Source organism: Neoroseomonas eburnea, from assembly GCF_018129005.1.
Taxonomy (GTDB): domain Bacteria; phylum Pseudomonadota; class Alphaproteobacteria; order Acetobacterales; family Acetobacteraceae; genus Neoroseomonas; species Neoroseomonas eburnea.
Map to the genome: position 1 here is coordinate 1 of NZ_JAAEDL010000021.1, position 57,671 is coordinate 57,671.

Annotated in this window: 43 protein-coding genes; 21 read left to right on the top strand and 22 right to left on the bottom strand. The window is 70.1% G+C overall.

The genetic code is table 11. The features are described from left to right. The 3 genes from GXW74_RS19070 to GXW74_RS19080 all read right to left on the bottom strand — a co-directional run. Positions 1 to 1,498: hypothetical protein (locus GXW74_RS19070; RefSeq protein WP_456306989.1), on the bottom strand; the 1,498-nt coding region annotated here is incomplete at its 3' end. Positions 1,499 to 1,672: 174 nt separating this feature from the next. Then, positions 1,673 to 3,052 carry an HlyD family type I secretion periplasmic adaptor subunit gene (locus GXW74_RS19075; RefSeq protein WP_211848137.1) on the bottom strand — a complete coding sequence of 460 codons (1,380 nt, stop codon included), beginning with the start codon at positions 3,050 to 3,052 and terminating at the stop codon, positions 1,673 to 1,675. Further along, positions 3,049 to 5,184: a peptidase domain-containing ABC transporter gene (locus tag GXW74_RS19080; RefSeq protein WP_246523671.1), complete on the bottom strand. Its 2,136-nt coding sequence runs from the start codon at positions 5,182 to 5,184 to the stop codon at positions 3,049 to 3,051. Before GXW74_RS19080 ends, GXW74_RS19075 begins: the two co-directional genes overlap by 4 nt. Positions 5,185 to 5,486: 302 nt before the next feature. On the opposite strand from GXW74_RS19080, the gene GXW74_RS19085 reads away from it, so the two are divergent. Then, the gene (locus GXW74_RS19085; protein WP_246523673.1) at positions 5,487 to 6,500 is read left to right on the top strand and encodes an alpha/beta fold hydrolase; all 1,014 of its coding nucleotides are present in this window, start codon (positions 5,487 to 5,489) and stop codon (positions 6,498 to 6,500) included. Between the two features lie 3 nt (positions 6,501 to 6,503). Here GXW74_RS19085 and GXW74_RS19090 read toward each other — a convergent pair whose 3' ends face one another. The 5 genes from GXW74_RS19090 to GXW74_RS19110 form a co-directional block, all read right to left on the bottom strand. After that, entirely contained in the window at positions 6,504 to 7,268 is a 765-nt protein-coding gene (locus GXW74_RS19090; protein ID WP_211848140.1) for an SDR family NAD(P)-dependent oxidoreductase, read from the bottom strand. Continuing rightward, on the bottom strand, positions 7,268 to 8,575 hold the full coding sequence (gene hisD, locus GXW74_RS19095) for a histidinol dehydrogenase (RefSeq protein WP_211848141.1): 1,308 nt from the start codon (positions 8,573 to 8,575) through the stop codon (positions 7,268 to 7,270). Before hisD ends, GXW74_RS19090 begins: the two co-directional genes overlap by 1 nt. Positions 8,576 to 8,644: 69 nt before the next feature. Continuing rightward, positions 8,645 to 10,231, bottom strand: a complete 1,587-nt coding sequence (locus GXW74_RS19100; RefSeq protein WP_338148275.1) for a DHA2 family efflux MFS transporter permease subunit — start codon at positions 10,229 to 10,231, stop codon at positions 8,645 to 8,647. After that, positions 10,224 to 11,369, bottom strand: a complete 1,146-nt coding sequence (locus GXW74_RS19105) for an HlyD family secretion protein (RefSeq protein ID WP_211848142.1) — start codon at positions 11,367 to 11,369, stop codon at positions 10,224 to 10,226. Before GXW74_RS19105 ends, GXW74_RS19100 begins: the two co-directional genes overlap by 8 nt. After that, positions 11,350 to 11,832 carry a MarR family transcriptional regulator gene (locus GXW74_RS19110; RefSeq protein ID WP_211848143.1) on the bottom strand — a complete coding sequence of 161 codons (483 nt, stop codon included), beginning with the start codon at positions 11,830 to 11,832 and terminating at the stop codon, positions 11,350 to 11,352. Before GXW74_RS19110 ends, GXW74_RS19105 begins: the two co-directional genes overlap by 20 nt. Positions 11,833 to 12,000: 168 nt before the next feature. Between GXW74_RS19110 and GXW74_RS19115 the strand changes: the two genes are divergently transcribed. Next, positions 12,001 to 12,258, top strand: a complete 258-nt coding sequence (locus GXW74_RS19115; RefSeq protein WP_211848144.1) for a hypothetical protein — start codon at positions 12,001 to 12,003, stop codon at positions 12,256 to 12,258. Positions 12,259 to 12,485: 227 nt separating this feature from the next. Here GXW74_RS19115 and GXW74_RS19120 read toward each other — a convergent pair whose 3' ends face one another. From GXW74_RS19120 to GXW74_RS19130, 3 genes are read right to left on the bottom strand one after another with little or no spacing between them, the layout of a single operon-like run. Beyond that, positions 12,486 to 15,461 (bottom strand): CHAT domain-containing protein, encoded by a 2,976-nt coding sequence (locus GXW74_RS19120; protein ID WP_211848145.1) that lies wholly within the window; start codon positions 15,459 to 15,461, stop codon positions 12,486 to 12,488. Further along, positions 15,461 to 19,588 carry a beta strand repeat-containing protein gene (locus GXW74_RS19125; RefSeq protein WP_211848146.1) on the bottom strand — a complete coding sequence of 1,376 codons (4,128 nt, stop codon included), beginning with the start codon at positions 19,586 to 19,588 and terminating at the stop codon, positions 15,461 to 15,463. The genes GXW74_RS19120 and GXW74_RS19125 overlap by 1 nt, the downstream gene beginning before the upstream one ends. A gap of 15 nt (positions 19,589 to 19,603) precedes the next feature. After that, positions 19,604 to 21,349 (bottom strand): ShlB/FhaC/HecB family hemolysin secretion/activation protein, encoded by a 1,746-nt coding sequence (locus GXW74_RS19130; protein WP_338148276.1) that lies wholly within the window; start codon positions 21,347 to 21,349, stop codon positions 19,604 to 19,606. A gap of 451 nt (positions 21,350 to 21,800) precedes the next feature. On the opposite strand from GXW74_RS19130, the gene GXW74_RS19135 reads away from it, so the two are divergent. Continuing rightward, positions 21,801 to 24,101: a penicillin acylase family protein gene (locus GXW74_RS19135; RefSeq protein ID WP_211848213.1), complete on the top strand. Its 2,301-nt coding sequence runs from the start codon at positions 21,801 to 21,803 to the stop codon at positions 24,099 to 24,101. 111 nt (positions 24,102 to 24,212) lie between these two features. On the opposite strand, the gene GXW74_RS19140 is transcribed toward GXW74_RS19135, so the two are convergent. Next, on the bottom strand, positions 24,213 to 24,416 hold the full coding sequence (locus tag GXW74_RS19140) for a dodecin family protein (RefSeq protein ID WP_211848148.1): 204 nt from the start codon (positions 24,414 to 24,416) through the stop codon (positions 24,213 to 24,215). A 611-nt stretch (positions 24,417 to 25,027) separates the two neighbouring features. On the opposite strand from GXW74_RS19140, the gene GXW74_RS19145 reads away from it, so the two are divergent. Genes GXW74_RS19145 through GXW74_RS19165 form a run of 5 tightly spaced genes read left to right on the top strand, consistent with a single transcriptional unit; the run spans position 25,028 to position 29,394 of the window. Next, positions 25,028 to 25,828, top strand: a complete 801-nt coding sequence (locus tag GXW74_RS19145) for a cytochrome c oxidase subunit II (RefSeq protein ID WP_211848149.1) — start codon at positions 25,028 to 25,030, stop codon at positions 25,826 to 25,828. Between the two features lie 21 nt (positions 25,829 to 25,849). Then, a complete protein-coding gene (gene ctaD, locus GXW74_RS19150; RefSeq protein ID WP_211848150.1) occupies positions 25,850 to 27,610 on the top strand; it encodes a cytochrome c oxidase subunit I in 1,761 nt (586 codons plus the stop codon). Beyond that, entirely contained in the window at positions 27,607 to 28,275 is a 669-nt protein-coding gene (locus GXW74_RS19155) for a cytochrome c oxidase subunit 3 (RefSeq protein WP_211848151.1), read from the top strand. The genes ctaD and GXW74_RS19155 overlap by 4 nt, the downstream gene beginning before the upstream one ends. Before the next feature lie 14 nt (positions 28,276 to 28,289). Next, positions 28,290 to 29,003, top strand: a complete 714-nt coding sequence (locus GXW74_RS19160; RefSeq protein WP_211848152.1) for a heme-copper oxidase subunit III family protein — start codon at positions 28,290 to 28,292, stop codon at positions 29,001 to 29,003. Between the two features lie 10 nt (positions 29,004 to 29,013). Further along, positions 29,014 to 29,394 carry a cytochrome C oxidase subunit IV family protein gene (locus GXW74_RS19165; RefSeq protein ID WP_211848153.1) on the top strand — a complete coding sequence of 127 codons (381 nt, stop codon included), beginning with the start codon at positions 29,014 to 29,016 and terminating at the stop codon, positions 29,392 to 29,394. A 61-nt stretch (positions 29,395 to 29,455) separates the two neighbouring features. Here the strand turns inward: GXW74_RS19165 and GXW74_RS19170 are convergent, their stop codons facing one another. Continuing rightward, the gene (locus GXW74_RS19170) at positions 29,456 to 30,250 is read right to left on the bottom strand and encodes a DUF2189 domain-containing protein (RefSeq protein WP_211848154.1); all 795 of its coding nucleotides are present in this window, start codon (positions 30,248 to 30,250) and stop codon (positions 29,456 to 29,458) included. Between the two features lie 302 nt (positions 30,251 to 30,552). Next, positions 30,553 to 30,759 carry a hypothetical protein gene (locus tag GXW74_RS19175; protein WP_211848155.1) on the bottom strand — a complete coding sequence of 69 codons (207 nt, stop codon included), beginning with the start codon at positions 30,757 to 30,759 and terminating at the stop codon, positions 30,553 to 30,555. Positions 30,760 to 32,114: 1,355 nt separating this feature from the next. Between GXW74_RS19175 and GXW74_RS19180 the strand changes: the two genes are divergently transcribed. After that, positions 32,115 to 32,327, top strand: a complete 213-nt coding sequence (locus GXW74_RS19180) for a dodecin (RefSeq protein ID WP_211848156.1) — start codon at positions 32,115 to 32,117, stop codon at positions 32,325 to 32,327. Positions 32,328 to 32,409: 82 nt separating this feature from the next. On the opposite strand, the gene GXW74_RS28050 is transcribed toward GXW74_RS19180, so the two are convergent. Next, entirely contained in the window at positions 32,410 to 32,880 is a 471-nt protein-coding gene (locus GXW74_RS28050) for a sulfurtransferase (protein WP_211848157.1), read from the bottom strand. Here GXW74_RS28050 and GXW74_RS28435 point away from each other — a divergent pair. After that, positions 32,875 to 33,009: a hypothetical protein gene (locus GXW74_RS28435; RefSeq protein WP_272877316.1), complete on the top strand. Its 135-nt coding sequence runs from the start codon at positions 32,875 to 32,877 to the stop codon at positions 33,007 to 33,009. The two genes, GXW74_RS28050 and GXW74_RS28435, sit on opposite strands and share 6 nt — an antisense overlap. 320 nt (positions 33,010 to 33,329) lie before the next feature. On the opposite strand, the gene GXW74_RS19190 is transcribed toward GXW74_RS28435, so the two are convergent. Beyond that, positions 33,330 to 34,223: a LysR family transcriptional regulator gene (locus GXW74_RS19190; RefSeq protein ID WP_211848158.1), complete on the bottom strand. Its 894-nt coding sequence runs from the start codon at positions 34,221 to 34,223 to the stop codon at positions 33,330 to 33,332. Positions 34,224 to 34,480: 257 nt separating this feature from the next. Here GXW74_RS19190 and GXW74_RS19195 point away from each other — a divergent pair, with 257 nt between their 5' ends. From GXW74_RS19195 to GXW74_RS19240, 10 genes are all read left to right on the top strand, one after another. Beyond that, positions 34,481 to 34,816 carry a carboxymuconolactone decarboxylase family protein gene (locus GXW74_RS19195; RefSeq protein WP_211848159.1) on the top strand — a complete coding sequence of 112 codons (336 nt, stop codon included), beginning with the start codon at positions 34,481 to 34,483 and terminating at the stop codon, positions 34,814 to 34,816. Positions 34,817 to 34,820: 4 nt separating this feature from the next. Next, entirely contained in the window at positions 34,821 to 35,756 is a 936-nt protein-coding gene (locus GXW74_RS19200) for an NAD(P)-dependent oxidoreductase (protein WP_211848160.1), read from the top strand. Next, positions 35,753 to 37,741 carry an oxidoreductase gene (locus GXW74_RS19205; RefSeq protein ID WP_211848161.1) on the top strand — a complete coding sequence of 663 codons (1,989 nt, stop codon included), beginning with the start codon at positions 35,753 to 35,755 and terminating at the stop codon, positions 37,739 to 37,741. Before GXW74_RS19200 ends, GXW74_RS19205 begins: the two co-directional genes overlap by 4 nt. Then, complete coding sequence (locus GXW74_RS19210) at positions 37,738 to 38,532, top strand: N-acyl homoserine lactonase family protein (RefSeq protein ID WP_211848162.1); 795 nt, start codon at positions 37,738 to 37,740, stop codon at positions 38,530 to 38,532. Before GXW74_RS19205 ends, GXW74_RS19210 begins: the two co-directional genes overlap by 4 nt. A 192-nt stretch (positions 38,533 to 38,724) precedes the next feature. Continuing rightward, positions 38,725 to 39,714: a Bug family tripartite tricarboxylate transporter substrate binding protein gene (locus GXW74_RS19215; RefSeq protein WP_211848163.1), complete on the top strand. Its 990-nt coding sequence runs from the start codon at positions 38,725 to 38,727 to the stop codon at positions 39,712 to 39,714. 532 nt (positions 39,715 to 40,246) lie between these two features. Further along, positions 40,247 to 41,953: a peroxidase family protein gene (locus GXW74_RS19220; RefSeq protein WP_246523677.1), complete on the top strand. Its 1,707-nt coding sequence runs from the start codon at positions 40,247 to 40,249 to the stop codon at positions 41,951 to 41,953. A 3-nt stretch (positions 41,954 to 41,956) separates the two neighbouring features. Beyond that, entirely contained in the window at positions 41,957 to 42,862 is a 906-nt protein-coding gene (locus GXW74_RS19225) for a hypothetical protein (RefSeq protein ID WP_211848165.1), read from the top strand. Further along, positions 42,859 to 44,241 (top strand): NADH:flavin oxidoreductase, encoded by a 1,383-nt coding sequence (locus GXW74_RS19230; protein WP_211848166.1) that lies wholly within the window; start codon positions 42,859 to 42,861, stop codon positions 44,239 to 44,241. Before GXW74_RS19225 ends, GXW74_RS19230 begins: the two co-directional genes overlap by 4 nt. Positions 44,242 to 44,243: 2 nt before the next feature. Further along, complete coding sequence (locus GXW74_RS19235) at positions 44,244 to 45,857, top strand: c-type cytochrome (protein ID WP_211848167.1); 1,614 nt, start codon at positions 44,244 to 44,246, stop codon at positions 45,855 to 45,857. Positions 45,858 to 45,884: 27 nt separating this feature from the next. Continuing rightward, positions 45,885 to 46,319 (top strand): hypothetical protein, encoded by a 435-nt coding sequence (locus GXW74_RS19240; RefSeq protein ID WP_211848168.1) that lies wholly within the window; start codon positions 45,885 to 45,887, stop codon positions 46,317 to 46,319. Between the two features lie 186 nt (positions 46,320 to 46,505). On the opposite strand, the gene yghU is transcribed toward GXW74_RS19240, so the two are convergent. From yghU to GXW74_RS19260, 4 genes are all read right to left on the bottom strand, one after another. Further along, on the bottom strand, positions 46,506 to 47,381 hold the full coding sequence (gene yghU / locus GXW74_RS19245) for a glutathione-dependent disulfide-bond oxidoreductase (RefSeq protein WP_211848169.1): 876 nt from the start codon (positions 47,379 to 47,381) through the stop codon (positions 46,506 to 46,508). Positions 47,382 to 47,735: 354 nt separating this feature from the next. Next, the gene (locus GXW74_RS19250) at positions 47,736 to 49,724 is read right to left on the bottom strand and encodes a RiPP maturation radical SAM C-methyltransferase (RefSeq protein WP_211848170.1); all 1,989 of its coding nucleotides are present in this window, start codon (positions 49,722 to 49,724) and stop codon (positions 47,736 to 47,738) included. Then, a complete protein-coding gene (locus GXW74_RS19255) occupies positions 49,705 to 49,935 on the bottom strand; it encodes a hypothetical protein (protein WP_211848171.1) in 231 nt (76 codons plus the stop codon). Before GXW74_RS19255 ends, GXW74_RS19250 begins: the two co-directional genes overlap by 20 nt. A 152-nt stretch (positions 49,936 to 50,087) precedes the next feature. Continuing rightward, on the bottom strand, positions 50,088 to 53,516 hold the full coding sequence (locus tag GXW74_RS19260; protein WP_211848172.1) for an adenylate/guanylate cyclase domain-containing protein: 3,429 nt from the start codon (positions 53,514 to 53,516) through the stop codon (positions 50,088 to 50,090). A gap of 276 nt (positions 53,517 to 53,792) precedes the next feature. Between GXW74_RS19260 and GXW74_RS19265 the strand changes: the two genes are divergently transcribed. Then, positions 53,793 to 55,742 carry a S41 family peptidase gene (locus GXW74_RS19265; protein ID WP_211848173.1) on the top strand — a complete coding sequence of 650 codons (1,950 nt, stop codon included), beginning with the start codon at positions 53,793 to 53,795 and terminating at the stop codon, positions 55,740 to 55,742. Between the two features lie 184 nt (positions 55,743 to 55,926). Here GXW74_RS19265 and GXW74_RS19270 read toward each other — a convergent pair whose 3' ends face one another. Beyond that, the gene (locus GXW74_RS19270) at positions 55,927 to 56,271 is read right to left on the bottom strand and encodes a hypothetical protein (RefSeq protein ID WP_211848174.1); all 345 of its coding nucleotides are present in this window, start codon (positions 56,269 to 56,271) and stop codon (positions 55,927 to 55,929) included. A 167-nt stretch (positions 56,272 to 56,438) separates the two neighbouring features. Further along, complete coding sequence (locus GXW74_RS19275; protein ID WP_211848175.1) at positions 56,439 to 57,167, bottom strand: Crp/Fnr family transcriptional regulator; 729 nt, start codon at positions 57,165 to 57,167, stop codon at positions 56,439 to 56,441. Positions 57,168 to 57,671 lie beyond the last annotated feature (504 nt).

Consider the following 57,671-nt stretch of genomic DNA (forward strand, 5'->3'; position numbering starts at 1 on the left):
CGTCGGAGGTCTGCAGCCCGGCGACCTGGGTGGCGGTCAGCGCACCCACCTGCGTCGTGGTCAGCGCACCCACCTGCGTCGTGCTCAGCGCACCGATCTGGGAGGCGACCAGGCCGCGGATCTGGGTGGTGGTCAGCGCGGCGAGATCGGTGGTCTCGACCGCGGCGATCTGCGTCGTGGTCAGGGAACCGAGCTGCGTCGCCGTCAGCCCGGCGACCTGAGTGGTGGTCAGCGCGGCGACGTCGGTGGTGTCGAGCCCTTGAAGCTGCGCCGTGGTCAGCGCGGCGACCTGGCTGGAGGCCAGCGCGCCGATCTGTGTCGTGGTCAGCGCCGCCACCTGGGTCGAGGTCAGGCCGAGGAGCTGGGTGGCGGCGAGACTGCCGATCTGCGTCGTCGTCAGCGCGCCGATCTGGGTGGTGGTCAGGGCGCCGATGCTGGACGCCCGGAGGCCGCGCAGCTGGGTGGTGGTCAGCACGGCGAGGTCCGTGGTCTCCAGCCCGCGCAGCTGGGTGGTGTTCAGCACCATGAGCTGCAGGCTGGACAGCGCACCGATCTGCGTCGTGCTGAGGGCGGCGAGGTCGGTGCTTTCGAGCCCGGTGATGTGGCGGGTGGTGAGGCCGGCGACCTGGGTGGTGCTCAGCGCACCGATCTGGGTGGTGGACAGCGCCGCGATCTGGGTGGTGGAGAGACCGAAGATCTGCGTGGTGGTGAGGGTGGCGAGGTCGGTGGTCTCGATGGCGGCGACCTGGGTGGTGGTCAGGCCGGCGGTCTGGACGGCGCGCAGGCCGGCGATCTGGGTGGTGGTCAGGCCGGCGATGTCGGTGGTGTCGAAGCCGCGGAGCTGGACGGTGCTCAGGCCGGAGATCTGGGTGGAGCTGAGGGCGCCGAGCTGGGTGGTGGTCAGCGCCGAAACCTGGGTGGAGTTCAGCCCGAAGAGCTGGGTGGTGGTCAGCCCGCCGATCTGGGTGGTGGACAGGGCGCCGAGCTGGGTGGTGGTCAGCGCCGCGATCTGCGACGACGCCAGCCCACGAAGCTGGGTGGTGGTCAGCGCCGCGAGGTCGGTGGTCTCCAGCGCGCGGACCTGCGCCGTGCCGAGCGCGGCCGCCTGCGTGCTGGTCAGCGCCCCGATCTGCGTCGTGGTGAGCGCGGCGACGTCGGAGGTCTGCAGCCCGGCGACCTGGGTGGCGGTCAGCGCACCCACCTGCGTCGTGGTCAGCGCACCCACCTGCGTCGTGCTCAGCGCCGCGATGTGCGTCGCTGCGAGCCCGCGGATCTGGCTGCTGCTCAACACCGCCAGATCCGTCGTCTCCAGCGCACCAAGCTGGGTCGTGGTCAGCGCCGCGATCTGCGTGGTGCTCAGCACCGCGACCTGCGTCGTGGTCAGCGCCTCGAGCTGCGTCGCGGCCAGGCTGCGGATCTCGGTCGTGGTGAGGCCGGCGATGGTCGTGGTGGTCAGACCCTGGATCTGCGTAGTGTTCAGGGCGGAAAGGACAGGCATCGCAGGCTCCCGGCAGGGCGTGTCCGTGCTGGACAGCAGCGCCACTCGGCGGGGGCCGGATGGCGGCATAGACACACGGCTTGGACGTCCTGTCGGCGCGGTGTCGTCACTGACGGTGACTCGGACCCGCTTTCGCAATGGTAAACCGGCCGTGATAAATCGTGCGTCCGCCGGTCACGGTTCGCGCAGGCTCTCCTGCACGCCGCGGATCAGCGGAAAGAGGAAGTAGGACAGCACGCTGCGCGATCCGACACGGATCTCCGCCGTCACCGTCATGCCGGCGATCGGCCGCGCGCCCTCCGGCGGATGGCGCAGCCCGGTCGCATCGAGCTCCACCTGTGCCCGATGCAGCGGGCCGCCGGCGGCCTGGCCGGGTTCCCCCTCCCCGCCTGGGCGCGGCGCCTGGGATTCCTGCGCCACCGCGCGCAACCGGCCGGCCAGCGTGCCGTGGCGCTGGAAGGGGAAGGCATCCACCTTGATGACCGCCGGGTCGCCCGCCCGCACCTGGCCGATATCGGCCGAGCGCAGTGCCACCTCGGCGATCAGCGGCGCAGCGGCGGGCACCAGGCTGATCAGCGGTTCTGCCTCCCGCAGCACGGAGCCGGCGGAGCGGCGCGCCACCTCCAGAACGGTCCCGTCCTCGGGCGCGGTGACCAGCGTCAACTCGGCGAGCCGTGTCGCCTTGGCAAGCGATTCCTCGACGCGCGAGAGCTCCCCACGCACGCGCGCCACCTCCTCGATCACCTGGCGGCGCCAGTCGTCGAGGAAGCCCTGCCGCTCCGCGCGCTTCTGTTCCAGCGCGTGGCGCAGCTCACGCAGGCGGCCGCGGTCCTGGTCGCGCTGCTGCTCGGCCGCGATCCGCCGCGCGCGCGCTTCCAGGTAATGCAGGCGGGAGCCGATCTGACCTTCCAGCAGCCGGGCGCGCAGCGCCTCCACGTCGCGGGCAATGGCGATCTGCTCGGCGGAAGCGGCCTCGGCTTCCTCCAGCGTGAGGATGGCGGCCTGCTGGCCCCGCATCTCCTCCTCGAGCGCCCGCAACCGGGCGGCGAGGAAGGCCTGGCGCCGGGCGTGCAGCCCGGCCTGGAGCGCGCTGTCGCGGTCTTCTCCCGGGGGGGCGGGCAGGTCCGCGAGCTCGGCTTCCAGCCGCGCGAGCAGCGACGCCAGCGCCCGGCGCTGCGCCGCCAGCGCGGCGCGGTCCGCCTCGGCGAAGGCGGGGTCGAGCACCGCCAGCACCTGGCCGCGCCGCACCACGTCGCCGGGGCGGACGCGGATCTCGCGGATCACCGCCCGTTCCATCGGCTGCAGCACGATCGGCGGGGCGTCCGGGGCGAGCCGCCCGGCGCCGGTCACCACCACATCCACCTCGGCCAGCGTCGCCACTGCCAGCAGGGCGACGAACAGCGCCGCGACCAGCCAGTACAGGCCCCGCAGGAAGGGCGGGGGCGGTTCGGCGATCAGCGCCTCCAGCGGATCCTGGAAGGGCAGCGCCTCCGGCGCAAGGCGCGGCGTCGGCGGGCTGGCGCGGCGGCGCGCGAGGCTGCGCCGGCCGCTCATCGCAGGTGCCGGGTCTGCTGCTGCCATAGGTGCCGGTACACGTCGCAGCGGCCGAGCAGGGCCTCGTGCGGGGCGAAATCCACCGCACGGCCCTGTTCCAGCACCAGGATCGCATCCGCCGTCACGAGCGACGACAGGCGATGCGAGACGATGATCATGGTCCGCCCGCGCGCGATCTCACCCAGGTTGGCCTGGATGATCGCCTCGCTGTCCGGGTCGAGGGCGCTGGTCGCCTCGTCGAGGATCAGCAGCGGCGGTCGGGTCAGCAGCGCCCGGGCGATGGCGATGCGCTGGCGCTGGCCGCCGGAGAAGTTGCTCGCCCCTTCCTCGACCGGCGTGTCATAGGCAAGCGGCAGGCGCTCGATGAATTCCTGCGCACCGGCGAGCCGCGCGGCCTCCAGCACCTCCGCGAGGGACGCCTCGGGCCGTGCGGCAGCGATGTTCTCCCGCAGCGTGCCACGGAACAGCAGGTTCTCCTGCAGCACGACGCCGACATGGCGACGCAGGTGTTCGAGATCGATGGTGCGGATATCGGCCTCGCCGAAGCGGATCAGGCCCGATTGCGGCGCGTGGATGCCCTGGATCAGCCGCGTGACGGTGGTCTTGCCGGAACCTGAACGCCCGACCACGCCGATCATCTGACCTTGCTCGACCGTGAAGGAGATTCCGTCCAGCGCCGGCGTCGCCGCACCGGGGTAGCGGAAGGTCACCTCCTCGAAGCGCAGCGCGCCGGTCACGGGCGGGCGGGCGAGGCGGTGGCGCTCCTGCGTCTCGGCGCGCGCATTCATGACCGTGCCGAGCATGCGCACCGACAGCGCCGCCTCCTGGTATTCGTTGATCAGCGTGACGATCTGCACCAGCGGCCCGGTGACGCGGCCCGAGAGCATGGTGAAGGCGACCAGCGCGCCGATGGTCAGATTGCCGTCGAAGACCAGCGTCGCGCCAAGGCCGAGCACGGCGATCTGCATCAGCCGTTCCAGCACGGAGGTCGCCATGCTGCCGATCGCCGCGATGCGCCCGACCTCCGCATGCGCCCGCACCGCCATTGCCACCTGGCCGTCCCAGGCGCGCCGGCGCGCCGGTTCCAGCACCAGGGACTTCACCGCGCGCATGTTGTGCAGCGTCTCGACCAGATGGGCCTGGCGTGCGCCCTCGGCGGCATAGAGTGTGTTCAGCCGCCGCCGGAAGGCCGGCACCATGGCGCCGATCACCAGCGCGATCGCCGCCGAGAACCCCAGCACCACCAGCGTCAGCACCCCGCTGTAGATCGCCAGCAGCAGCAGCAGCACCGGCAGCAGCGCGGCATCCAGCAGGGTCTGGAACAGCCGCCCGGTCAGGAAATGGCGCAGCTTCTCGGTCTGCTGCATGTGGCGCACCAGCACGCCGGCCGCATGCGTCTCGAAGAAGGAGAGCGGCAGCGACAGCAGGTGCCCGAAGGTCCGCGCGCCGAGCCGGGCATCCACCTTGTTGGACGCCAGCAGCATCAGCCGCTGCCGCGCATAGCCGAAGAACCCGTCGAAGGCCGCCAGCAGCACGAAGACGATCACCACCACCGCCAGCGTCTGCCAGGCCTGGTGCGCCACCACCTTGTCGATCAGCACCTGGAACAGCAGCGGGATGGCGAAGCCGATCAGGTTGGACAGCACCGCCGCCACCGCGACACCGGCGAAGAAGCGGCGATGGCGCGCGATCTCGGGCAGGAACCAGCCGAGGCCGAAGGGGCGGTCCTCCGCCGCTGCCGGCGTGGCGCGGCGGCACAGCACCAGCGTGCCGGACCACGCCGCGAGGAAGCTCTCCCGCGGCACGAGCTGCACGCCGGCCGCTTCCTCGGCCGGGTCCAGCACGGCGGCCATTGGCGCGCCGTCAGGCCCGGGCATGACATGCACCAGCACCACCCAGGACCCGTCCCGCCGCACCGCGAGCGCCGGATAGGCGGTACCGAGGCGCTCCGCCTTCTCCCACCCGCAATGCGTCAGGGCGCGCGCCTTCAGCCCGAGCCGGCGCATGGCACCGAGCACGGCGGGCAGCATGTCCGGCCCCTGCGCGGCGGGCAGCTCCTCCGGCGCCATGTGCAACCCGTGGTGCATGGCGACGAGGAAGAGGCAGCGCAGGGCGGTGAGTTCTGGCGCCAACATCCTGTCCGGCCCGATCCAGGGGCGGAGAGTACCGGAGCACCCTTGCGCGGCCGTTAAGCCGCGCGGTCATTCCTGCGCAGCGCCGTGGATAGGTGCTGGTTCGCGTGGATCGAGGGGGCTTTGCCCCCTCGCACTCCCCCAGCAGGGGACACGGTCCCCTGCACCCGCGGTGACCTGAAGTATTGGTTTCCAAAGGCCTTTCGGCCTTTGGCGGGGAGAGTTTGAGAGGGGCGGCGCCCCTCTCAACCCCATCGATCCATGCGGCTGCTAGGATGCCGTCGACCCGCAGGGAGATGCCGATGGGCTGGCCGGTACAGGAAGGTGTCTTTGACCTGGGCGAGTTGGCGCTGCATCGCGGCGGCACGCTGCCCGGTGCGCGGGTGGCCTGGCGTGCGCATGGCACGCTCTCGGCGGCGCGCGACAATGTGGTGCTCTATCCCACCAGCTACGGGGCGCAGCACCCGGACCTGGAATGGCTGATCGGGCCGGAAGGCATCCTCGACCCGACACACTGGTTCGTCGTCATCCCGAACATGTTCTCCAATGGGCTGTCCTCCTCGCCAAGCAACGTCGCGCCCTGGCCGCGGCTGGTGACGGCCTGGGACAATGTGGCCGCCCAGCGCCGCCTGCTGCGCGAGGTCTTCGGCATCGAGCGCCTGCACGCCGTCTATGGCTGGTCCATGGGCGCGCAGCAGGCCTATCACTGGGCCGCCGCCTATCCCGAGGAGGTCGCGCGCATCGTGGTCAACTGCGGCAGTGCGCGGACCAGCGTACACAACCGCATCTTCCTCGCCGGGCTGATGGCGACGCTGGAAGCCGCGCCGGAATATGACGGCACGGCGCTGTTCTCCGCCCAGCCGAAGGCGGCGCTGCGCGCCTTCGGCCGCATCTATGCCGGCTGGGCGCTGAGCCAGGATTTCTATCGCGCCGGGTTGCACCTGACAGCGTTGAAGGCGCCGGACCTCGAAACCTTCCTGCGCACCGACTGGGAGGAACGCTTCGCCCGCCGCGCCGCCGCCGACCTCCTGGCGCAGCTTCGCACCTGGGATGCGGGAGACATCGCGGACCATCCGCGCTACGGCGGCGACCTGTCGCGCGCGCTGAACGCGATCGAGGCGCGCGTGCTGCTGATGCCCTCCGAGACCGATCTCTATTTCCGCGTCGCCGACAATGCGGCTGAACTGCCGCAGCTGAAACGCGGGGTGCTGAAGCCCATTCCCTCGATCTGGGGCCATCGCGCCGGCAACCCGGTGGCGAACCCGGAGGACGCGGCCTTCATCCGGCGCGAGGTGCGCGCCCTGCTCGACGGCTGAACGTCACTCCGCCGTCCAACCTCCGTCGACCATCACCGAGGACCCGGTCATCAGCGCCGCGGCGTCGGAACAGAGGAAGACGATCGCCCCCATCAGGTCCTCGACCTGGCCGATGCGGCCGAGCTTGATCTTCTGCAGCACGCTCGCCTTGAAGGCCTCGTCTTCGAAGAACGGCCTGGTCAGCGGCGTCTCGATGAAGGTGGGGCAGAGCGTGTTCACGCGGATGCCGTGCGGCGCCAGGTCGATCGCCATGGCGCGCGCCAGGCCCTCGATCGCCCATTTGGACGCGCAGTAGACGCTGCGCCGTCCGCCGCCGACATGGCCCATCTGGGAGGAGACATGCACGATCGCGCCGCCGATCCCGGCCTCGATCATCCCACGCGCCACCGCCTGCGCGGCGAAGAAGGCGGCACGGACATTGAGCGACATGATGGCGTCGAAATCGGCGACGGTGACATCCTGGAAGGGCGCCGGCCGGTTGGTGCCGGCGTTGTTCACCAGCGCATGGAAAGGCCCGGCCCTGGCGATGGCGCGCGTCGCGGCGTCGAGGTCGTTGACGTCGAGCGGCAGCGCCGCGGCCTTGCCGCCCTCGGCGCGGATGGCGGCGGCGGCTTCCTCGATCTCCTCGGCGGTGCGCGCGGTCAGCACCACCTCGGCGCCGGCCTGCGCCAAGGCCGCCGCGGCCGCGAGGCCGATGCCGCGCCCCGCGCCCGTCACCAGCGCGCGGCGCCCGTCGAGCCGGAAGGATGGCGTGCGAGGCAATTCCATCACTCGGCCGCCTGCCCATAGGGGATATTCCGTCCGCCATAGCGCCGCAGGCGGATATTCGCCTGCTCGGCATGGCCGACGAAGCCCTCCAGCATGCAAAGCCGCGAGCAATAGGCGCCGATCATCGCGCTCGCCTCATCGGTCAGCACGCGCTGGTAGGTGACGGTCTTGAGGAACTTGCCGACCCAAAGCCCGCCCGTATAGCGCGCAGCCCCCAGCGTCGGCAGCGTGTGGTTGGTGCCGATCACCTTGTCGCCATAGGAGACATTGGTGCGCGGCCCAAGGAACAGGGCGCCGTAGTTGGTCATGTTCTTGAGGAAGAAATCGTCGTCCGAGGTCATCACCTGCACGTGCTCGGAGGCGATGCGGTCGGCCTCGCGCAGCATCTCGGCCTTGTCCTCGCAGAGGATGACCTCGCCGTAGTCCGCCCAGGACCTGCGCGCGATCTCCGCAGTCGGCAGGATGCCGAGCAGGCGCTCGACCTCGGCCATGGTGTCGCGCGCGAGCTTCTCGGAATCCGTCAGCAGGATGGCGGGGCTGGTCGGGCCGTGCTCGGCCTGGCCGAGCAGGTCGGTGGCGCAGATCTCTCCGTCCACCGTCTCGTCGGCGATGACCAGCGTCTCGGTCGGCCCGGCGAAGAGGTCGATGCCGACGCGGCCGAACAACTGCCGCTTGGCCTCCGCGACGAAGGCATTGCCGGGGCCGACCAGCATGTCGACCGGCCTGATGCTCTCGGTGCCGAGCGCCATCGCGCCCACAGCCTGTACGCCGCCCAGGCAGTGGATCTCGTCCGCCCCGGCGAGGTGCTGCGCGGCGACGATCGCCGGCGCCGGGCGCCCGTTGTAGGGCGGCGCGCAGGTGACGATGCGCGGCACGCCCGCCACCTTCGCCGTCACCACCGACATATGCGCCGAGGCCAGCAGCGGGTACTTCCCGCCCGGCACGTAGCAGCCGACCGAGTTCACCGGGATGTTCCTGTGGCCCAGCACCACGCCGGGCAGCGTCTCCACCTCGATGTCGCGCAGCGCCTCCTTCTGGTGACGGGCGAAGTTGCGCACCTGCTCCTGGGCGAAGCGGATGTCGTCCAGCGCGCGGGCGGGGAGTTCCGACAGGCAGGCGCGGATCTCAGCATCCGTCAGGCGGAAATCCGTGCGGTCCCAGTTGTCGAAGCGGCGGGACATCTCGCGCACCGCGGCGTCGCCGCGTGTCGCGATGTCCTCCAGCAGCTTCTCGACGGTCGCGCGCACCTCGGCCTGCGCCGCCGCCTTGTCCGATGCGCCGATCGAGCGCTTCAGCCACCGTGCCATGTCCCGGGTTCCTCAGGGTGTCTTGCCGCGCGCACTCTGCGGGCGAGGGCGCGGGGCCGGCAAGTCCGGCTATTTCCTGCCGCCCCAGCGCATGATCGCCACCGGCACCAGCGCCGCCAGGCAGGCGAGCGCGACCAGCAGGAAGGTGTCGCGGAAAGCGAGCATGCTCGCCTGGGAGAGGATCATCTGGCCGAGATAGTCCTGCGCCATGGCCTGGCGCGTGCCCTCGGCGATGCCGTCCCCGGCCAGCAGCCGTTCCAGCTCCCGCAGCAGTTCCCGGGTCGCCGCGCCGCCTTCCTGCGTCGCGGTCAGCGCCTGGCTGTGGAACTGTGTCCGGCGCTCGAGGTGGATCGACAGCAGGTTCACCCCGAGCGCACCGCCGAATTGCCGCGCGAAGTTGATCGCCCCCGACCCCTGCCCGACCCAGCGCGGCGGCAGGGCGCGCAGCCCACCGGCATTCATGCTCGGCATCGCCAGCCCGAAGCCGACGCGTCCGACCAGGATCCACAGCGCGAAGCTCCAGAAGGGCGTGTCGGTGCCGACTCCTGCCATCAGCCAGACCGACAGGCCGAACAGCACCAGTCCCGTCGCGATCGGCGCCGGTGGCGAAAATCGGTCGGCCAGACGCCCGGCGATCGGGAAGACCACCACCATCGCGAGCCCCGCCGGCATCAGCAGCAGCCCGGCCCGCGTCGCCGAGAAGCCCTGGATGGTCTGGACGAAGAGAGGAATGAGGTAGGTCGACCCGAACAGCCCCGCGCCATAGACAAGCCCGACCGCAGCCGAGCAGGCGAAGCCGCGCACCGCAAACAGCCGCGGGTTCAGCATCGGCGCGTCGGTGCGCAGCTCCCACAGCACGAAGCCGATCCCCGCCGCGGCGGCGAGGCCGAGTTCCATCATCACGCGGTTGGACGCCCAGCCCTCCCGCTGCCCGCTGGCGAGCCCCGTCAGCAGCGCGAGCAGCGCCGTCACCAGCAGCACGAAGCCCGGCCCGTCGAAGCGCCGCCGCACCCCGTCCCGCGCCGGCCCCGGCAGGAAGACCAGTCCCAGGGCCAGGCCGAGCAGCGCGACGGGCACGCCCATGAAGAACACCGCGCGCCAGCCGAAGCCGTCCACGATCACGCCGCCGAGCGTCGGCCCGAGCGCCGGCGCCAGCACCACGCCCACGGCGTAGAGCCCCATGGCCGAGCCGCGCTTCTCCGGCGGGAAGACCTGGAAGATGATCTGCATGCCGAGCGGCTGCACCATCCCGGCCGCCGCGCCTTGCAGCACGCGGCCGACGATCAGCACGCCCTCGTTCGGCGCCGCGCCGGAGACGACGGACCCCGCGACGAACATCGCGATCGCCGCGGCGAAGGTCAGGCGGCAGCCGAAGCTGTCCACCAGCCAGCCGTTCAGCAGCATCGTGCCCGTCACCGCCGCGAGGAAGGCGGTGGAGATGAGCTGCGCATGGTCCTGCCCGATGCCGAAGGCGCCCATCACCTGCGGCAGCGCGACGTTGACGATGGTGGCGGACAGGATGGTCGCGACGGTGCCGATCATCGCCGCCAGCGTCACCAGCCAGCGATAGGAGGCACCCCAGCGCGCCGCGAGCTCCGGCAGGGTCGGCCCTGCCCAGCCGCCGAAGGCGCCGGGCCCGAGTGCCGCGTCACTCACGCGCCAGCGCCTCGACCTCCACCATCATGCCCGGCCGCAGCAGGCCGACGGCGTCCTCCGGCCGCAATGCGATGCGCACCGGCAGGCGCTGGGTGATCTTGGTGAAGTTGCCGGAGGGGTTGGGGCTCGGCAGCAGGGCGAATTCGCTGGTGGCGGCGGCGCCGACACGTTCCACCGTGCCCTCGAAGCGCCGGCCCGGATAGGCATCGACGCGCAGCGATACCGGTACGCCGGGGCGGAAGTAGCGGATCTCGGTCTCCTTGACGTTGGCCTCGACGCGCACGCGGGCAGGGTCGTGCACCAGCAGCAGGCGCTGGCCCGGCGTGACGTATTCGCCGGCATCGGCGAAAACCCGGCCGACCACGCCGTCGAAGGGCATCAGCAGCGTGCGGTCGCGGATCTCGAGCGCGATGCGGTCGCGCTGGGCCGCGAGTTCGCGCTGCTGCGGTTCCATGGCGTCGAGCTGGCGGCGGAGCACCGTCAGCTCCTCCCGCGCCGCGCCGGCGTTCGCAAGCTGCGCCTCGACATTGCGGATCTCGGCGGCGACGGCGAGGACACGCTGCGCCGCCGTCTCAAGCTGGGCGCGGGTCTGTTCGTGGCGCTGGCGCGTGCCGCTGCCGGTGCCGAACAACTGCACGGCACGGGCGAATTCGCCCTCGGCGTAGAGGCGCTCGGCCTCGGCGGCAGGCAGGGCGGCGCGGGCGGCTTCCAGGCGGGCGCGCTGGGCGTCCTGCTGGCTGCCGGTCTGGCGGTCCACCATGGCGAGGCGCGCTTCCAGCTCCGCCCGGCGGGCGGCGATGCCGGCGAGCCGCGCCTCGATCTCGCGCAGCGTCAGCTCGGCCTCCCTGCTGTCGATGCGCAGCAGCACCTGGCCGGCGCGCGGGGTGTCGCCGGCAATGACGGTGACTTCCGTGACCCAGCCGGGCAGGCGGCTCGACAGCACCACCATGTCGGCGGCGATTCGCGCATCATCGACGAAGACGGTGGTGAACTGGCGGTGCACCCAGACAGTGCCGGCGGCGAGCATGCAGAGTGCGGCCGTCACCGTCGCGGCCAGGCGCAGGCGGCGGCGCGCCGTGGCCCGGCGCGGCGCAGCGGCACGCGCGCCCGCCTGGCTGCTAGGGGGGCCGATGTCCAACCGACGGCTCCTCCTCCATCCGTGCCAATCCTTCGCCCACGCGTTGCAGCACCGCGAGGCAGAGGGCGAGCTCCTCCTCCGGGATGCCGGCGAGGATCTCGGCGCGCACGACGCTGGCCTCGGCTTCGATGCGCTGCAGGACGGGGCGGGCGGCTTCGGTCAGATGAATGGTCTTGGCGCGGCGATCGCGCGGAGCGGCGCGGCGCTCGACAAAGCCCTGGGCTTCCAGCCAGTCGAGGGTGCGCACCAGGGTCGGCGCCTCGATGCGCAGCCGGGCGGCGAGGCCCTTCTGGGTGATGCCGTCGCCCCGCCGCGCGAGCGACAGAAGGACCAGCCAGCGCGCCTCGGTCAGCCCGAAGGGCGCGATGCGCTGATCGAGCCGCGCGCGCCAGCGACGGGCGATCTGCCCGATCGCGACGCCAAGCTGCCAGCGTGTCTCGGCGAGGCTGTTGCCGTCCGGCATGGCGTCACGCTAGGCCCGGATCGGTTAGGTGGCAAATGAATAGGCGCACAACGACCTGGCGGCGCAGAGCCCGTTTGCGAATGTCGGCACGCGCGGCGGCCCCCTGGCCAAGCCGGGGCCCTCCCGCCTATCCATCGGCGATCAACTTCCTCTTCGGCGGCACAGACCATGACAACCACCCCCTCCGGCCCCGTCCATCTCCGCTGGCGCGCTTCCGGCGCCGCGGCCGAGACCGAGGCCTTTCCCGACCTCGATGCCGCGCTCGATGCGGTGGAGGAACGCTGGGAGACGCTGCGCCACCAGGCGCCACAGATCCTGGATGCCCGTCGCATCCTGCTGATCACCACCGAGCAGCTCGAAGCCGCCATGATCGAGGAAGAGGACGAGAGCGAGGCGGGCGGCCCGGACCCTGATCGCGAAGGCTGAAGGCCGCAGCGGTTGCCGTGAGCCAGGCCCGCGGCAACCGCCCGATGCTCGCGACCTGAACGGCGCGTGCCGCAGTGACCTGGGTGCACGGCCTCGCCGGCGGTTCACGCCGGATCCGGTTTCCTGGCGCGATTCCCGGTCGCCCCGGCTTACGATGACCACCCAGGCCTTTCGCTTTCGGGGGCATCCGCATCCGATCGGGTGATTCCGCCTGATCGGGATCCGCTTCAACCCCCCGACGGGCCCGCCGACGCCGTCTGCCCCGCTCGCCCCGATGGCCCGGGCCCGACCAGCCCGAAGCCGCCCCACAAGGCGGGATGCGAGCCGCCGGCCACGTTCCGCGCGAGGTCGAGCTGCGCACTCCGCAGCGCCTCGATCATGCCCTGGCCTTGCTGCAGGTTGCGCAGCGAATAGGCCACGATGCGGGTCGCCGCGGCGTCGTTGATGTACCAATGCGTGACCAGCAGCGACCGCGCGCCTGCGAAGAAGATGGATCGGGCCAGGCCGGAAAGGCTTTCCCCCGCTCCGCCGCCGCCGGAGTTGCACGCGGAGAGCACCACCACATCCGCGTCAAGCTCGATGTCGAGCAGCGTCCCCGCCAGCAGCAGCGCATTCGTGGCATCGGGCGCGCCGGGCGACGGCGAGGCGACGATCGCGGCCTCCTGAAGGCAGGACAGTTCGCCCGGCAACAGGCCGTGCGTCGCGAAGTGCAGCACCCGGAAATCGCGCAGCGATGCCCTGCGCACCGTATCGGCGGTGAAGGCACGCCCGGTCCGCTGGTCCCCCGGCCGTGCCCCCATGAGCTGCCCCGAGGCCTGCAATTCGAGCCCCGCCGTCGGCAGCGCCGGCAGCGCGGCAAGCAGACGCCCGCACTGCGCCGAGGCCGGGAAGGTGCGCGCGGCCTGCGCCACCGGCACGGGCAGCGGCGCGCCGAAGCCGAACCAGGGCTGCGAGGCGCGAGACGGCCCCGCGCGCCGCAGCGCGACGAAGCTCGCCGGCGCCGGCACATGGCCGATGGGCAGGCGCGCGAGCAGGAAGGAGACACCCTCATGCCCCGTCGGCGCCGGCGGCGGCGTATCGACCAGGACCCCGAAGGGAACGGAGAGGAGCTGCCCCGACGGCGCGACGATCAGCCGGCGCGCCCCGGCGAGCGGTCCCGCCACCTCGGCAAAGAGGGCGCGATAGATGCCGTGTGCCGCGGCGGCGTCGAAGGGCTTCTCGCCGTTGCCGTCCTCCAGGCTCGCCCGCAGCCGCTGGACCAGGGCATCCATCTGCGTCCCGGTCCCGCCGATAGGTCCGGCGGCGATCCGCCCGTCACGCAGCACGAAGCTCCAGCCCGCGCCCTCCGGGGGCAGGAAGACCGAGGCGAGCGCCTCGCCCGGTTCGAGCATCGCGAAGACCTCGGAGGCCGAAGCGACCGATTGCAGAAGTTGCGCGAAGCCCGGTGCGGCCGTCTGCGCGGCCTGGTCGGCCTCGATCAGCGCCTCCTGTGCTTCCGAGATCTGGCTGTCGAGATCCTGCACCGAGGGCCCGCCGCCCCGCCCCGCCGCGACCGAAGCCTCGTCGCGCGCACGATAGAGCGTGGCGAGGCGCCGACCGGCCTCGTCCCGCTGGCGGATCGCCGCGCCTGCGGCGGGGTTGCGCGCTGATTCGCTGAGCCGCGCCGCGGCACGGGCGATCTGCGTCGTGGTGATGCTCCCCTGCGCGAGCTGCGCGGCTTCGAAGGCTTCCGCGAGAAGCGTCTGCGAATCACCGCCGGCGCTGCGCGCGAAGGCATCCACGCAGGGGGCGATGGACTGGGCCGTGGTGCCTTCGCGCAGTTCGCGCAGCACCGCGGTGGCCTGGCGGCAGACGTTCAGGATCGCCCCGGCCGGCGCGCCGGCATCCGCGGCGGCAGCGGCTTCGAGCAGCAGCGTATCCGCATAGGGGCGGGAACGCGGTGCGCCGCGGGCGAAGCGGGCCGCGGCGCGCGTGAACTCCCCGCGCGCCCGGGCCGGCGCGCCGGCGCTGTCCGCCGCGGCGCCCGTGGTCCGGGCGACGCGCGCGGCGATCAGATCCGCCCCCGGCAGGCCGGGCGCGACGGCGGCGAGCTGCGCCGCCGCGGCGGAGGCAGCCTCCGCCTCCGCGATGCGGCCTTCGCTCCGGAGGACCGCCGCCCGGTTGCGCCGCACCTCCACCATGCCGACCACGGCGCGGGCCGCCAGCGGATCGACGATATTGGCGCCGGTCGCCAAGGTGGCGGCGCGGGAGCCCGCACCGCCGCTGCGCAGCTCGGGCGGCACTTCCCTGCCGTACAGCGCCTCCGCCTGCCCGAAGGCCGCGAGGGCGGCCTCCGCCTGCCGCCGGTTCGCCTCGTGCAGGCCCCGGTAGTGCTGGAGCTGGGCGCGCGCGAGCGGATCCGAGGCCCGGCCGGCGAGCGGCGCGGCCCGCGCGAAGAGCGCCTCCGCCTCGGGGTGGCGCCCCTGGTTCGAGAGCTGCAGCGCGAGCCGGATCATCGGCCCGAAACTGTCGGGCGCGCCGGCACCGAGCATCCTTTCCTGCGCGCCGAGCGCCGCGCGATAGGCGGTCTCGGCGGCGACGAAGCGCTCGGCCTGGTTGGCTTCCCGGCCGAGGGTCATGAGCTGTTCGAAGCGCGCCAGGTCGTTCGCGCCGAAGGCTTCACGCGAGAGGCGCGCCGCCATCATGTCGAGCGCAGCGGATGGCGGCAGCGCCCCCTCCGGGCTGGCGAGGCCGGCGAGGATCCCGATGGCGCGCTCCGCCGCCGGCAGGGCCGGCAGCACCCCGTCCGCCTCGTAGGCATTCCCGCCGGCGGTCGCCACCAGGGCAAAGGCCGGCCAGCCGCCGACATGCCGCCGACAATTCATCACGGCGGCCGGCTGGCCGCCGAGCACGGTGGTCGGCGTCGGCGCATCGCATGACATGCGGCCCGCCTGCGCCGTCGTGGCCCTCGCGGCGAGTTCGGGCACCGGGGCACCGGCCACCTGCCGCACCCGCGCCGAGGGTGACTCCCACGCCCCGCAGAAGACCTCCGCGCCGCCGCCGCTGCGCAGCATCCGGCAGGCCTCGCCACGGGCATTGCTGCCGATCGCCACGGCCGTGGCCGCGGTGGCGGAGCTGCCGCCGGGCACATAGGCCTCGGGCGGCGGCCTGACGCAGCCGGCCAGCAGCAGGGCCAGGGCGGCGGACCGGAAGCATGCGCGCATCAGTAGTCTCCGCCACGGATGTCGGGGGGAGCGAGCTCGCTCTCCTCGGTCGGGTCGCGGGTCGGCTGGAGGCTGAGATCTGGCGTCGGCGGCCGCAGCTGGTCGACCGCCGCGAGGAGCAGCGCCGGGTCGAGCACCGCGAGCACCGCCGCAGGGTTGGCGAGCGGCAGCGGAACCAGCGGAACGCCGCAGATCGATGCGCCGATCGGGCAGGCGTTGAAGGTGAAGTCCTCCATCTGCGGCGGCGGGTCGGGCAGCAGCGTGCCGCCCGCATCGGCGCGGCGGCCGCGGGCGGCTGCGGCCGGGCCGGCGATGCCGGCGATGGTGCCGGTCAGCGCCGCCCCGCGGCCGCCCTGCACGAGCAGCCCCCCCGCATCCAGCGCGCCCTGGGCAAAGCCCGTCGATCCGAGGTCGATCCGCACGTCGGCCGTGCGCGCATCGAGCCCGCCGAAGGTGACGGTAGGGCTGACGATCAGCAGCGCATTGCCGGTGCTGGCGATGCCGGCGAGGTTCGCCGCAAGCGAGGCCTCGATCACGATGTTGCCGGCCGCCGCGGCGAGCCCCGCCAGCGTCACGGCAGGCGCCCGCAGCAACAGCGAGCCGCTGCGGGCGATGGCGGAGAAGCCGTTCACCGTCAGCGCGGTGCCGGCGAGCAGCGAGGTCGTCGCGCCGGTGACCGTGCCATCCACCAGCAGCTCGCCGCCAGTCACATCGATCACCAGCGCGCCGCCGGCGGAGACGGTCGTTCCTCCGGGAACGCTGAGCAGCGGACCCTGGCTCAAGAGGCGGAAATCGCCGCCGGCCTCGAAGCCGGCCAGAATCGTCACGGCGTTGCCGGGATTCTCGAGCAGCGTCGTGCCACCCGAAGCGCCGGTCAGCGTGCCGACGACGAGGTCGGCCCCGGCCTCCTGCGCGATGGTCGTCAGGCTGCGCAGGTCGAGAGTGCCCGGGATGGTCAGTGCCGCCGCGATCGTCAGGCCGTCCGCCGTGGTCGTCAGCGCGCCGTCGAAGGTCGTCGCACCGAGGCGCAGCGTCTGGAAGGACATGCGCGAGAGCGTCTCGGCGGTGACGCCGAATTCCGCCGCGTTCGGCGTCGCGATCGGAATTCGCATCGGCGTCACGGCGAAGGGCGCGATCTCGACGAGGGCCGCGGTGACGAGGGCATCGGGCTCCACCTCGAGCGCGCCCACGCGGAAGGAGGCGCGGCCCGCATCGCCGGTCGCCGTGATCGCAGCACCCTCGGCGATCAGGACCGTCCCGCCGGTGCGCAGCCCGATGGTGCCCGCGGTCCCCAGGGTCTCGTAGCTCGGCCCGGTTTCGACCAGCAGGTCGTTCAGCCCGTTGTCGAGGAGGAAATCGCCGGCCACCTCGAAGGAGCTGAGCGTCTGGATCGCGTTGGCCGAACTGCCGAGCAGCGCGTCGCCACCCGAGGTGACGAAGATCGAGCCGGTCGTGATCCCGCCCGCGGTCTGCGTGATGCCGCCCTGCCCTGCCTCCAGGATGACGGCCCCGCCGGGGGCGGAGACATTGCCGGCCAGGCTCAGCGCGCCGGGCAGCGAAGGATCGACCGAGCCGGATTCGCCCATCGCCGCCGCGAGCCGGACGAGATTCGCCGCCAGCGCGTCGACCGTCACGCTGCCTGCCGCGGTGAGCGCCAGGTTCCCCGAGGCGGTCAGCGACACCAGCCCGAAACCCTCTGCGGCCGTGGCGAGGATCGGCGCCGCGACGGTGAGGTCCCCGCCCACCACATCGATGCCGATGATCGCGTTGCCGCCGCTTTCCACGGTGACCGGCCCCGCGACCGTCAGGCTCCCGGTGTTGCGCAGGTAGATCTGGTCGCCCGCCGTGAGTTCCGCGACCGTGCCGATCCTGTTGTCGCCGGCAAGGTTGATGCCGGAATCCGTCGTCACCGCGAGCTGCGCCGTCTCGATGACGGAGGGCGCGGACTGGGTGACGCCGGTCAGGGGTTCGAGGGTCAGGCCGCCGCCCACGCGCACCAGCCCGCTGACCGTGAGCGGCGCCCCGACATCGCTGAGTTCGGTGCTGCGCAGCAGGAAGTCGCCGGCGACGTCGGAATCGGCCAGCGTGCCGACCTGGTTGCCCGGCATCGTGTCCACGGGCACGAGGCCGAGCAGCGCGCTGCCCGTCGTGCGGACCTGCAGCGTCCCGGCCCGGATGGAGCCGGTCTGGCTGATCCCGCCCGCCCCGGCCTGCAGGTCGACGACCTCGGTGCTCGAGATGGCCGGCCCGCCCGTGCTGAAGCCGCCGTTGATCAGGATGGCATTGCCCGCCACGATCGAGACGCCTGCGCCGCCTTCCGCGTCGCGCAGCGCGGCGTTCGTGTCGAGCAGCACATTGCCCGCCTGCGCCGCCAGGCTGATGCCCTGGAAGCCGTCGATCACCGTGTCTGTCGTGATGCTGCCGCCGGCGACGGCGGTGAGCGCATTGCCGCCGCCGATGAACTGCCCGCCCCCGAGGAACATGTCGCCCGTGCGCGCGAACAGGTCCAGCGCGCCTGCGGACTGCAGGCCCGCGTTGATCGTCAGGTTCCGGCCGGCATCGAGCGTCAGCGCGCCGTCCCCCGTGATCGGCGCATTGATGGCGATGTCCCGGCCCGCATCGAGCGTCAGCCCGCCGCCGACGCGGTTGATGGCGGCGTTGACCGTGATGTCGTTGGACGCTTCCAGGATGACGTCGCCGGTCAGCGACTCGAACTGTGAAGGGTAGAGGAAGGCGTTGTCCGGCGGGTCCTCGGCGCCGAGCACGTTGCCGGTGAGGCTCGCCTGGTCGGCTCCGGGCAGGGTGTCGTTCTCGGCGATGATCGTCAGGTCGACCGGGTCGATCAGGATGGTGCCGGGGGCGCCTGCCGGCGCACCCGTGTCGATGCTGCCGAGCACCAGCAGCCCGCCTTGGCCCGAGACCTCCACGAAGCCGCCATCGCCGCCCTGCGGGCCACCACGCGCCGAGATGGTCCCGCCATGGGCCGTGTAGTCCGCGGAATTGACGATGACGGTGCCACCCTGGCCTCGCCCGGTCGCGTCCGCCCGTACGGTCGCGCCCTGTACGATGCCCGCGCGGCGGGCGAGACGCGGATTCGCCGCGCCGCGCAGCGTGGTGCCGACCGCGACCTCGCCGCCGCCGGCCTCGCCGGAGGCGTCCACCCGGGCACCCCGATCGATCAGCACGCGATCGGCGACCACCTCGATGCGCCCGCCACGGGTGCCGGAGGCGGTGCCGACGGCGCGCACCTCGCCTTCGACCCGCACGGCACCGCCGGTGCCGGAGATGGTGATCTGCCCTGCCCGCCCCGTCGTCGCATCCGTGTCGGCCGAGATGCGGCCGCCGGCGCGCACCAGGTCCTGCACGATGCCGTCCGCCGCCGCGGCGGTGATCTGCACCGTGCCGCCCACCGCCTCGATCACGCCGGTGTTGGTCACCAGCGCGGCGCCGCCCGAGGGGGCCTGGCGCACGGCGCCGGTGACCTCGATGGAGAGCAGGCCGTCGCCGTAGAGATCGACGACATGCGTCTCGGCGCCTGCCAGCGAGACGCGCCCCAGCCGCGCGCTGATGGTGCCGCGATTGGCGACCTGCGGCGCGACCAGCGCGGCGAGCCCGGTCTCGCGCACGGTGATGGTCCCGGCGTTCTCGATGCGCGCATCGGGCCGCCCGGCCTGGTCGAACACCATCCTGCCGGCGAGGAAGTTCTCGTTGGTGATATTGGCCGAGGAGACGACGAGGCCCGCCGCATTCACCTGCGCTCCCTGGGTGAAGACGACGCCGGACTGGTTGACGATGGCGATCTGCCCATTCGCGGTGATGCGCCCCGCGATCACCGAGGGGTCGGGCGTGGTCACGCGGTTCAGCGTCACGGAGGACGTGCCGGGCTGCTGGAAGCGGACATGGTGGTCCTGCCCGATGTTGAAGCTGCGCCATTCGACGATGCCGCGCTGCTGCGCCTGGTTCACGACCGTCTGCGCCGTGCCCTGCTGCACGGTGATGCCGCCGGCGACGACGCGGTCGAGCACCGGCGCGGTGTTGGGCGCGAGGGTCTGGGCGGCAGCCGCGACGGGCAGCACCAGCGCCGTTCCGGCCAGGAGGACGGATCGGAAGCGAGGAAGTCCCTGCATCGTCGTCACTCCCGGTCAGAAACGGAACAGCACGCGCCAGTAGAAGGCGTCGGTCTTCAGCTCCTCGCTGCCGGCGCCGTTCGGCCGGCGCTCGAAGCGTCGCACACCCTCGAGCTGGACTTCCGCGTTCCGTGTCACACCGAAGCGGGCTCCGAGGCCGGCGGAGGAAATCCGGCGGTCCGGGTCGAGCGGCTGGTTCTCCCAGGTCTCGCCCCAGTCGTAGAAAGCGTAGAAGACAGGATCGACGGGGACGGTCTGGCCGAAGATCGGCACCTCATAGGCGACGGAGAGCTGCAGTTCCGCCGTCGCCGCGAGCGCGCTGTCGCCCGTGACCTCGCCGGCATAGTAGCCGCGCCCGAGCCGCGAGCCGCCGAGGTAGAACTTCTCCGCCTGCGGCAGGATGTCGTTCGACCACTGTCCGGCCACGATGCCCAGCACGGAGACGGTCGCCCCCGACCAGGGGGAGAACAGGGCCTGGGTGCGGCTGAGCTCGAAGGTGATCTTGGTGAAGTCGGTCTGCGCTCCCACCCGGCTCAGCGAGGCGCTGCCGCTCGCGCTGGCGCCGAGCCCGGAAAGGCCCTGATGCAGCCGCAATGAGGCGACATTCACGGCCGAACGTTCATCGCCGAGCAACCGGTCGTAGATCGCCCATTCGCCGCCGACGCGCAGCACGCGCAGCGAATCCTGGCTCAGCACCTGGTCGCCGAAGGGGCTGTCCTCCAGCTTGATCTCGGTCTCGACGAGATCGAATGCCGCCGCCAGGGTCAGGCTCTGCTGCCGGCGGCGGATGAGCGGATAGGCGACGGAGATGCCGGCCACCGAGGTCGTGCCCTGGTAGCCGATGTCGCGCAGCGGTGCCGCGGGCGTCGTCTCGCCCGTGCCGGCATAGAGCCGCACCCTCGTGCCCTGGCCGCCGACGAAGAACTCCGTCGAGGCCTGGCCGTACACGGATGTCCGGCCATTGGCGTAGTAGAGTTGCAGTTCCGTCCGCTCCGCGAGGGAGGTGAAGGAGTTGAACTGCACCGCGGCCATGCCCTGCTGCGTGCCGGTCAGGCGGTAGGCGCGGTTGTCGGCGGCGATGTAGCCGGTGACCGCCTGCCGCCCGACCTGCGCGACGAGGCTGAGCGCCCCGGGCGTCGTGCCGGCCGGGCGCAGCACCGCGCGCATGGTCACGCCGGGCATGTCCTCGACCAGCAGCAGCCAGCGTTCGAGCGTCGCGGTATCGATCGGCCGCACGCCGCGCAGGTTCTCGAGGAAGCGCAGGACCTGCGTGCCGGCGGGGCCGATGTCCCCGTCGAGCCTCACCTCGACGATCTCGGCCTCGCCGACGGTCAGCCGCAGCCGGCCGTCGCGCTCGACCACGGCATCGACGACGGTGAAGACGTAGCCGGCGTCGCGATAGAGGTTGAGGATGGCAACGCGCGCCTCCTCCACCCTCTGGAGCGGCACGACGCCGGTCATGGGACCGATTGCCGTTTCGATCCGCGCCGGCGGGAAAGCCGTCGCGCCTTCGACCGCGACGGAGGTGATGGTGACGGTTCTCGCGAGAGCCGGGTCCTGCGATGCCGCGGGCGCGGGACCCCTGGGCGTGCCCGGGCCGACGCGCGGCTGCGTCGAAGGCGCGATTTCCGGCACGCGCGTCCCCTGCGGAGGAATGACGGCGCCTGCCGGGCCTTGAGCCTGAGAGGGGCGAGGCAAGCTGAAGACCAGGGCGGCGAGGAGGACGACCACCATCTTCGAAACGCCACGAGGTTGACACATCAGCTTCAGTTTCCAGGCCCCATTTATGAGAACAGAAGAACGTATCGACGGCGCATGAAAACTAAAGGCAGCAGGTGGAGGATGTCACGGGCAAATGCCTGCCGCGTCGGAACATGTGCAGGTCGTGGTGCGGATGCTGCTCCCCTCGGCGCTCGTCACGCTGCTCCTTCTTGTGCTGGTGCATCGCCGCGGCCGGCGCGCCGCCTCACCTGCCGGATGGCATTCGGGGCCAAACCTCTCGACGCCGGGCACGGCCCGCCGGCCCTGTCGATCGACCATTGGCGGACCGCAGCGGCTGGCCCAGGCGGGGCATCGACCTGCCGGCCTGGTCATTGACGGTGCGGCGGCGCCTCGGCACGACTTGCGCCGTGTGACGTGGGATGACCGGCGAGATGACAAGTTGGACCCTCTGCATGGTGGTGACCGATCGGCAGGAGGGGCGCGGCCCGTGATGCACCCCGCCGGCGAGACGCTGTCGCTGCCCGGACTGGGCGCCGAGGCGGAGATCCTGGTCGATCGCTGGGGCATCCCGCACATCTACGCCGCCAGTCAGCGGGACGCCTTCTTCGTGCAGGGCTTCAACGCCGCGCGCGACCGGCTGTGGCAGATCGACCTGTGGCGCAAGCGCGGCCTCGGTCTCATGGCCGGCGACCTCGGCCCCGCCTACGCGGAGCGCGACCGCGCCGCGCGCCTTCTGCTCTACCGCGGCGACATGGCCGCGGAATGGGCCTGCTACGGCGCGGATGCCGAGCTGCGCACCACGGCCTTCGTCGCCGGGATCAACGCCTATATCGACCTCCTGGAGCGCGAGCCGGCGCGGCTGCCGATGGAGTTCCGCGCTCTCGGCACGCGGCCCGCACGATGGAGCCCGGAGGACGTGGTGCGCTGCCGCGCCCATGCGCGCGTGCGCAACCTGGATTCCGAGGTGACGCGGGCGACCATCGTCGCCAGGTTCGGGCTGGAGACGGACCGGCTGCACAAGGGGCTGCAACCCGAATGGCGGGTGCAGGTGCCGCAAGGGCTGGAGCCGCACGTCATCCCGCCCGAAGTGATGCGCACCTACCTGCTCGGCTGCGAGCCCCACCCCATTGACGGCGCGGATCCGGCCGAGCCGCTGGCGGAGGCCGGCGAGTGGGGGAGCAACAACTGGGCATTGTCGCCGGCCCGCACCGCCACCGGCCGCGCCATCCTGGCGAGCGACCCGCACCGCGTGCACGACCAGCCGTCCCTGCGCTACATCGCGCATCTCGTCGCGCCCGGGCTCGACGTGATCGGCGCGGGCGAGCCGGCCATTCCGGGCGTCAGCCTGGGGCACAACGACCGGCTGGCCTTCTCCCTCACCATCCATCCCGCCGATCAGGAAGACCTCTATGTCCATGAGCTGAACGAGGCGGATCCCGATCTCTACCGCTACGGCGAGGGGTGGGAACGCATGCGGGTGGTCACGGAGAGCATCCCCGTGCGCGGCGGCGATCCGATCCCCACGGAGCTGCGTTTCACGCGCCACGGCCCGGTGCTGCATGTCGATCGCGCGGCCCGCCGCGCCTACGCGCTGCGCAGCGTGTGGTGGGAGCCCGGCACGGCGGCCTACATGGCGAGCCTCGCCTATCTCACCGCCGGCAGCTTCGAGGAGTATCAGCGCGCGCTGGAAGGATGGGGCGCGCCCTCCACGAACCATGTCGTGGCGGATGTCGACGGGCATATCGGCTGGCAGGCGGCGGCGAAGATCCCCGTGCGGCCAAGCTGGGACGGGTTGATGCCCGTGCCCGGCGATGGCCGCCACGAATGGGCGGGCACCATCCAGGCTTCCTCGCTGCCCTGCGCGAAGAACCCGGATTGCGGCTGGCTCGGTTCCGCCAACCAGATGAACCTGCCGCCGGATTTCGATCATCGCCGGCACAAGACGGGCTTCGAATGGACCGACGGCGCCCGCTACGCGCGCCTGTCCGAGGCGCTGGCCGGCGACAGGCGCTGGTCGGTCGAGGAGACGCTGGCGCTGCAGACGGACGTGTTGAGCATGCCCGCGCGCCGGCTCTGTGCGCTCCTGGCCGGGGCAGGCGGCACGGAGGCGGCCGAGGCCCGCGCGTTCCTCGCCGGCTGGGATCATCGGCTGGAGGCGGGCAGCGGCCCTGCCGCCCTCTTCGAGATCTGGTTCACCAACCACCTCATGCCGGCCATTCCGAAGGCGCTCGGGCCCGAAGGCCTGGACAGGCTGATCGGCGTGCCGGACACCGCCCTCTATGTGGAACTGCTGGAGGCGGCGAAGGATGCCGGCTTCGGTCCCGCCCCGAAGGCCGCTCGCGACACGTTGCTGCTGGACACGCTGGCGGCTGCCTGGGCCGAGGCGCGGCAGCGCATGGGGGATGAAACCGCGAGCTGGAGCTGGGGACGGATCCATCAGGGCTATTTCAGCCATCCGCTCTCCCGGCTCGCGCCGCCGGAGCTCACGGCCAGGCTGGATGTGGGGCCGGCCCCGAAGGGGGGCTCCAACCTGACGATCAACAACAACGGCTACCGCGGCAGCGACTTCCGAGTGATGTCCGGCGCGTCCTGGCGGATGGTGCTGGATGTCGGCAACTGGGATGCGAGCTGGACCATCAACGCACCCGGCCAATCCGGCGACCCGGCCAGCCCGCACTACCGCGATCTCTTTCCGCTCTGGGCGAAGGACGAATACGTGCCGTTGCTCTACAGCCGCACAGCGGTCGAAGGTGCCGTCGAACGCCGCATCCGGCTGCTGCCCGGGGGCTGAGGACCGGAGCGCTTCGCCGCGACATCAGCGCAGCGGTGCCGACCTTTGCAGTGAGACGCGGGGACCCGATGCCGAACAGGCGGCGGGTCCCCGCGCCCACTCCTCAACCCGTCAGCCTTCGAGAATGAAGGTGACTTCCATGGTGACTCGGAACTCGGAAATCTTGCCGTTCACCACGCTCGCCTTCTGCTCGACCACGTGCAGGCCGGTGATGCCGCGCAGTGTCTTGCTGGCGCGTTCGAGGCCTTCGCGGACAGCTGCGTCGAAGCTCTGTGTGGATGCCGCCGTGATCTTCGACACGCTTGCGACTGCCATGGTTGCCTCCCTGGGTTATGCCGCTCCGAATTGACCGGACCGGCACGGGCACCATAGCCGACATCCATGCTCCGCCATGAGCGCGCAGCGAGAGGGCGAAGGGAATGACGGGAGCATGCGCAATCATCGGATCTCCCCGAACAGCGCGCCGCCCTGGGTGCCGACGCCCGTGTCACGGTCCATGTCCCATTGAGCATCCGGCGCAGGTCGCGGTGATGACGCCGGCCTCGGAGCCGCGTCCGCTGCGATCGCCGGTCGGTCGGCCACGAATTTGACTGGCGCGGCGATACAGGCTCAATTATAGGATTGCGCTGCGATTTGCTCGGCGACAGTGACCAGCTTCTGCGTAACCCACCGCGGACCATCGGCCCGGAGGGAAACGGAGACGACACGGCCATGGAAAGCGCGGTTGTTCCAGGTGCTCGGATCACGGGGGCCTATCGCCCGCGTGAGGTTGCGCTCGCCGCTATGCGCCCGGCACCCGCATCGAGGCAGACCAAAGCCGAGCCCCCGACAGCAGCGTCGTCGATCCGCCCTCGCCAGCCGATGCGCCGCCGCGGCCCGGCAGCGCGCGTCACGCTTCGTTTCCCCCATACAGGGACGCAGCCCCGATGCTGGTAGCGATCGCTCTCGCCCTGGTGGCCATCGGCTCCGTCGTCTTCCACGTCATGAGCCCGTGGTGGTGGACGCCCATCGCCTCGAACTGGGGCTACATCGACGACACGCTGATCGTCACCTTCTGGATCACCGGCATCGCCTTCACGGCGATCGTCCTGTTCCTGGCGTATTGCGTCCTGCGGTTCCGCAACCGGCCTGGCCACAGGGCGGAGCACGAACCCGAGAACAAGCGGCTCGAATGGTGGCTCACCATCGGCACGACGATCGGCGTCGCGGCACTGCTCGCACCCGGGCTGATCGTCTGGCACCGCTTCATCACCGTGCCGCCCGAGGCGACCGAGATCGAGATCGTCGGCCAGCAGTGGCAGTGGAGCTTTCGCCTGCCCGGCCGCGACGGGCGCCTCGGCGCGGTTTCCGTGCGCCTGATCGGGCCGGACAATCCGCTCGGCATCGATCCCGCCGATCCTGCCGGCCAGGACGATGTGATCGTCGAAGGCGGGGAACTGCGCCTGCCGATCGGTCGCCCGGTGAAGGTGCTGCTGCGCGCGGTCGACGTGCTGCACAATTTCTACGTGCCGGAGTTCCGGGCGAAGATGGACATGGTCCCCGGGCAGGTCACCTTCTTCTGGTTCACGCCGACGCGCACCGGCGCCTTCGAAGCGGTCTGTGCCGAGCTCTGCGGCCTCGGGCACGCCGTGATGCGCGGGCGCGTCGTCGTGGTGGAGGAATCGGAATACCACGCGTGGCTCGAGCGCCAGCCGACCTTCGCGCCGCGCCTGGCCGCGGCGCAATAGAGCCGCCGGGAGGGTCACACGATGAGCACCACATCCGATCGGCTCGATGGCATCCCGGCAGCCGAGGTGGCGGATGTCGAACTCTACCATCCCAGGAGCTGGATCACGAAGTACGTCTTCTCGCAGGACGCCAAGATCATCGGCATCCAGTATGCGCTGACGGCGACGGCGATCGGCCTGGTGGCGCTGGCATTGTCCTGGCTGATGCGGCTGCAGCTCGGCTTCCCGGGCGTGTTCGACTTCATCACCCCGGCCGAGTACTATCAGTTCATCACCATGCACGGCATGATCATGGTGGTGTACCTGCTGACCGCGCTGTTCCTCGGCGGCTTCGGCAACTACCTGATCCCGCTGATGATCGGCGCGCGGGACATGGTGTTCCCCTACGTCAACATGCTGTCCTACTGGATCTACCTGGTCGCGGTGCTGGTGCTGGCGGCAAGCTTCTTCGCGCCCGGCGGACCGACCGGGGCGGGATGGACGCTCTACCCGCCGCAGGCGATCCTCTCGGGCACGCCGGGCGGGCAGGACTGGGGCATCCTGCTGATGCTCCTTTCGCTCATGCTCTTCATCATCGGCTTCACCATGGGTGGGCTGAACTACGTCGTTACCGTGCTGCAGGCGCGCGCGCGGGGCATGACGCTGATGCGCATGCCGCTGACGGTGTGGGGGATCTTCACCGCGACGGTGATGGCGCTGCTCGCCTTCCCCGCGCTCTTCGTGAGCTGCGTGATGATGATGCTGGACCGGCTGCTCGGCACCAGCTTCTTCATGCCGGCCCTGGTGGAGATGGGCCAGCGGCTGAACCACGATGGCGGCAGCCCGCTGCTGTTCCAGCACCTGTTCTGGTTCTTCGGCCATCCGGAGGTCTACATCGTGGCGTTGCCGGCTTTCGGCATCGTCTCCGACCTCATCAGCACCCATGCGCGGCGGAACATCTTCGGCTACCGCCAAATGGTCTGGGCGATCGTCATCATCGGCGCGCTGAGCTTCGTGGTGTGGGCGCACCACATGTACGTCAGCGGCATGAACCCCTATTTCGGGTTCTTCTTCGCCACCACCACGCTGGTCATCGCGGTGCCGACGGCGATCAAGGTCTACAATTGGCTGCTGACACTGTGGCGCGGCGACATCCACCTGACGGTGCCGATGCTGTTCGCCCTGGCCTTCATCGTCACCTTCGTCAATGGAGGTCTGACCGGGCTCTTCCTCGGCAACGTCGTGGTGGACGTGCCCCTGTCGGACACCATGTTCGTCGTCGCCCACTTCCACATGGTGATGGGCGTGGCGCCGATCTTCGTCATCTTCGGTGCCATCTACCATTGGTACCCGAAGATCACGGGCCGGATGCTGAACGAGGCGATGGGCCGGATCCACTTCTGGGTGAGCTTCCTCGGCGCCTACCTGATCTTCTTCCCGATGCACTACATCGGGCTCCTCGGCGTGCCGCGGCGCTATCACGAGATCGGCGAGACGGCCTTCGTTCCCGCCTCCGCCCACACGCTCAACGCCTTCATCAGCGTCATGGCGCTGATCGTCGGCGCGGCGCAGATCCTCTTCCTGTTCAACCTCGCCTGGAGCATCCGGCGCGGCAGGCCCGCCGGCGGCAATCCGTGGAATGCGACGTCGCTCGAATGGCAGACGCCGGAGACACCGCCGCCGCACGGCAACTGGGGGCGGGACCTGCCGGTGGTCTACCGCTGGGCCTACGACTACAGCGTGCCGGGCGCGGCGCGGGACTTCATCCCGCAGAACCAGCCCCCCGCGAGAGCCGCGGAATGAGCGCCATCATCCTCTACATCGCGGTCATCGGGACCATCGCGGCCTGGTGGCTCTCGCGGCAGCGGCTGATGGCAAAGCCGTGGCTGGAGGTCGGCGTGGCAGGCGAGGCACCGGGCACCGGAGCGTCCGAGATCCCGCCTGCCAAGCTTGGACTCTGGGTCTTCCTGGCCGTGGTGGGTGCGCTGCTGACGCTCTTCGTCAGTGCCTACCTGATGCGCATGCACATGTCGCATGACTGGCGCCCTCTGCCGACGCCGTGGATGCTCTGGTTCAACACGGTCCTGCTCGCGCTCAGCAGCTTCGGCCTGCACCGCGCCCAGGTGGCCGCGCGCATCGGCTGGCGGCAGGGGATCGAGGTCGGGCTGATCGCCGGCGGCCTCGCCGCGCTGGCCTTCCTGGCCGGGCAGTACCTCGCCTGGCAGCAGGTGATGGCTGAAGGCTTCGGCGTCGCCACCAACCCGTCCAGCTCCTTCTTCTATCTGATCACGGCGGTGCATGGGCTGCATCTGCTGGGCGGGCTCGTCGCGCTCGGCCGGACGACGTACCGCGCATCGCGGGGTGCCGGTCTTGCGCAGCTCCGCCTGAGCGTCGAGCTGTGCGCCACCTACTGGCATTTCCTCCTGGTGGCCTGGATCGCGCTGTTCGGCCTGCTGCTGCACGGTTAGGGAGGTCCGCGACGATGGAAGGCATCGCTCAGACACAGGCCGCGGAACGGCCGGGCGGCATGGAAGGCTTCGTCGCCGACTGGAGCTCGGACCAACGGGTATTCAAGAACGTCTCCTGGGGGAAGGCCATGATGTGGATCTTCCTCCTCAGCGACACCTTCGTGTTCGGCTGCTTCCTGCTGGCCTACATGACCGTGCGCATGTCCACCACGGTGGCCTGGCCCAACCCGAGCGAGGTCTTCGCGCTGGAGATCTTCGGCACCCACATGCCGCTGATCCTGATCGCCATCATGACCTTCGTGCTGATCACCAGCAGCGGCACCATGGCCATGGCGGTCAACTTCGGCTATCGCCGCGACCGCAGGCGCACGGCGCTCATGCTGGTCGTCACGGCGATCTTCGGCGCGCTCTTCGTCGGCATGCAGGCCTTCGAGTGGACGAAGCTGATCCATGAAGGCGTGCGGCCCTGGGGCAACCCGTGGGGCGCGGAGCAGTTCGGCTCCGCCTTCTTCATGATCACCGGCTTCCACGGAACCCATGTGACGATCGGCGTCATCTTCCTGCTGATCGTCGCGCGCAAGGTCTGGCGCGGGGACTACGACACCGGCCGGCCGGGCTTCTTCACCAGCCGCGGCGGCCGCTACGAGATCGTCGAGATCACCGGCCTCTACTGGCACTTCGTCGACCTGGTCTGGGTCTTCATCTTCGCGCTGTTCTATCTCTGGTAGGAGGCGAGGCATGGCGCACGCAGCGGATGTGCATGCGGGGCACGGCGCGGCCGTTCATGCTCCGGTCGCGCAGGAAGTGGGGCAGCAGCACCCGATCCGGCTCTATCTCGTGGTCTGGATCTGGCTGTTCGTGCTCAGCACCTTCTCCTACCTGGTGGACTTCTTCCACCTGCAGGGGCTGTTGCGCTGGTCGCTGATCCTGGCCTTCATGATGCTGAAGGCGGGGCTGATCGTCGCCGTCTTCATGCACATGAAGTGGGAGAGGCTGGCCCTCGGCTATGCCATCCTGGTGCCGCCGGTGGCGGTGCTGATCTTCGTCGCGATCATGGTGCTGGAAGCCGACAACACGCTGCTGTCGCGGCTGCAGTTCTTCAGCCGCGCCCCCGGCTGAAGCGCAGCCCGGTGGCCGCATGTGGCCACCGGGCATTTCGCGGGGTTGCGGGCGGTTCGGTTCAGCCCTCGATGACCCGGCGATAGAGGTGCCAGGTCGCATGCCCCAGCAGCGGCATCACCACCGCGAGGCCGACGAAGATCGGCAGGCAGCCAAGAGCGAGAAGAACCGCCACGATGACGCCCCAGGCCGCCATCGGCAGCGGGTTCCGCAGCACCGCGCGCACCGAGGTCTGCACCGCGACGCGCAACCCGACATCCCGGTCGAGCAGCAGGGGGAAGGAGACGACGGTGAGCGTGAGGATCAGCAGGGCGAAAAAGAAGCCCACCACATTCCCCCACAGGATCAGGCTCCAACCGGCGGAGGTGGTCAGCACCTGGCCGAGCAGCGCCCAGAAGGAGTCGGGCAGCTCGTTGCCCATGGTCGCTCGATACACGGCCTGGGCCGCAAAGAGCCAGGCGACGAAGACCACGCTCATGATCACGCCGAGCGCCGCGATCGAGCCGATCGCCGGTGAGCGAAGGACATCGAAGGCGTTGAGCCAGGTGGTCGGGAGCCCCTTCTCATGCCGCCGACTCAGCTCGTAGATGCCGAGCGCCGCGATCGGTCCCATCAGCGACAGCCCGGCGACCAAAGGGTAGAGCAGCGGCAGCAGCGCTCCACCGGATGCCGCCCTTGCCGCGACGAAACCGACGATCGGATAGATCACGCCGAGAAAGATCAGCTGCGTCGGCATCTCCATGAAATCCTCGTAGCCCTTGGCCAGGGCGATCCGGATGTCGGAAAGGCCGATTGCGCGGACGACAGGCTCAGCCTGGTCGGGGTTGGCCTGGGAAGCCAGCGAGACCTGGGCCATCGCGTTCCCTCCTCATGAACCACACGCAGCCTCCCCTGCCGTGACGCGGTGCCACGGAGGCTGGCCTTGCAGCCTGCGGTGTCGAGGGTGACCAAGTGTCCGTCGAACGACAGGCTCACAGGCCAACAACTGCACCACGGTTGGTAGCATATCTGGCGCCGCTTCGCACGCACGGATGCTGGCCCGCGCGCGGCAGGGCTGAGGGATGCGTCGAAGGTCCGGACGAGAGCCGCCCGCCGCCGGTCGGCGTGGCCGTCCGTTGGGGGCGCCGAAAGGGTTGTCGGGGGCGGGCCGCGCGACGATCAGGGGGACGACCCCGCAGCCGTCTGGCGGGCTGCGGCATGTTCCCCGAGCCGGGCAACCGTCACACCATAGAACAGGGCCACCAGGCCGAGGAGAACGATCAGCAGCGCGCGTGACCGCGACCGCCGGCGCAACAACGCCACCCGCACGACATCACTGTCGTGGTGCTGCGACTCAACACTGGAAAGGCGCTGGCCGTTCATCATCCGCCGCGCATCCAGAACGGATCACCTATATCACGATGCCGCCCGGCGAGGCAGGTTCGTCGTGTTCATTGTTCCCCATGACGCAGCCACTGCCCTGTGCCGCGGGGGCGCCGATCGCCACTGGCCGCCGCTCGAATCTGCCGATCGGCCATCGCCCAACCGCGGCGTCGTGCCGTCCGATGGCTGGCTTCGATGGGATGCTGCGGCTGGTGTGGCCTCCTGGCCTACCCGCACGCCGCGCATGTCATCAGCCCGCGCTGTTCGCGCGGCCGCTCGACCAGGTAGCCGCAGCGAATGCAATTCGCCCCATCATCATCCGCGTCGAACGGATCGGCGACGCGCCTGCTGCTGCCGCGGCCAGGTCGGCCGCAGGAAGGGATGGCCCTTGCCTCCTCCGGGGCATGGGGTGCTTGGCTTGGCGCCAGGCGCGTGCCCTCGGCCGCCGGAGACGCAGGCTCCCACATCGGCATCACATGGGTCACCGGCTCCGCCGCGCCGGGCGCCGCGGGCGCGATGCCGGCAGGAAGCCGCGCAGCCGGCCTGGCCGGAAACCCGTCGTCCCATGTCTCCGAACGCAGGCTGAAGGCGGACCGTCGCGGCGCCTCCTTGCCGGGCTGCGCGCCGCCCGATCGTACATGCACGACCTCGACGACCCTGCTGCCGGGCGAGCCGCCCCTGCGTGGGATGTTCACCAGCTCGCGCTTGTCGCTCGAAGCGTGCTTCTTCGGGCCAAGTCGGGAGAAGACGCGATCAATGTCGGACATGGGTCCTCAGGCTTGCCGGGCGCATTGCATGCATGGGCGGCGCCTAATGGTCTCAGCGAGCGACATGGTGGCTCGGAGATGGTCTTGCGAGCACGACCGCCGAGGCCATCAGGGGCGCAGGAATCAATATCTGGTTGCCGCTGAAAGCAGCATGAAGTCAATCGCTTAAAGCTTGGAGGCAAAGTCCTGCGACCCTCAGGGTCTGTCAGCCCCGCTCACCTCGGCATGCATGCGCCTCCGGCTTCGCGGTTGCCTCATCTTCCGTAAGCTGGATGGCATCGGCGCGGCAAGGCCGATGAAGCCAGGCAGGACACGCCGGTTCCGGCGCCGCGTCCTCGATCGCGAGGATTGCGCCGGCGCTGCGGAGCCGCCCAGTGGTACTTTCGGTGCAGGCGACGCCCGCTCGCAGGACCACGCCATCCAGCGCCACCGGCAGGCCGGAGGCGGACGCGGCCGCGCACCCCGCAGGGGGAGGGCCCCGCTTCGGCCTCATGCGTAGCGGAACGGACACCGACAGGCCCGTCGCACGCACACCCTGTCGCGGTGCTACCATCACGCCGCCCACCAACGGGCCGACCAAGGGAGGCAACGATGCAGGAGGAACCCGTCTATCGCAGGACCGACCTGGTCGGCAGTTCGAAGCAGTCGGTCAGCGATGCGATCGAGACCGCCATTGCCCGTGCGGCGAAGACGCTTCGACACATCGAATGGTTCGAGGTCAGCGAGATCCGTGGCCGCGTCCAGGATGGCAAGGTCGCGCAGTACCAGGTCAGCATCAAGGTCGGCTTCCGCGTCGAGGAATGACGTCGATCTTCGCGCGGATAGGCCGACCGACGAGCCAGCTCCCGCCAGGCCGCCCAATCTCCCCATGCGGCGTGGATGGTGGTCACCCGACCTCGATGGGCAAAAAGACGTCCTTGGCCCACTCGCTCATGGATGCGTCGTAAACTGCGAGGTCGGCATGGCGGAGCTGGTGCAGCAGGAAGGCGCCCGGCGTCGCCGCGATGCCGCCGCCGCAGTGGAGGATGATCCGCTTCGATCGATCCGCCCCGGCGGCGGCGAAGGTGGCAGCAACTTGCTCCCGCGACCGGAACGTCATTGACCGGGGATCCACGCACGACGCCACCGGCACGTTGACGCTTCCCGGCATCCGCCCCGGCCGCCCGTATCGCGGGTTCTCCCCGCCATGCGGATTCGGCGCGAGCGCGCTGATGGTGCAGATACCCGCGTCGCCAGTCGCGGCCTTCGCCTCCATCTTGCCGACGAGCAGGCCGGAACGGGGTCGGGCGGTCAGCCGTGAGCCAGCAATCGCTGCATCGAGCAGAATTCCTGGAGGCATCGCGCGAAGATCATGCACGCGGAGATCCTTGAGGTCGTGGCGACGATCTCCTCCGGCAGGATCTCGGCCCGTTGGCCGCGCGGCATGCTCCGCCATGCGGCAACGGGCGGCATCGCCGACATCGCCCGCGCTGCGCCGCCCTGCTGAGGATCATGCGCGGGCGTCGGAGAGCATCGTCATCGTCAGGGCCCGATTCGGCACCCGGTCATCCGGGTGCTGCCGGCCCGAACCGAGCAATTTGCGCCTCAGCCGGGCTGCGCGGCATTCGCCGCGCCCGCATCTGCTCGCCCGGAAGCGGCATGAAGCTCGGCGAAGATCGCCATCCGGGCGTCGTCCTGCGATGCGGACAGGCGGATCGGAGACTTGAGCCGCGACGGGCGGGCGGAATCGGGAGCGCTGCCCGCGCATTGTCGCAACTTGGTGGAGCTGGGACCATTCGAGCGGTCGTCACCGACACATGGGGTGGATCAGGAGCCAAGCAGCCTCGGCACCTCCCGCCGCAGGTGCGTGACGAAGCGTGTCATGAGGGCAGAGCGCGGCGCCGAGCGGGCGCGGATCAAGAGCGTCTTCATCTCGATCCGCGGCCGCAGGGGCCGCGCCACCAGTCCCGGCAGCGGCAGGGTACTGAGCAGGAAGGGCTCGACCAGCGCGATCCCCGCGCCGTGGTAGGCGAGCGCCATGCCGGTCATGGACATGCTGACCTGGACGCTGATGTGCGGCACCACCCCGGCATCGGACAGCGCCCTGTCCACATAGCCACGAAGCGGGGCACGCGAGAGGAAGGTGGTGATCGACATGCCGTCGAGCTGGCCGATCGCGATCTCCTCCTGCCCCGCGAGCGGATGGTCATCGCGCATCACGCAGGCGACGCCGGATGAGACGAGGACCTCGGTTTCCACCTCCGGATGGACCACCGGCTCGAGGCCGACGCCGAGTTCCACCTCTCGACTGACCACGCGGTCGATGAGTTCGGACGAGGTGAGCGCCTGGAGCACGATCCGCACACCCGGCCGCTCGGCGAGGAAGGAGGCGACGGTAGCGGCCAGGTAGCCATTGGCGATGGGAAAGGCGCCGGCGAGCGACAGCGTGCCGATGCTGCCTCCCTTGAGGTCACGGAGCTGGCGGCCGACGGAATCGAGCCGGGCGAAGATGGCTTCGATGTCCGGCAGGATGGCCTCGGCCTCCGGCGTCGGATGCAGCCGCCCGCCGATGCGGCGGAACAGCGGCATGCGCAACTGCGTCTCGCAATGCTTCAGCACCGTGCTCACGGAAGGCTGCGTGACGCCGAGCAGCCGCGCCGCACCTGTAACGGTGCCGGCGCGCATCACGGCATGGAAGACCTCCAACTGACGCAGGTTCATGGCGCATTCTCCCTGCATCGCAGCATAAACGCCGTCTATGGCTTCTGGCAGGCATTCCATTGGACCGGGCGGTTCCGGGCTGGAATGCTCGCCTTCAGGACGCCGAACGGCGCCCCCGACGGGATGGAAGCGCTTCGACCGATGGCTCCGCGCCGGCCGGCCCCATGGCCCCGGCCGCACATGGCCTGGCTTCGCCGCGCCCTACGCCCGCCGCGCACCCGCGCCGCGACCGCCGCGACGCTGCTCAGGAGACCGCCATGGCCGCTCCGCCTTCCGCCCGCCGCGACCGCATCAACCCGCATTTCCCGAAGCTCGTGGAAATGACGAACACCTACGTCTATGGCGATGTGTGGGAACGGCCGCAGCTCTCGAAGCGCGACCGCAGCATCGTCACCATCGCCGCCCTCGTGGCCCTCGGCTGGCAGGACCAGCTCAACAGCCATATCGGCCGCGGCCTCGGCAACGGCCTGACGCGCGAGGAGGTGAGCGAGATCATCACCCACCTGTCGATGTATTCCGGCTGGCCCTCCGCCATGACCGCCGCCCACGTCGCCGTGGACGTGTTCGAGGCCCAGGACAAGGCGAAGGGCTGACGCGATGAAGGTGGGATTCATCGGCCTCGGCACGATGGGGGCCTTCATGGCCGCCAATATCCAGAAGGCCGGCCATGCGCTCGTCATCCACGACATCCGTCGGGAGGCAGGCGCGAACCGCCTCGCCGCCGGCGCCGTCTGGGCCGACAGCCCCAAGGCCGTCGCCGAGCAATGCGAGGTGATCTTCACCTCCCTGCCCGGCCCCAAGGAAGTCGAGCCCGTCGTCTTCGGCCCGGAGGGCATCCTCGCCGGCGTCCAGAAGGGCGCGGCCTATTTCGACCTCTCGACCAACTCCCAGGCGCTGGTGCGCCGCTTCGCCGAGGCGCTGGCCGAGAAGGGCGCCTTCGGCTTCGACGCCCCGGTCAGCGGCGGCCCGAAGGGGGCTGAGAGCGGCAAGCTCGCCATCTGGGTCGGCGGCGACAAGGCAGTGTTCGACAAACACAAGCCGCTGCTCGACAGCTTCGGCGACCAGGCCGCCCATATCGGCCCGACCGGCACCGCGACGGTGGCGAAGCTGGTGCACAACATGGCCGGCTACGCCATCCAGACCGCGATGGCCGAGGTCTTCTCCATGGGGGTGAAGGCGGGGATGGACCCGCTCGATCTGTGGAAGGCGATCCGCCAGGGCTCGCTTGGCCGGCGGCGCACCTTCGACCGCGTCACCGACCAATTCCTGATCGACAAATACGACCCGCCGGCCTTCTCGCTGAAGCTCGCGCACAAGGATGTCACGCTCGCCGTGCAGATGGGCCGCGACCTCGGCGTGCCCATGCGCTTCTGCAACCTCACGCTCGAGGAGATGAACGAGGCGATGAACCGCGGCTGGGAGGCGCTTGACAGTCGCGTGCCGATGAAGCTGCAGCTTGAACGTGCGGGCGTATCCATCGCCTGCGACCCGGCCGCGGTGCAGGCGGTGCTCGACGCGGACAAGGCGAAATGAGCATGCCGTCGCTGTTGCAGCAGCCGGGGATGATCGGTCCCCTGCGCATGAAGAACCGCCTCGTCATGGCGCCGATGGGGACGAATTTCAGCACCAGCGACGGGCTCTCGACTGAACGCGACCGCGCCTATTACGAGGAACGCGCCAAGGGCGGCGTCGCCGCCATAGTCACCGAGGCGATGGCGGTCAGCGCCGGCGGCCGCGCCCACACCAACTCCCTCTGGCTCTACCATGACCGCTTCATCCCCGGCCTCGCGCGGCTGGTGGAAGCGATCAAGCGCCATGACTGCCTGACCATCGGCCAGCTCAACCACCGCGGCGGGCTGCTGCGGCGCATGGTACTGAACACCGAGCCGGTCGGCCCCTCCCCCTGGCACAACCCGAATACCGGCGATGCGGTGCGGCCGCTGGACAAGGCCGAGATCGTCGGGATCCAGAAGGATTTCGTCGCTGCCGCGCGGCGCCTGTGGCAGGCGGGCTATGACGCGGTCGAACTGCACGCCGCCAATGGCTACCTCTTCCAGCAATTCCTGACGTCGCGCATCAACAGGCGCGGTGACGAATACGGCGGCAGCCTGGAGAACCGCGCGCGGCTGCTGCTGGAAACCGTGCACCGCCTGCGCGACGCGCTGCCCGACTTCCCGCTCTGGGTGCGCATCTCCTGCACCGAATATTGCGAGGACGGCTATCCGATCGAGGAGATGGTCGAACTCGCCCGCATGCTGGAAGCGGCGGGGGTGACGGCGCTCGACCTGTCTGGCGGCACGAATGAAAGCCCGGCGCTGTCGCGCTTCTGCATCCAGCCGCCCTCGATGCCGCGCCGCACCCTCGAACCTCATGCGCGCCCGATCACCGAGGCGGTGGGCATCCCCACCATCATCGCCGGCCGTATCGTGACGCCCGAGGACGCCGAGGCCGTGCTGGCCAGCGGTGCCGCCGACTACGTCTCGCTCGGCCGCGCCCTGACGGCGGATGCGCATTGGCCGCGCAAGGCCTTCGGGGAATCGGCGACGCCGATCCGCCTCTGCATCTCCTGCAATGTCTGCTTCGAACGGCTGACGCTCGAGCGCGACGTCGCCTGCGTGACCAACCCGATGCTGGGGACGGAACTGGAAGCCCCGGAATTCGCCGAGCCGCCTCTCGCACCCGCGGCGCGCCGGCAGCGCATCCTGGTCCTCGGCGCCGGCGTCGGCGGCATGGAGGTCGCGCGCCTCGCCGCCGCCCGCAGCCATGAGGTCGAGGTCTGGGAGAAAGCCGCGCGCCCGGGCGGGCAGATCCATCTCGCCGTCGCAGCGCCGGACAAGGAGGAGGTGCGCCCGCTCTGGACCTGGCGCTGGGACCAGGCGATCGCCGCGGGCGTGCGCGTCCGCTGCGGCGTCGATGCGACGGCGGCCATGATCCACGCCTTCGCGCCGGACCATGTCGTGATCGCGACCGGCGCCCGGCCACGCCCCTACACCCTGCCGGGAGCGGCGCCGCTCCAGGCATGGGACGTCATCGCCGACCCGTCGCTGGTGCCCGAAGGCGCCGGCGTCGCGGTGATCGGCGGCGGCATCGTCGGGCTGGAGGTCGCCGAGATGCTGACCCTGCGCGGCTGCCGCATCGCGGTGCTGGAAGCGCTGACCGCCATCGCCCCCGCCATGGCGCGCAACAACCGCACCGACATGATGATCCGCCTGCGCGCGGCGGACGTCGCCTTCCACATCGGGGCGCGGGCGGATCGCCTCGAAGGCGGCACGCTGCACTTCACCGAAGGCGGCACATCCCACCGCATCGACGGCATCACGCATGTGATCGCCGCGGTCGGCGCCCTGCCGAACCGCGAACCGCTCCCGGCGGTCGAGGCCACCGGGCTGCCCCATACGCTGGTCGGCGATGCCAACCAGCCCGGCGACTACCTTTCCGTGCTGCGCGACGCCTGGATGGTCGGGCTCGCGCTCGGCCTGCGCCCGGACGCCGCGGCGCCCCAGGAGAACGCGGCGTGACCGAGCCCATCTATCGCATCTACGCCCTGCGCTACGCCACGCGCGACGCACGGCGCCACGAGCACTTCATCGGCGGCGATCCGCATGATGCGCCGATGCCCATGGACTACTTCGTCTGGGTCGCGGTGAATGACGACCGCGCCATCGTCATCGACACCGGCTTCACCGCCGAGGTCGCCGCCCGGCGCAAGCGCAACCACCTGCGCTGTCCGGTCGAGAGCCTGCCCCTGCTCGGCGTCGATCCGGACACGGTGGAGGACGTCATCATCTCCCACCTGCACTACGACCATGTCGGCAGCTTCCACAAATTCGCGAAGGCGCTCTTCCACCTCCAGGAAGCCGAGATGCACTACGCCTGCGGCCACTACATGAAGCACCACAAGCTGCGCCATTCCTTCGAGGTCGAGGACGTGGTCGGCATCGTGCGCATGACCTATGCCGACCGCACCGTCTTCCACCTGGGCGATGGAGAGGTCGCGCCGGGCATCACCGTCCATGCCGTGGGCGGCCATTCCATGGGCCTGCAATGCGTGCGGGTGAACAGCGCGCGCGGCCAAGTCGTGCTCGCCTCCGACGTCACGCATTTCTACGAGAACATGGACAGCGGCCGCCCCTTCACCACGGCCTTCCATGTCGGCGCGATGCTCGACGGCTTCGACACGCTGCGCGCCCTCGCCCCCAGCCCGCAGCACATCGTCCCCGGCCACGACCCCGAGGTGATGCGCCGCTACCCGGCCGTCCCCGGCCTCAAAGGCATCGCCGTCGAATTGCACCGCGATCCATCGGCCTGAGAGACCATTTGGAAAGTCCGGCACCGGCCCGCACCCCACACGGCACCCACTTCAGCATGCTGTCGTCGGGTGGCCGGGTTGGGGGTGCGGGCCGGTGCCGGACACGGAAACGCGCCGAGAGGCGCGTTTCCGAACAGACTCTGAGATCCAAGGCGCATGTCCAAGGCGCCGCGCAACAGGGAGAAGAAGACCATGACGAACGTGACCCGCCGCCTCCTGCTCGGCGCCGCGCTGGCCGCCCCGGGCATCGCCCGCGCCGAGGATTTCCCCACCCGCTCGCTGCGCCTTGTCGTCCCCTTCCCGCCCGGCGGGGCGGCCGACATCACCGCGCGCCTGGTCGCCGAGCGCATGACGCCGCTGCTCCGCGGGCAGCCGGTCGTGATCGACAACCGCCCCGGCGCAGGCGGCAACATCGCCGGCGAGGTCGTGGCGCGCAGCACGCCGGACGGCTACACGCTCTTCCTCGGCGGCGCGACGATCCTCTGCGCGAACAAGTACCTCTACCGCAACGGCATGCCCTTCGACGGGCTGACGGATTTCGCGCACATCTCCCGCGTCTCGGTCGGCACGACGCTGATGGTCGCGCGGGCCGACAAGCCCTGGCGGAACTTCCAGGACTTCGTCGCCGATGCGAAGCGACGGCCGGGGCAGATCACCGCCGGTTCCTCGGGCCTCGGCACGATCAGCCATCTCAGCCTGTCGAAGCTGATGCGCTCCGCGGATATCGACATCACCCACGTGCCCTATCGCGGCCTCTCCCCGAGCCTCAACGACCTGCTCGGCGGACAGGTGGACATCCTGTTCGACGGCATCCCGGCCCTCATCCCCCATGTGCGGGAGGGACGGCTGCGCGCGCTCGCCGTCGGCAGCCAGCAGCGGGTCACCTATGTCCCGGGGCTTGAGCAGACGCCGGGCATGGCGGAACTGCTGCCGGGCTCCGGCATGGACATGGAATTCTGGTACTGCATTTCCGGTGCAGCGGGCACGCCGGCGCCGGTCATGCTGGCGCTGCATCGCGCGACGGTCGGCGCCGTGCGTCGGCCCGACTACCGCGAGAAGCTGATGCCGCTCGGCTTCACGCCGGTCTGGGATGAGAGCCCCGACACCCTCGCCGCCTTCATCCGCAGCCAGGCTCCGGTGTGGAGGGACCTGGTCGCGCTCTCGGGTGCGCGGCTCGATTGAGGCGAGCCAGACGCTCGCACTGTCGTTGCCCTGGGGGCAGCCCCTGCGGGGCTGGGCTGGCTGTGGTTGCGGGGCCGACAAGCAACGGCCCGCTGCCTCCGATGGGCAGCCGCGGGCATGCCCGCGCCATGCCGCGCCGCGATTGCTGACAACAGGGCGGCTCCCCGGGGGCTGGAGCGTTGCGTAGGTGGCCGCTGCGGCCGGCTCGGCGCGCCATCGAAGGTGGGCCGGCAGGGTGATGCCTCGTGGATCACGCTTCGCCCTGCGCCGGAATTCCCCTCTCAAGCTCGCTCATATTTATTGCCGCACCTCGATGCGATCTCGTATCGTCACGCATGAAGGTCTTGTAACCCACGGTCGGGTGGGAACGCCGTGTGGGGACGCCATGGCAGCATCGCTGACGGATCGTCTTCTGGCTTGGCTTGCTTCGGCGACAAGTCGCTCGCGGCCCTGGTACCATTGGCCGTTCCTTGTCGCAGTCCCGATCATCGTCGGTCACCGCGTCACCATGCGGCGCGAGAATCTGACGGACATGGAAACGGAGCCGCCGCGCGTTTCCCCGCCGGCGGGGTTCGACGTGCGTGGCATGCGGACGGCGGATGGCTCGTTCAATGACCTCGCACAGCCCTGGATGGGCATGGCCGGCGCGCGCTTCGGGCGCAACATGCCGATCGCCGATGTCTTCGGCGAGCGTGCACCGGAGCTCTTCGAACCCAGCCCGCGTCTGATCAGCAATGAGCTGCTGGCGCGGCGGGAATTCGTGCCCGTGCCGCACCTGAACCTCCTGGCTGCGGCCTGGATCCAGTTCATGGTGCATGACTGGTTGAGCCACGGCTCCAACGACAAGGAAGCCACCCCGCACGACGTGCCGCTGCCGCCGGGCGATACCTGGCCGGAAGGTCGGATGGCCGTGCTGCCGACCGACCCCGATCCGCCGAATGCCACCGATGCCGGGCGACCGACGGCCTACACCAATGTCGAGACGAGCTGGTGGGACGCGTCGCAGATCTACGGATCCTCCCAGGCGCGACAGGACCTGGTGCGGCGCGACCCCGCGACGGGCCTGGCGCGCGCCGACGGCAAGCTCCATCTCGAGCCGAACGGGCTGCTGCCGATCGAGGATCGAACGCTCCGCGGCAAGGCGAGCCCCCATCTCGAACTGGCCGGCGTGAACGGCAACTGGTGGATCGGCCTGTCGGTCCTGCACACGCTCTTTGCGCGGGAGCACAACGCGATCGTGGATCGCCTGCGCATCGACCATCCGGACAAGGACGGCGAGTGGCTGTTCCAGAAGGCACGGCTGGCGAATGCGGCCCTCCTGGCGAAGATCCACACCGTCGAGTGGACGCCGGCGCTGATGAACTCGCCGGAAGGCCGCATGGCGATGCGCGGCAATTTCTGGGGCCTGCTCGGCGAGGCGTACAATCGCGCCCATGGGCGTGTCGGACAGGGCGAGATCCTGTCGGGCATACCCGGATCGCCGGCCGACCATCACACCGCGCCCTACGCGATGACGGAGGAGTTCGCGGCGGTCTACCGGCTGCACTCGCTGATGCCCGACGAATTCTCCTTCCGCCGCAGCTTCGACGATTCCGAGGCCTTCCGCCGCGATCTGCCCAAGGTCGCCGGCGGCCAGGCGCGGGAGATCCACGAGCAACTGCCGTTCGACGACGTCGTCTACTCGCTAGCGACCAGCCATCCGGGGGCGCTGGTGCTGCACAACTTCCCGAACGGGCTGCGCCGCCTGGACCGGCTCGACGAGCATGGCGTGCATCTCGACATCGCGACCGTGGATATCCTGCGCGACCGGGAGCGCGGCGTGCCGCGATATTGCGCCTTCCGCCGCCGTATCCAGGCCCATGTGCCGCGGGACTTCGACGAGCTGACCGACAACCCCGACTGGCAGCGCGAGCTCCGGGCGATCTATGGCAGCGTGGAGAAGGTGGACCTGCAGGTCGGCATGATGGCCGAGAGCCAGAACAGCCGCTATGGCACGCCGCCCGGCTTCGGCTTCTCCGATACCGCCTTCCGCATCTTCATCCTGATGGCGTCGCGCCGGCTCAAGAGCGACCGCTTCTTCACCGACGACTTCCGGCCGGAGGTCTACACGCCGGCCGGCTTCGACTGGGTGCGCGACAACTCCCTGCGCACCGTGTTCGAGCGCCATTGCCCGGCGCTGCGCACGCATTTCGCCGATGCGCGCAACGTGTTCTTCCCCTGGGCGCGCGGCGGGGGGTGAGCCATGGGGCGCGCGATCCGGCTGCCGTGGCTCGCAGACCTCCTGGTCTGCGACGACCCTGCGGGCATTGCGGCGCTCGCGGCCGAGCCGCGGCTCGATCGCCGCTTCAGCGCGTCCGGCCCGCTGCTCAACCGGCTGCTGGCCGGCCGCATCCGCCGCGTTCTGGTTCTGGACGGCAGGCCGCTTCCGCCCGTCGCACCGCGCGACGAGGACGGTGGCGCCCCGGCGCGGCAACTGCTGGAGGCAACGGTCACGGCGCGCGCGGCCGAGGCACCCTGCGATCCGGGGACGCTCGACCGTCTCGCGGAAGGCGTGCTGCACGGGGCGGATCGCGCGGCGTTCGGTCCGGTGGCGCAGACCGCGATCGGGCGCCTGTTCCGCCCTGACTTCGCCGGCACCGCGGACACCTGGCAGGCTGCACTGCTCCTCGATGCCGCGGTGCGCAGCTTCAATCCGCTCCGCCGCCTGCGCTGGAGGCTCGACGGCAGCATCGAGGCGGCGCGCGCAAGCCTCGCCGAGGCGGTGGCGCGGGACCCGGCGGCGCTGCATGCGGTCGGCATCGCCGTGCACCATCTGGTGGAGTCATTCGTGCGCATGGCCGCGCTGGCGGCGGGACCGGCTGCACTGCGGAGCGTGGCGGGACCGGAGGCCGCATCGCGCTGCCTCGTCGCGCCCGCGCGCGTGCTGCGCCGGGCCGAGGCCATGGGCGAGACCGCCCAGGGTGCGTTCCGCCCCGGCACCCTCGTGCTGCTCGACCTCGAGGCAGCGCGCACCCGCAGCTCGCGGCGGGACATCGCCTTCCTGACCGGCGCCTGGAGCGCCTGCCCGGCCCATGCCTGGGTGCCGGCCCTGCTGGCGGCGGTGTGGGAACGCGCGAGCGCGATGACCTTGACCGAGGCGCGGTCATGAGCGCCGCCTCCCTCGCCGCCAAGGGGCCGACGGCCGACGAGGCCGATCCCATCTTCGCGCCGCTGCGCTTCCGCAACCTGACGGTGAAGAACCGCGTCTTCCGTTCCAACATCTCCGGCCGCTTCGACAACGAGGACGGATCGCTGACCCAGACACGCATCAACTGGGAGAGCCGCTTCGCCCGGGGCGGCGTCGGCGCGATCATTTCCTCCTATGTCCCGGTGGCGATGGAGGGGCGCATCATCGCGGGCTACGCCACCATCCACAGGGACGAGTTCATCCCGCTCTGGCAGAAGCTCGGGGAGGCGGTGCATGCCTTCGACTGCCACTTCATCCTCCAGCTCAGCCATTCCGGCCGGCAGATGGACCTGCCCGGCATCCACAACCAGGACCGCCCGGCGCCGAGCGCGACCGGCCGCAAGGAATCCCTTCACGGCTTCCTCTGCCGCGCGATGGGCACCGGGGAGATAGAACGCCTGGTCGCCGCCTTTGCCCGCGCTGCCTGGCGGGCGAGGGAGGCCGGGCTCGACGGGGTGGAGCTGCACGCGGCGAACGGCTACCTGTTCACGCAGTTCCTCAGCTCCGGGATCAACGACCGGACGGACCGCTACGGCGGCTCGCTGACCAACCGTGCGCGGTTCCTGCTCGAGGTCATCGAGGCGATCCGCGCCAGAGTCGGCCGTGGCTTCCATCTGCAGGTCAAGCTCAGCGCGGTGGACCGCAACGACATCCTGCCCTGGGAAGGCAAGGGCAACACGCTGCAGGACACGATCGCCGTCGCGCGCTGGTGCGAGGCGGTCGGCGCGGATGCGATCCACGTCTCGACCGGCTCGCTCTTTCCGCACCCGCTGAACCCGCCTGGCGAGCTGCCTCTCGAGGTGCTGGCGGTGACCTACGACGCGATGATCTCTTCGGGCATCGACGGGTTCCGCAACTTCCTCTTCTTTCGCTACCCGGCATTGCGGCCGCTGTTCCGCTGGCTCTGGTTCCGCCACAAGCGTGGCCGGCCGAACGAGGCGATCAGCATCGACGAGGCGCGGGCGATCCGCGCCGCCGTCTCCATCCCGGTGATCAGCACGGGCGGCTACCAGAGCGCATCCGTCGTGCGTGCCGGGCTTGCCTCCGGGGCGTTCGACGCGGTGGCGATCGCGCGTTCCCTCGTTGCCAATCCCGACCTGCCGCAGCACTGGCGGGCGGGGCGCGAGCGGCCCGAGCGGCCCTGCACCTATTGCAACAAGTGCCTGATGAACGCGCCGAAGAACCCCATGGGCTGCTACGAGGAATCGCGCTTCCCGAGCCGCGAGGCAATGCTCGAGGAGATCGTCTCGGTCTATCGCCCGCGGCCGGCGCTGCGCGTGCCCCGGCCGTCGGAGCCCTAGCCATGCCGCGCGCCGCCCCCGTCACCGCGGTGGAGATGGCGCTGGCGAGGCGCCGCCGCCTGACCCTGCCGTTGGGCCTGCTGCTGCTGCTCGCGCTCATGCTCGGGCTGGCGGTGATCGCGATCGCGGCCTGGCATGGACCGCGCTTCCTGCGTGGCGACCGCACGCCGACTTTCGCCAGCGAACTGGACCACTTCAAGTACGGCTCGATCGGCGCCGAGCGCGACAGCGGGATCCCCTACCTCGCCTGGCAGGCCCTGCCGCGCCTCTTTCCCGAGGTGTTCGGCGACGCGGCGCAGCAGGCGGCGGCGCGCGCAGGCGGGGAAGGCCCCTACGCAGTCTTTGGCTTCCTCTACGAGCCGGTCTCGGCCGGCAGCGCAGCGCCGCGCGACCTGCCCATCGGCATCGCCCGGCGGGAGGTGCGTGGGGTGGAGATGGTGTGGTTCAACTGCGCCGTCTGCCACACAGGCACGGTGCGGGAGAGGGAGGACGGGCCACGCCGCATCGTCGTGGGCATGACCTCGAACAACCTCGACTTCCACCGCTTCGTCGCCTTCGTCGTGTCCATCGCCGCAGACCCGCGCCTCGCCCCGGATCCGCTGCTCGAAGCGATCGAGGCGGGCGGGACGCGGCTCGGCCTGGTGGACCGGCTGCTCTGGCGCTTCGTCGTCGCGCCGAACCTGCGTGAGGGCCTGCTGGAACGCCGCGCGCAACTGGCGCCGCTGCTGGCCATGCAGCCGGCCTGGGGGCCTGGGCGGGTCGACACCTTCAACCCCTACAAGGTGGTGCAGCTTGGCCAGCGTGCCGGCAGCGGCGCGCCGGAACAGTGGATCGGCGCCGCCGATTTCCCGACGGTCTTCCACCAGCGCGAGCGGCAGGGCATGCAGCTGCACTGGGACGGCAACAACCCGTCGCTCGCCGAGCGGAACCTCTCCGCGGCCGTCGGCGCCGGCCTACGGCTCGACCGCGCGACCGAAGCCGACCATGCCTCCATCCGGCGCGTCGCGACCTGGCTGCTCGACCTGCCGGCGCCGCCGAGCCCCATGCGCGCGACGGCCGATGCGGGGGCGGTGACGGAGGGGAGCAGGATCTACCGGCAGCATTGCGCCGCCTGCCACGGCCATCATGACGGCGCCCGCCACGTGTTCCGCGGCGACCGCCTGGGCCGCGTCACGCCCATCGCCGAAATCGCGACGGATCGCGCGCGGCTCGATTCCTACACGCCGGACTTCATGTCCATGCAGCACCGCGTCCTCGGCCTCACCGCCTTCGTCAAGACGGACGGCTACGCCAACCACCCGCTCGACGGGCTATGGCTGCGCGGCCCCTATCTGCACAACGGCTCGGTACCGACGCTCGAGGCCCTGCTGCTGCCCGCCGCGGAGCGACCCCGCTTCTTCCTGCGCGGCGACGACACGCTGGACCGTACGCGCGGCGGCTTCCGCTCCGAGACCTTCGAAACCGGGGAGGCTTGCCTGGAGGCGGCCCGGCGCACGCGCGGGCGCTTCTGCTTCGACACGCGCCAGCCCGGCAACGGAAATGGCGGCCACGACTACGGGACGCGCCTCGGCCAGGCCGAACGCGACGCGTTGCTGGCGTATCTCAGGACGTTCTGACGGGATGTGGGCAAGGAGGAGACGCAGGTGGACCAGACGCTCAGCCTGGGTTGGATGCAGAGCGAGGCCGCGGCGCGACGCGCCGCCTTCCGTCGCGTCCTCGGTGTCAATCTGGTGCTGCAGGGGGTGATCGGCGTCGCGGCGGTCCTGGCGCCGGGCTGGCTCTCGGCGCTCCTCGGGCTCGGCGGGACGCTGCAGCCGGGCTGGGTGAGCGCCTGGGGCGGGATGCTCCTGCTGGTGGCCGCGCTCTACCTGCCGGGCTACCAGGAGCCGGCACGGGCGCGGTGGCCCAATCTGGTTGGCATCCTGGGCCGGTTCGGCTTCGCGCTGCTCTACGTGGTCCTGGCGCTGGGCGGGGCCCCTGGCTTCCTGTGGCTCGCGGCCTTCGACCTCGGCTTCGGCGTGTCGTTGGCGATGCTTTACCTCTCGCTCGGCCGGGCCGAGCTGATGAGTCGGCCATAGGTCGTCCCCGGGGACGGCGAGATGCCGATCCCGAGGTGCCTGAACGAAGACCGCTCCAGGTGCCCGCGACACTCCCGTCGCGAGCCATCTGCCGACCTCTGCCAGCATGGCCTCGGCCGCCTCGACAGCCCCGCATGCCATGTCGCCGCGCCTTGCCGATAGCGTTGCCGACAAGGCGCGGCGGCATCAGTCGGCCGCCATCAGCTTGTCCTGCGTTCTCGTGTCGAAGTCGCCGGCGTCGTGGCGTTCCCAGAGCTGGCTGGCCGGATCGCCCTGGACACGGTTGACCATCCGTCCCCGCTGCACGGCCGGCCGCTCACCGATCATGTCGGCCCAACGCTGCACATGCCGGTAGGATTGCACGTCGAGGAACTCGGCGGCGCCGTAGAGCCAACCCTTTGCCAGCCCGCCATACCACGGCCAGATCGCCATGTCCGCGATAGTGTAGTCGGGACCTGCCACATAGGTGGTCTCGGCCAGGCGCCGGTCGAGCACGTCGAGCTGGCGCTTCACCTCCATCGCGAACCGATCGATCGGATATTCCATCTTCGTCGGGGCATAGGCGTAGAAGTGCCCGAAGCCACCGCCAAGGTAGGGTGCGCTGCCCATCTGCCAGAACAGCCAGGAGAGGCATTCCGCCCGCGCGGCGCCGTCGGTCGGCAGGAAGGCACCGAACTTCTCGGCGAGGTGGACGAGGATGGCGCCGGACTCGAATACCCTGACCGGCTTCGGTCCGCTGCGGTCGAGCAGAGCCGGGATCTTCGAGTTGGGGTTGACGGCGACGAAGCCGCTGCCGAACTGCTGGCCTTCGCCGATGCGGATGAGCCACGCATCGTATTCCGCCCCCGCATGGCCGAGGGCCAGGAGTTCCTCGAGCATGACAGTGACCTTCACGCCGTTCGGCGTGGCGAGCGAATAGAGCTGCAGGGGATGATGACCGATCGGCAGGTCCTTCTCGTGTGTCGGTCCCGCGACCGGCCGGTTGATGTTCGCGAATCGTCCGCCATTGGCTGTGTTCCAGCGCCAGATGCTGGGCGGGATGTACTCGGGTGACGTGCTCATCAAGCTCGCTCCTGGTGATTGGCTGACAGGCAGCAGTGCCGCGAGGCAGGTGGGGGCGCTTCCGAGATCGCGCCAGGGGACGCGAAAGCGTGAACAGCGGTCCGCGCACGGGCTCACGCGACCATCGGATATGCTCGCATGCCGTTGCCCCGCGGCATCGGGGTTCTTCGGCGCGGGTGCGGGTGCGACACGGCCTGGGATGGCTCGATCCGCGTCATCGGCTTGGCCCCCTGACGTGCACTGGCTCGGCTGTGCGCCCGAAGCGATCTTTGCGGCGCATGGCGAGGCGGCGGCCGCTGCGATTCTGCGCATCCGGACGGCGATCGACGCCCATGTCAGGCCCGATGGAGGCGACTACCGCGTAAGGTCGGAGCCGAATTCCGACACCTCGGTCGCCCCGCTGCTGCATGCCGTTCCTGTGCCAGGCATCGTGCCGCCCCTGGCAAGCCTGGCGCGGTTCAGCGCGCGTCGCCGCCCAGGCCCGGTCAGGAAGAGTGCCAATGCAGCCCCGTCCTCTTCGACAAGAAAACCGCGCTGCAGCAGGGTCGCCATCGCATTCCGCACCTGGGCTGCGCCGAACTCTCCGGCAAGCCGGGCGCGAATCTCGTGCTCCGGGGTTATTCGCCAGCAGAGCCTGGCGACCGCCGCTTCGCAACCGACGAGCGTCGTCGTCTGTCGCGGCCACCCCCAGCGCTCGTCGTGCACCACCAACACCCCATTCTCGTCGCAGGCATGGAGCGCACTCTCCGCATGATGGAGGTTCCAGCTCGTCTGCTCCGTCTTCATCGGCGCCACGACTGACTCTATCCGGTCCAGCGCGTCGGAATGCATGTCGAAATGATAGGCGAGCCTGCCGACGCCTTCGTCACCGAACGGGTAGATGTAGCGGTACCCGGCACAGGGCCGGAGCGTGACGCCGAATGCGGCCGGCCGCTCGAAGTACGGACTGAACCGATCGGCCAGGGCGCGCCCCGTGTCGTTCGGCGGCTGCAGATGGCGCAGAAGCGGGATCAGGCGTGCTGTCCGCGCATAGGCGGCTTCGCTCTCGCCGGGAAAGCCGTAGAGCAGGTTCCAGGCGACCGAGATGCCGAACTCCGCAGCCATCTTCAGGGTCTGGACGTTCTGAAGCATGGTGCAGCCCTTGCGCATCAGCGTCAGGAGCTCGGTGTCCAGCGCCTCGATGCCGGGCTGGATGCGCCGCACCCCCGCCTGCGCAAGAAGCTCCATCTGGTCCGGGCGCAGATTCGCCTTCATCTGCCAGTAGATGCTCGCATCCGGGCCTTGGCTTGCGAGCAGCGGCAGAAACTCCTCGAAATAGCGAAGATCGAGGATCGCGTCCGTCGTGACGACGTCACCGCCGTGGCGCGCGACGAGGTGTGCCAGCTCATCGTAGGCGCGGCGCTGCGACTTGCTGCGATAGGCCATGGAGCGCCCGTTCAGCCCGCAGAAGGTGCAGTGATGCTTGGCGCCCCACCAGCAGCCGCGCGCCGCTTCAAAGATGACGGCCGGCACGGCGTGCGGTTCCGCTGCAGTGGCGGCCCGCTGGGCATAGAAGTCATCGAGATCGGGATAAGGCAGCGTATCGAGATCGCTGATCCGATCCGCGTCGATCCTGGGCAGGCTCGTCTGCCCCTCCGCCGAGCGGATGACCATGCCGGGCAGCCCTGCGAGATCTTCCCGCGCCAGGTGCCGGCACACCAGTTCGGGGAAGGTACGGTCGCCCTCGCCGAGGCAGACGACATCGATGAAGGGATAGCGGCGATGCAGCTCGACGCCCATCTCGCCCTGGCAGTTCGGCCCGCCCAGGACGATCAGCACATGCGGAGCGCGCTCCTTCACCCGGCGGGCGAAAGCCAGCGTCGCCATGTTCTGCTGGAACGCGGTGGACAGGCCAAGGACGGCATAGCGATCCCAGTCGATCGATGCGGCGCAATGCTCGATGAACGCCTCGGCGCCTTCGCGGGCAGCCAGGATCAGCAGCAGCCTGGCCACGTATTCGCGCTCCGGGCAGACGGCCCGGAAGACATGCGTCAGAAAGCCGAGATCCGCCGCCTCATCTGCGGCGGATGGCATCCGCGCGGCCCGTGCGAATACCCATTCCCCGACCATGCTCGTGTGGTAGGCGGTATCGGTGAGACAGGAGAACGTCTCGCTTCCGACCGACGCGACGTAGTCGAGCGAAAAGTAGCGCACGTCACAGGGAATGCCCCTCGCCGCGATGCCCGATTTCAGCAGCCCGAGTGCCAGGCTCGGGTAGCGCGCCGAGGCCAGTGGCAGCGAGGCCAGCAGGACACCGCCACGGCCCGCCGCGTGGGGCGTGTGGTCAGCCCCTGGCCTCGGCATCGAGCGTGGCTGCGGCAGCGCTCATCCGCGCTTCGAAGTTCGCCTCCGTCAGGCTGTCGAAGAAGATCACCCATTGCGGCTCGGGTCGCAGGCCCTGCCCTCTCAGCGCCGTCGCCGTATCATCGAGCAGGCTGCGCCGGAATGCCGGATCGGCCTTGGCCAGGGCGAAGAGGAGCTTGAAGGAGCCGAGCGTGATAGGTTCCAGAGGCATGGATCCAATCTCCGTCGCGAAGGCGCGGTTGCGTCGCGATGGGTCCATCCGGCCACGACCATGGACGTCGCCGGCCCACGTTTCGCGATCATCCGTTTCACAATCGCACCAGATTATATGTTGGTCAACCAATGAGTCGCGCCCTTGCCGGGCTACCGCGGCGCGTCTCCGCAGTCGCCGTGCAGGATGTCCGTATCCACGCCGATGCGAAGGCCGAGACCGACAAGAGCCGCTTCCGCCCTCTCGGCCGCCGCAGCCATGCCGCAGCCCCGGTACTCTTCGGCCGCCATGGTCAGTGCTTCTGTCGCTTCGACGCCGCGGCCCTGGCGCGCCAGCAGCCGCCCCAATCCGAACTGGCTCTCGGCGAGTTCAGGCCGCATGCCGATCGTGCGGGCCAGGCCGAGGGCTTCGCGGAATGCGGCCTCGGCTCGCTGCAACGCCGCTGCATCGCCCTCCTGCGCGGAGCCGATCTCACCGATGAGTCGGGTCGCATGGGCAGCGAGCGGACGGTAGCCATAGCGGTGCGCCAACTCCGCCGCCGCCGCGGCGTGGCGCTCCGCCTCGCCATCGGCGCCGGCCACGTGGTGGGCGAGGGCGAGCGACGCGGTGCACCAGCCTTCCAGTGCCGCAAGCTTGTGCGAGCGGGCCTGGACGATCGCTTCCTCGAGCAGAGGAATGGCCGGATCGGGGCGTCCGGAAAGGGCGTAGGCGCGGCCGAGATAGCGCGCCGCATGCGGCATCAGAAGCACAATCTCATTGGCGCGCGCGATCCGGAGGGAGTCCTCGAGTAGCGGTATCGCCGCATCGATCGCCCCGCCCATGAGGTGCGCGAGGCCGAGCGCCGCCTGGGTATAGCTTAGATCGTAGGGGCGCTTCGTAGCTTCCGCGAGATCGAGCGCCTCGCCCGCTCGCGCCAGAGCCTGCTTCCAACGCCCGAGAAAGCTCTGAACATGGGAGAGCGAGACCAGGCACATGACCGACGCCGTGCCGGTGGTCGCGGACTGGCCGCGGCGCTGGTCCTCGGTCGCCCGCTCGAGCGTGGTGGTGAGGATCTGCTCGGCTGCGGCGAAATCGCCTCGGCTCCAAAAGGCCTGGCCAAGCGCGAAGCCCGAGCTGATGAAGGAGGAGATGTCGCCCAGGCGCTCCGCGAGAGCCCTTCCCTGCCTGCCGGCCTCCACCGCCACATCGAGCCCGCCGAAGTTGGATTGGATCGTCGACCGGCTGATGACGATCTGCATGAGGCGCCGCTCGTCGCCGATCGCCCGGGCCAGCGTCTCCGCCTCGGCGAGGTGGCCAAGCACCTCCTCCAGGTCGGCGCTCGCCGCGAGAGCGACGCGCAGCCCCAGGCGGATGTCGATGCACAGCTCGGCGTTGCCGCGATCGGCAGGCAGGTGGACCGCTGCGTCAAGGGCGCGTCGGAAGAAGGTGGCGGCAGCGCGGTGCGCGGAATGCGCGTTGGCCTTCTGGCCCGCCTTGAATGCGTAGGCGGTGGCCTTGTCCCAGACCTCGCCGCGCAGCGCGTGATCGGCCAGCCGCTCCGTGAACTCGTCGATCCTCTCGGCGAAGCTCGCCTCGATGGCTGCGAGCGCCTGGCGGTGAAGAGCACGCCGATGGCGCTGGAGCATGCTGTCGTAGGCGACGGTGTGGGTCAGTGCATGCTTGAAGGTGTATTCCACGCCGGGCATGCCGCCGTGCTCGTAGAGGAACTCCTGCGCCTGCAGCTCCTGCAGGAGCCGCGCGAGCTGATCCGGCCCCATGCCGGCGATCGCGCGGAGCAGGGCAACCGGCACGTCCTTGCCGATGATCGAGGCCACCTGGAGCAGGGTCCGCGCCTCGCTCGGCAGCCCGTCGATGCGCGCCGCGATGACGCTCTGCACCGAATCCGGGATCTCCACGTCCTCGGCGCTGCGCGTCAGGCGAAAGCGCTGCGGTTCGCTGACCAGCACGCCGGTCTCGACCAGGGAGCGGGCGATCTCCTCGAGGAAGAGCGGCGTCCCGCCCGTCTGTTCGATCATGCGCTCGCGCAGGCTGCTCAGCTCCGGCGTGCCGCCGATCAGGTTCCGCAGCAGGCGATCGGAGGCGTCCCGGTCCAGCGGGCCGAGCTGCACCAGCGAAAAGTAGCTGAGCCGCGACCAGCGGTTCTCGAACTCGGGCCGATAGGTCGCGATGATCAGGACCCTCGCGCCGCCAAGACTGTCGATCACCGCATCGATCACCGACCGGCTTTCGGCATCCGCCCAGTGCATGTCCTCGATGAGCAGGATGACGGGGCGGGAGGCGGCGGCGCGCAACACGAGGGCGCGCAGGGCATCGTGGGTGACGCGGCGCCGGTGCGCGGGGTCGAGGCCAGACCATGCGGCATCCGGGATGGGCAGCGCCAGGAGCGAACGCAGCGCCGCGTGTTCAAGGGAATCGGACCGACCGAGCGCCGCCAGCGCCTCGGCGAGCTTCGCATCGATGGTCAACTGGGTATCGTCCACGCCGACGCCAAGCCAATCGGACAGCAGTTCGGCGATCAGCCTGTAGGGCGTGTGCCGGTCATGCGGCATGGCTGCCGCCGAGACCAGGGTCGCGGCCATGAAGCCGGTGTCGCGCAGGAACTCATGGGCCAGGCGGGACTTGCCCATGCCCGCCTCGCCCGAGATGGCGACGACCTGCCCACGGCCGGCCTCGAAGCGTCGCAGCGCATCCGTCAGGATCGCTGCCTCCGTGCCACGCCCGACGAAGGGCGTCAGCCGATGCGCGGACGACCGGACCTGCCAGCGTGTCTGGCCGGCCGTGCTCACCAGTTCGAACACCTCGACGGGCCGTGACGTTCCCTTCACCTCGACCGGCCCGCGCGACCGCAATTGCACGAACCCGCTGACAAGACGCGCCGTGCGAGCCGTGAGACATGCCGTGCCCGGCTGCGCCAACTGCTCCATGCGGCTCGCGAGATGGGTGGTGGGCCCGACCGCCTCGTATTCGAGCGACAGATCATGGCCCCTGGCACGCACCACCACCTCACCGGAATTGAGTCCGACGCGCAGCTCGACGGAGGCCTCCCCGAGGCGCGAGGCCGCCGCGATCATCTCCTGCGCGGCGAAGCAGGCCCGGACGGCATGATCCTCGAAGGCGAGCGGGGCACCGAACACCGCCATCATCCCGTCGCCCTGCCAGCGGTTGACCGTGCCGCCATAGCGGTGCACCGCCTCCGCCATGGCTGTGAGGCCCGGCTCCAGCCGGCGGATGGCCTGCTCGGGATCGAGGTCTTGGATCAGCGCCGTGGAATCCCGGATGTCGGCGAAGAGAACCGTCACCTGCTTCCGTTCGCCCTCCCGGGCGAAGCGCGAGTTCAGCAACGTTGCCAGGGGTGAAGGAAAGGGCCTGGCGACGGCCCCTTCGGTCTCGCCGGCCTCGTGAAGCCCCGCATTGTCGGCGCCCTCGTCGCCCGCGAGGGCGCGGCCGCAGCCGCCGCAGAACCGGGCGCCGGGGCGGCTGACGTGGCCGCACACCACGCAGCGGGTCGGCAATGGAGCGCCACAGGCGTCGCAGAAGCGATTCCCGTCGGCACTATGGCCACCGCAGCTGGCGCAGAGCATCGCCCGTTGCCTCCTTGCGAGTCCCGCCGCGGCGCTTCCGCTCCCCTCCGCGCGCGAACGCGGCAGCGCCCAGTCTATGTGGATGCATCACCCGGATAGAATGGTTTGTTTCCATTCGCCGACAAACTCGGTTGCGGATGTCAGGTTCGGCGATATATGAGTCGAAATCGAAATAATGAAGCCCCCGCCTGACTCGAGGGGCGCGGGCCGTCCGCGGACGAGACATCGTCGGAGGAGGGCAACATGCCGGCGAAGGTTGAGCTCGAGAATGCGGCATTGCTGGACGATTTCCTGGCCCGTCGGACGCCGCTTTGCCTCAACGAATGCGACACCCTGGTCAGCGAGGCGATCAAGGTGCTCGAGGGGCTCTATGTCCATCTGCCCCCGAAGCGCGCCCTCTATGCCGTCGATCCCGTGCGTCGCCTGCGGCTCCTGGCCATGCGGATCCGACGGAAGATGGAGGCGAACGGCGTGGACCGCGGTGCCTCGCTCCCCGACGACATGTGGTTCCATCGGGAACTGAGCGAGATCATGACCTCGATGCGGGACCTGCATACGATGTACGTGCTGCCCGCGCCCTTCGACCAGGCGATCGCATTTCTCCCCTTCCAGATCGAAGGCTGCATCGAGAACGGCGAACATCGGTATCTCGTCTCCAACATCATCGATGGGCTGTCCTGGTTCAGCGCTCCGCAGAGCTTCGAGCGCGGCGTCGTGGTGACACACTGGAACAACGTGCCGATCGATCGCGCCGTGGAACTGTCCGGAGAGCGCAACGCCGGAAGCAATCCCGAAGCGCGCCGGGCGCGCGGCGTGGCCCGGCTGACGATGCGCCCTCTCGCCAAGTCGCCGCCGCCCGACGATGCGCGGGTCGCCCTGCGTTACCTCGCGAGGGACGGAAGCGCCCACGAGCTGGTGGAGGAATGGCGGGTGGCCGAAGTGGAAGGGAAGGATGATCTTCCCGTCGACGGCCGGCCCATCGTCGAGGCGCTGGACTACGAAATCGATCAGGTGAGGCTTCTCCGGCGCGAGAACTTCTCGCGCCTTGCGCAGCGGTCGAGGAAGCCGGCAAGCGAGAAGACGAGCTGGCTGCGCCAGGACCGGGCCGTCTCGGACGAGGATGGCCTCACGGAAGTGGATACCATGCTTCCGGGCGTATTCCGGGCTGCGAAACTCCGGACGGAGGAAGGGCTGTACGGCTACATCCGCATCTACACGTTCCAGACAAGGGAGAAGCTCGTTGACGAGTTCATCCGGCTGCTCGGGGTCATGCCGGAGGATGGGCTCATCATCGATATCCGCGACAATCCGGGGGGCCTGGTCGCGCATGGCGAGTGCATCCTCCAGACGCTGACGCCGCGGCACATCCAGCCGGCGCCTGCCCAGTTCATCAGCACGCCGCTCACCGCGGAGTTCTGCCGCCGCTTGCCCGCCTTCGGGGAGTGGAGCGTCTCGGTCGAACGCGCGCTGGAGACCGGCGCCACCTATTCCGCAGCCTTCCCGATGACGGCGCCCGTCTTCGCCAACGCTATCGGCCAGCGCTACCAGGGCCCCGTGGTGCTCATCGTCAATGCGCTCTCCTACAGCACGTCCGATATCTTCGCCGCCGGCTTCCAGGACCACGGGATCGGCGCCGTGCTGGGCACCGACGGTTTGACCGGCGCCGGCGGCGCCCAGGTCATCACGCATTCGGAACTGCACAACCAGTTCCCCGATGCGGAGGAGGATTGGCCGCTTGGTACCCTGGTCGCCGGCCGCGGCGACATTCGCTTCGCCCTCCGGCGAACCCTGCGCGTCGGCGAGCTCAATCCCGGGATGGAGCTGGAGGACCGCGGCGTCGAACCTGACGACCGCTACACGATGAGCAGGTCGGATGTCCTGGGCCGCAATCTCGGGTTGCTCCAGAAGGCCGCCGCCATGCTCGGCAGCAAGAAGGAGGAGCGGTATTGCCTGAAGCCCGCCGGTCCCCTGAAGCGGGACGCCGGCATCATCACCGCGCCCGTGTCGGTACGTGGAATCGACCGCCTCGACGTTCTCCTCGATGGCTGGGCCAGCGCATCGCTGAAGGTCACGGGCGATACCATCCCGATCGTCGCCACCTTGCCGCCCGAGCCCTGGCCCAATCCGACGACCCTGCAATTGCGCGGCTACCGGCGATCGGACGGCAAGCTGGTCGCTGCATGGAATGAGCCGCTGCCCGACGATCTGTTCACGACCGGGACGTGACGGCGCTGCACCGCGCATCGGACATGACCAGGACGAGCATCCAGGAAGGGGCGCCCGGCCGCTGATCAGGCCGGGCGCAGGAGGTCGGCGCGGGATCCGACGCGAAGCGCGCGCCGGCAGGATCACCCGGCCCTTTCCGGCGGCCGCGCGGCATCTCGGTCGCGCGGCCGCCGCGAGGCCATCGTCACGGCGATCCGCTCTCGAACGTCACGAGAGGCCGCTCCTCCCCCCTGGGCTCGAAGCGCATCGGGGCGGAGTCGAAGGCACTCGCATGCGGGAGCACCGGCGCGCGGGTCACCTCGACGGAATAGGTGTGCGCGCTCTCGCCCCACCCCTCGGTCACCGAGACGAGCGGCGCCTTGGGGCCCGGCGCTGCCGAAAAGGCGCCGCGGGCGCGCGGGTCCTCCGGACCGACATAGATGACGTCGCCGTTCTCCCACACGGCGAAGCGGTCCTGCGCAAGGACGGGGTTGCTCAGGAGAGCCCCCGCGACGAAGGCGAAGCGGATAGCGCTGTCTCTGACGAACATCTTGGAGTCCTCCTTCCTCGCCCGACGATGAATTCGTCGAAGCGGCACGAGGACGGTGAGCCCTTCGATGACGCAATTCGGTGCGAACGCGCACAGGACGCTGCGGCCACGTGCGGAACGCGTCACCCGCTGCCGAGCGGGCCGAAGGGCCGGCCGGCCGGCCGGCATCAGAGATCGGTCTCGGCCTCCAGCTCGGCGTCCAGTGCGCGACGGAGCGCATCCGGGCGCCGGATGACGATGCCGCCGCGTTCCCGGGCGATGGTGCCTTGGCGCATCAACTCCCCGAACTCGCGCGAAACCGCCTCCCGTCGTGCGCCGATCCGCGCGGCGAGCACGTGCTGACGCGGGGGCGGGCTGATCACCCGCTCCTCTCCGGAGGTCCGGCCGTCATTCCCGGTGCGCGGGCGCGAAAGGCGCAGCAGCTCGGCATGAACGCGCAGGCGCACCGGCAGCGCCTCGCGCTCGAGCAGGCGCTTCGATTGACGCCTCAGGATCTCCGTCACGTGCCGCAGCAGATCGCGGCACGCCGCCGGCGTGCTGCAGGCCGCATCGAGAAAGGCCGCCGCCGGCAGCATGCAGAGGCTCGACTTCACGAGCGCGGTCGCGGCGGCCGTGCGTGGTGCGCCATCGATCGCCGCGATCTCGCCGAACATGCCACCGGCGGGAATGTCGGTGAGAATGAGTTCGCGCCCCGCAGGCGTTCGGACCTGGATGCGCACCGCGCCTTCCAGCACGAACCAGACGTCGCTCGAGGCATCTTCAAGGTCGAGGATCAACCCGCCGGGACCATAGCTGCGCCAGGAGGCGACCTCGGCCGCGTGTCGCAGGGAATCCTCGGAGGCCTTGCTCAGAATGGCCAGGCGGCGCAGGCGTTCGAGAGAAGCGGTCCCGACCATTGTCGCGGCCGCGGATGGCGCGACAGGCGCGCCACCATGCGTCGGCTGTGCACACATCTCCGCCACCCTCCAAGGTCTGCGCAATCCTGCGCCGCGCCCAGGCGTCGTTCAACAATAGCAACGACTTCGGCGGGGGGTCCATGCAACAGGCCATCGGAAGTTGAAGTTGCCCTGCTTCGGTCGACGGATTGCGAACCGCGATCGGTCCTTCATGGCGATGTTCGTCGCCTCGTCTTCGAGGAGCGAGCGGTGCATCAGCACCGAGTGCCGCCTGATTGGATCGTGGAAGCCCCTTACGAATTGGAACACAGCCATGCGGGCTCCGGCCATCGGCGATGCACCGCATGTCACGCGCCGGCCGCGGTTCAACAACAGTCGCGCAACCGACCCTCCGCGTACGCGTGGTCGTTGATCACGGGGCGCGTCAGCCCGAATCCTCAGGCCGACCGCGCAAGCGCCCTTCGATTCTCCTGGAAGGACCGGGCGCAGGAATCCCGGACCGGC

Excerpts from the sequence above, each read along its gene's own strand:
- GXW74_RS19215 (WP_211848163.1), top strand. The coding sequence starts at position 38,725 with ATGACGAACGTGACCCGCCGCCTCCTGCTCGGCGCCGCGCTGGCCGCC.
- yghU (WP_211848169.1), bottom strand. The coding sequence starts at position 47,381 with ATGAGCACGTCACCCGAGTACATCCCGCCCAGCATCTGGCGCTGGAAC.
- GXW74_RS19115 (WP_211848144.1), top strand. The coding sequence starts at position 12,001 with ATGACAACCACCCCCTCCGGCCCCGTCCATCTCCGCTGGCGCGCTTCC.
- GXW74_RS19085 (WP_246523673.1), top strand. The coding sequence starts at position 5,487 with ATGGGCTGGCCGGTACAGGAAGGTGTCTTTGACCTGGGCGAGTTGGCG.
- GXW74_RS19220 (WP_246523677.1), top strand. The coding sequence starts at position 40,247 with ATGGAAACGGAGCCGCCGCGCGTTTCCCCGCCGGCGGGGTTCGACGTG.
- GXW74_RS19125 (WP_211848146.1), bottom strand. The coding sequence starts at position 19,588 with ATGCAGGGACTTCCTCGCTTCCGATCCGTCCTCCTGGCCGGAACGGCG.
- GXW74_RS19090 (WP_211848140.1), bottom strand. The coding sequence starts at position 7,268 with ATGGAATTGCCTCGCACGCCATCCTTCCGGCTCGACGGGCGCCGCGCG.
- GXW74_RS19140 (WP_211848148.1), bottom strand. The coding sequence starts at position 24,416 with ATGGCAGTCGCAAGCGTGTCGAAGATCACGGCGGCATCCACACAGAGC.
- GXW74_RS19235 (WP_211848167.1), top strand. The coding sequence starts at position 44,244 with ATGCCGCGCGCCGCCCCCGTCACCGCGGTGGAGATGGCGCTGGCGAGG.
- GXW74_RS19275 (WP_211848175.1), bottom strand. The coding sequence starts at position 57,167 with ATGGTCGGGACCGCTTCTCTCGAACGCCTGCGCCGCCTGGCCATTCTG.
- GXW74_RS19110 (WP_211848143.1), bottom strand. The coding sequence starts at position 11,832 with ATGCCGGACGGCAACAGCCTCGCCGAGACACGCTGGCAGCTTGGCGTC.
- GXW74_RS28435 (WP_272877316.1), top strand. The coding sequence starts at position 32,875 with ATGCACGCGGAGATCCTTGAGGTCGTGGCGACGATCTCCTCCGGCAGG.
- GXW74_RS19255 (WP_211848171.1), bottom strand. The coding sequence starts at position 49,935 with ATGCCTCTGGAACCTATCACGCTCGGCTCCTTCAAGCTCCTCTTCGCC.
- GXW74_RS19270 (WP_211848174.1), bottom strand. The coding sequence starts at position 56,271 with ATGTTCGTCAGAGACAGCGCTATCCGCTTCGCCTTCGTCGCGGGGGCT.
- GXW74_RS19135 (WP_211848213.1), top strand. The coding sequence starts at position 21,801 with ATGCACCCCGCCGGCGAGACGCTGTCGCTGCCCGGACTGGGCGCCGAG.
- GXW74_RS19075 (WP_211848137.1), bottom strand. The coding sequence starts at position 3,052 with ATGAGCGGCCGGCGCAGCCTCGCGCGCCGCCGCGCCAGCCCGCCGACG.
- hisD (WP_211848141.1), bottom strand. The coding sequence starts at position 8,575 with ATGGCACGGTGGCTGAAGCGCTCGATCGGCGCATCGGACAAGGCGGCG.
- GXW74_RS19145 (WP_211848149.1), top strand. The coding sequence starts at position 25,028 with ATGCTGGTAGCGATCGCTCTCGCCCTGGTGGCCATCGGCTCCGTCGTC.
- GXW74_RS19180 (WP_211848156.1), top strand. The coding sequence starts at position 32,115 with ATGCAGGAGGAACCCGTCTATCGCAGGACCGACCTGGTCGGCAGTTCG.
- GXW74_RS19190 (WP_211848158.1), bottom strand. The coding sequence starts at position 34,223 with ATGAACCTGCGTCAGTTGGAGGTCTTCCATGCCGTGATGCGCGCCGGC.
- GXW74_RS19160 (WP_211848152.1), top strand. The coding sequence starts at position 28,290 with ATGGAAGGCATCGCTCAGACACAGGCCGCGGAACGGCCGGGCGGCATG.
- GXW74_RS19175 (WP_211848155.1), bottom strand. The coding sequence starts at position 30,759 with ATGATGAACGGCCAGCGCCTTTCCAGTGTTGAGTCGCAGCACCACGAC.
- GXW74_RS19260 (WP_211848172.1), bottom strand. The coding sequence starts at position 53,516 with ATGCTCTGCGCCAGCTGCGGTGGCCATAGTGCCGACGGGAATCGCTTC.
- GXW74_RS19165 (WP_211848153.1), top strand. The coding sequence starts at position 29,014 with ATGGCGCACGCAGCGGATGTGCATGCGGGGCACGGCGCGGCCGTTCAT.
- GXW74_RS19230 (WP_211848166.1), top strand. The coding sequence starts at position 42,859 with ATGAGCGCCGCCTCCCTCGCCGCCAAGGGGCCGACGGCCGACGAGGCC.
- GXW74_RS19170 (WP_211848154.1), bottom strand. The coding sequence starts at position 30,250 with ATGGCCCAGGTCTCGCTGGCTTCCCAGGCCAACCCCGACCAGGCTGAG.
- GXW74_RS19250 (WP_211848170.1), bottom strand. The coding sequence starts at position 49,724 with ATGCCGAGGCCAGGGGCTGACCACACGCCCCACGCGGCGGGCCGTGGC.
- GXW74_RS19200 (WP_211848160.1), top strand. The coding sequence starts at position 34,821 with ATGAAGGTGGGATTCATCGGCCTCGGCACGATGGGGGCCTTCATGGCC.
- GXW74_RS19130 (WP_338148276.1), bottom strand. The coding sequence starts at position 21,349 with ATGTGTCAACCTCGTGGCGTTTCGAAGATGGTGGTCGTCCTCCTCGCC.
- GXW74_RS19155 (WP_211848151.1), top strand. The coding sequence starts at position 27,607 with ATGAGCGCCATCATCCTCTACATCGCGGTCATCGGGACCATCGCGGCC.
- GXW74_RS19225 (WP_211848165.1), top strand. The coding sequence starts at position 41,957 with ATGGGGCGCGCGATCCGGCTGCCGTGGCTCGCAGACCTCCTGGTCTGC.
- GXW74_RS19120 (WP_211848145.1), bottom strand. The coding sequence starts at position 15,461 with ATGCGCGCATGCTTCCGGTCCGCCGCCCTGGCCCTGCTGCTGGCCGGC.
- GXW74_RS19195 (WP_211848159.1), top strand. The coding sequence starts at position 34,481 with ATGGCCGCTCCGCCTTCCGCCCGCCGCGACCGCATCAACCCGCATTTC.
- ctaD (WP_211848150.1), top strand. The coding sequence starts at position 25,850 with ATGAGCACCACATCCGATCGGCTCGATGGCATCCCGGCAGCCGAGGTG.
- GXW74_RS19205 (WP_211848161.1), top strand. The coding sequence starts at position 35,753 with ATGAGCATGCCGTCGCTGTTGCAGCAGCCGGGGATGATCGGTCCCCTG.